Source organism: Cedecea colo (genome assembly GCF_011808225.1).
Lineage (GTDB): Bacteria > Pseudomonadota > Gammaproteobacteria > Enterobacterales > Enterobacteriaceae > Dryocola > Dryocola colo.
Genome location: NZ_SOYS01000008.1, coordinates 171,394 through 212,633, shown reverse-complemented (window position 1 = coordinate 212,633; position 41,240 = coordinate 171,394). Strand labels below are relative to the sequence as shown.

Annotated in this window: 37 protein-coding genes and 1 pseudogene (1 of these 38 running past the window's edge); 9 read left to right on the top strand and 29 right to left on the bottom strand. The window is 53.6% G+C overall.

The genetic code is table 11. The annotated features are described in order from the left end of the window. The 13 genes and pseudogenes from E2L00_RS21725 to tssB all read right to left on the bottom strand — a co-directional run. Positions 1-236, bottom strand: a pseudogene (locus tag E2L00_RS21725) (hypothetical protein); the annotation flags it as partial. A gap of 3 nt (positions 237-239) precedes the next feature. After that, positions 240-506, bottom strand: a complete 267-nt coding sequence (locus E2L00_RS16745; protein ID WP_167613638.1) for a PAAR domain-containing protein — start codon at positions 504-506, stop codon at positions 240-242. A 272-nt stretch (positions 507-778) separates the two neighbouring features. After that, positions 779-1,549: a hypothetical protein gene (locus tag E2L00_RS21720; RefSeq protein ID WP_236127768.1), complete on the bottom strand. Its 771-nt coding sequence runs from the start codon at positions 1,547-1,549 to the stop codon at positions 779-781. Then, positions 1,533-1,820 (bottom strand): hypothetical protein, encoded by a 288-nt coding sequence (locus E2L00_RS16735; protein WP_167613636.1) that lies wholly within the window; start codon positions 1,818-1,820, stop codon positions 1,533-1,535. Before E2L00_RS16735 ends, E2L00_RS21720 begins: the two co-directional genes overlap by 17 nt. A gap of 271 nt (positions 1,821-2,091) precedes the next feature. Further along, positions 2,092-2,535, bottom strand: a complete 444-nt coding sequence (locus tag E2L00_RS16730) for a putative T6SS immunity periplasmic lipoprotein (RefSeq protein WP_201279473.1) — start codon at positions 2,533-2,535, stop codon at positions 2,092-2,094. A 17-nt stretch (positions 2,536-2,552) separates the two neighbouring features. Further along, the gene (locus E2L00_RS16725; RefSeq protein WP_167613634.1) at positions 2,553-3,107 is read right to left on the bottom strand and encodes a type IV secretion protein Rhs; all 555 of its coding nucleotides are present in this window, start codon (positions 3,105-3,107) and stop codon (positions 2,553-2,555) included. Next, positions 3,100-5,739: a type VI secretion system ATPase TssH gene (tssH, locus tag E2L00_RS16720; protein WP_167613632.1), complete on the bottom strand. Its 2,640-nt coding sequence runs from the start codon at positions 5,737-5,739 to the stop codon at positions 3,100-3,102. Before tssH ends, E2L00_RS16725 begins: the two co-directional genes overlap by 8 nt. A 177-nt stretch (positions 5,740-5,916) precedes the next feature. Then, positions 5,917-6,408 (bottom strand): type VI secretion system effector Hcp, encoded by a 492-nt coding sequence (gene hcp, locus E2L00_RS16715; protein WP_033758542.1) that lies wholly within the window; start codon positions 6,406-6,408, stop codon positions 5,917-5,919. A 4-nt stretch (positions 6,409-6,412) separates the two neighbouring features. Beyond that, a complete protein-coding gene (locus E2L00_RS16710) occupies positions 6,413-8,134 on the bottom strand; it encodes an OmpA family protein (protein WP_201279461.1) in 1,722 nt (573 codons plus the stop codon). Between the two features lie 3 nt (positions 8,135-8,137). Continuing rightward, on the bottom strand, positions 8,138-8,791 hold the full coding sequence (gene tssL / locus E2L00_RS16705) for a type VI secretion system protein TssL, short form (protein ID WP_167613630.1): 654 nt from the start codon (positions 8,789-8,791) through the stop codon (positions 8,138-8,140). Next, positions 8,788-10,125, bottom strand: coding sequence for a type VI secretion system baseplate subunit TssK (gene tssK, locus E2L00_RS16700; protein WP_167613628.1), 1,338 nt, complete (start codon positions 10,123-10,125; stop codon positions 8,788-8,790). The genes tssL and tssK overlap by 4 nt, the downstream gene beginning before the upstream one ends. Before the next feature lie 18 nt (positions 10,126-10,143). Further along, the gene (gene tssC, locus E2L00_RS16695) at positions 10,144-11,691 is read right to left on the bottom strand and encodes a type VI secretion system contractile sheath large subunit (RefSeq protein WP_167613626.1); all 1,548 of its coding nucleotides are present in this window, start codon (positions 11,689-11,691) and stop codon (positions 10,144-10,146) included. Positions 11,692-11,723: 32 nt separating this feature from the next. Continuing rightward, a complete protein-coding gene (tssB, locus tag E2L00_RS16690) occupies positions 11,724-12,221 on the bottom strand; it encodes a type VI secretion system contractile sheath small subunit (RefSeq protein ID WP_167613624.1) in 498 nt (165 codons plus the stop codon). Between the two features lie 592 nt (positions 12,222-12,813). On the opposite strand from tssB, the gene E2L00_RS16685 reads away from it, so the two are divergent. Then, a complete protein-coding gene (locus tag E2L00_RS16685) occupies positions 12,814-13,353 on the top strand; it encodes a DUF2058 domain-containing protein (RefSeq protein ID WP_167613621.1) in 540 nt (179 codons plus the stop codon). Between the two features lie 420 nt (positions 13,354-13,773). On the opposite strand, the gene E2L00_RS16680 is transcribed toward E2L00_RS16685, so the two are convergent. The 11 genes from E2L00_RS16680 to E2L00_RS16630 form a co-directional block, all read right to left on the bottom strand. Continuing rightward, entirely contained in the window at positions 13,774-15,057 is a 1,284-nt protein-coding gene (locus E2L00_RS16680; RefSeq protein ID WP_167613619.1) for an MFS transporter, read from the bottom strand. A 95-nt stretch (positions 15,058-15,152) separates the two neighbouring features. Beyond that, positions 15,153-15,614 carry a RidA family protein gene (locus E2L00_RS16675; protein ID WP_167613617.1) on the bottom strand — a complete coding sequence of 154 codons (462 nt, stop codon included), beginning with the start codon at positions 15,612-15,614 and terminating at the stop codon, positions 15,153-15,155. A gap of 18 nt (positions 15,615-15,632) precedes the next feature. Then, positions 15,633-16,793, bottom strand: coding sequence for a M20 family metallopeptidase (locus E2L00_RS16670; RefSeq protein WP_167613615.1), 1,161 nt, complete (start codon positions 16,791-16,793; stop codon positions 15,633-15,635). An 18-nt stretch (positions 16,794-16,811) separates the two neighbouring features. Continuing rightward, a complete protein-coding gene (locus E2L00_RS16665) occupies positions 16,812-17,891 on the bottom strand; it encodes an alanine racemase (protein ID WP_167613613.1) in 1,080 nt (359 codons plus the stop codon). Between the two features lie 15 nt (positions 17,892-17,906). After that, positions 17,907-18,578, bottom strand: coding sequence for a helix-turn-helix transcriptional regulator (locus E2L00_RS16660; protein WP_167613611.1), 672 nt, complete (start codon positions 18,576-18,578; stop codon positions 17,907-17,909). 997 nt (positions 18,579-19,575) lie between these two features. Further along, on the bottom strand, positions 19,576-19,827 hold the full coding sequence (locus E2L00_RS21715) for a hypothetical protein (RefSeq protein ID WP_236127766.1): 252 nt from the start codon (positions 19,825-19,827) through the stop codon (positions 19,576-19,578). Between the two features lie 377 nt (positions 19,828-20,204). Beyond that, the gene (locus E2L00_RS16650; protein WP_167613609.1) at positions 20,205-21,935 is read right to left on the bottom strand and encodes an ATP-binding protein; all 1,731 of its coding nucleotides are present in this window, start codon (positions 21,933-21,935) and stop codon (positions 20,205-20,207) included. Continuing rightward, complete coding sequence (locus E2L00_RS16645; RefSeq protein WP_167613607.1) at positions 21,916-23,520, bottom strand: 5-oxoprolinase/urea amidolyase family protein; 1,605 nt, start codon at positions 23,518-23,520, stop codon at positions 21,916-21,918. The genes E2L00_RS16650 and E2L00_RS16645 overlap by 20 nt, the downstream gene beginning before the upstream one ends. Position 23,521: 1 nt before the next feature. Then, complete coding sequence (locus E2L00_RS16640) at positions 23,522-24,331, bottom strand: putative hydro-lyase (RefSeq protein ID WP_167613605.1); 810 nt, start codon at positions 24,329-24,331, stop codon at positions 23,522-23,524. Positions 24,332-24,340: 9 nt separating this feature from the next. Then, positions 24,341-25,111, bottom strand: a complete 771-nt coding sequence (locus E2L00_RS16635; RefSeq protein ID WP_167613603.1) for a LamB/YcsF family protein — start codon at positions 25,109-25,111, stop codon at positions 24,341-24,343. 10 nt (positions 25,112-25,121) lie between these two features. Then, positions 25,122-26,363: an NRAMP family divalent metal transporter gene (locus tag E2L00_RS16630; protein ID WP_167613601.1), complete on the bottom strand. Its 1,242-nt coding sequence runs from the start codon at positions 26,361-26,363 to the stop codon at positions 25,122-25,124. Positions 26,364-26,722: 359 nt separating this feature from the next. Here E2L00_RS16630 and E2L00_RS16625 point away from each other — a divergent pair, with 359 nt between their 5' ends. Further along, the gene (locus E2L00_RS16625) at positions 26,723-27,385 is read left to right on the top strand and encodes a GntR family transcriptional regulator (protein ID WP_167613599.1); all 663 of its coding nucleotides are present in this window, start codon (positions 26,723-26,725) and stop codon (positions 27,383-27,385) included. Between the two features lie 4 nt (positions 27,386-27,389). Here E2L00_RS16625 and E2L00_RS16620 read toward each other — a convergent pair whose 3' ends face one another. Beyond that, positions 27,390-28,889: an MDR family MFS transporter gene (locus E2L00_RS16620; protein WP_167613597.1), complete on the bottom strand. Its 1,500-nt coding sequence runs from the start codon at positions 28,887-28,889 to the stop codon at positions 27,390-27,392. Positions 28,890-28,970: 81 nt separating this feature from the next. Here E2L00_RS16620 and E2L00_RS16615 point away from each other — a divergent pair, with 81 nt between their 5' ends. Next, complete coding sequence (locus tag E2L00_RS16615; RefSeq protein WP_167613595.1) at positions 28,971-29,666, top strand: TetR/AcrR family transcriptional regulator; 696 nt, start codon at positions 28,971-28,973, stop codon at positions 29,664-29,666. 76 nt (positions 29,667-29,742) lie between these two features. On the opposite strand, the gene E2L00_RS16610 is transcribed toward E2L00_RS16615, so the two are convergent. After that, positions 29,743-30,087, bottom strand: a complete 345-nt coding sequence (locus E2L00_RS16610; protein WP_167613593.1) for a cupin domain-containing protein — start codon at positions 30,085-30,087, stop codon at positions 29,743-29,745. 151 nt (positions 30,088-30,238) lie between these two features. On the opposite strand from E2L00_RS16610, the gene ypdK reads away from it, so the two are divergent. After that, a complete protein-coding gene (gene ypdK / locus E2L00_RS21425; RefSeq protein WP_201279459.1) occupies positions 30,239-30,526 on the top strand; it encodes a membrane protein YpdK in 288 nt (95 codons plus the stop codon). 284 nt (positions 30,527-30,810) lie between these two features. Here ypdK and alaC read toward each other — a convergent pair whose 3' ends face one another. Beyond that, positions 30,811-32,049, bottom strand: a complete 1,239-nt coding sequence (alaC, locus tag E2L00_RS16600; protein ID WP_167613591.1) for an alanine transaminase — start codon at positions 32,047-32,049, stop codon at positions 30,811-30,813. 245 nt (positions 32,050-32,294) lie between these two features. Here alaC and E2L00_RS16595 point away from each other — a divergent pair, with 245 nt between their 5' ends. The 3 genes from E2L00_RS16595 to E2L00_RS16585 all read left to right on the top strand — a co-directional run bounded on the left by E2L00_RS16595 (position 32,295) and on the right by E2L00_RS16585 (position 36,097). Further along, the gene (locus E2L00_RS16595; protein WP_167613589.1) at positions 32,295-33,536 is read left to right on the top strand and encodes a DUF1479 domain-containing protein; all 1,242 of its coding nucleotides are present in this window, start codon (positions 32,295-32,297) and stop codon (positions 33,534-33,536) included. Positions 33,537-33,659: 123 nt separating this feature from the next. Then, entirely contained in the window at positions 33,660-35,369 is a 1,710-nt protein-coding gene (locus E2L00_RS16590) for a LytS/YhcK type 5TM receptor domain-containing protein (RefSeq protein ID WP_167613587.1), read from the top strand. Further along, positions 35,366-36,097 carry a LytR/AlgR family response regulator transcription factor gene (locus E2L00_RS16585; RefSeq protein ID WP_167613585.1) on the top strand — a complete coding sequence of 244 codons (732 nt, stop codon included), beginning with the start codon at positions 35,366-35,368 and terminating at the stop codon, positions 36,095-36,097. Before E2L00_RS16590 ends, E2L00_RS16585 begins: the two co-directional genes overlap by 4 nt. Before the next feature lie 39 nt (positions 36,098-36,136). Here the strand turns inward: E2L00_RS16585 and glk are convergent, their stop codons facing one another. Next, positions 36,137-37,102, bottom strand: coding sequence for a glucokinase (glk, locus tag E2L00_RS16580; RefSeq protein ID WP_167613583.1), 966 nt, complete (start codon positions 37,100-37,102; stop codon positions 36,137-36,139). A gap of 223 nt (positions 37,103-37,325) precedes the next feature. Here glk and E2L00_RS16575 point away from each other — a divergent pair, with 223 nt between their 5' ends. Continuing rightward, the gene (locus E2L00_RS16575; RefSeq protein WP_167613581.1) at positions 37,326-38,561 is read left to right on the top strand and encodes an ion channel protein; all 1,236 of its coding nucleotides are present in this window, start codon (positions 37,326-37,328) and stop codon (positions 38,559-38,561) included. Here the strand turns inward: E2L00_RS16575 and E2L00_RS16570 are convergent. Next, positions 38,558-40,216 carry an alpha-keto acid decarboxylase family protein gene (locus tag E2L00_RS16570; RefSeq protein ID WP_167613579.1) on the bottom strand — a complete coding sequence of 553 codons (1,659 nt, stop codon included), beginning with the start codon at positions 40,214-40,216 and terminating at the stop codon, positions 38,558-38,560. The genes E2L00_RS16575 and E2L00_RS16570 overlap by 4 nt on opposite strands. A gap of 176 nt (positions 40,217-40,392) precedes the next feature. Here E2L00_RS16570 and mgrA point away from each other — a divergent pair, with 176 nt between their 5' ends. Next, a protein-coding gene (gene mgrA, locus E2L00_RS16565; protein ID WP_167613577.1) for an L-glyceraldehyde 3-phosphate reductase crosses the window boundary here: on the top strand, positions 40,393-41,240 show its 5' portion. The gene runs 142 nt beyond the window's last position; 848 of the gene's 990 nt are visible here — the first part of the coding sequence; its start codon is at positions 40,393-40,395; its stop codon lies beyond the right edge, outside the window.

Here is a 41,240-nt window from a genome sequence, read left to right as displayed (position 1 = left end):
ACGGTTCTGCCCCACAGCCACCCCCGCAAACAAAACAGGAAAAACCAGCCAAGAATCGGGCTGGATGCCAGCCACCAGATATTGAATGCAGCCAGTGCCTTAACCATGCCTGACGCATACAGAATAAACAGCAAAATACCCACAACCGCGGCAACAGCACCAGCCAACAGCCATCCCGTAAAAGATGGTTCAGGAGGCAACTCCATCGTTGTTGCTTTCGTCCTTTCCCAGCCCATTGATTATCCTACGGTGCTGTTCTGAGCACTTGAAATTACAGTACAACCGCACTGACATTTGCAGCCATCGACGACAACAGCCCGACCGTTAAATGTCCGGTGCGGTGATCCTTCCACGATAGGATTAGTTCCATGCCCATCTACCGGACAACTGACCATATCGCCAACAAGAGCAACCTTGATACCGTTAACTGTAAAATTTGCAGAAGCAGAAATTACTTTTCCACCGTGAGAGGTTTTGTCACCAAGTAAAACAACATCTTTAGTCATGATGGTCCCTTGACAGACATTAATGCCCGTAAGAATTTATATTAATAAGAGCAGGGAGTGACCAATATAACAAAAATAAGATAAATGACGCTAAACACGTGATGACCGAGAAAATCCAAAACGCCCAATCTTTATTTTCGTCATTCCTGTGCTTTTCTTTCCCCTTTGAATAAATAGAAAGAAGCAGCCAAATTAACAATCCTGCCAACGCCATAATACTAAAAGAAACAATCAAGCACATTCCAATGATATATTTCATAGTTCGCATAAACTCATTTTATTGAAAGTAATTTATCATAATCAGGCTCCGTTTCGTTTAATGGGCCAACACTTCCGTCAGGATAAGTTATTTCCATGCCAGTGGACTTCCCCTTCGCACTATTGAGAGCCAGTGATTTATCCAAGTGCACAATAGGCTCTAATTTAATTTCATTTATGTCACGAACTTTATACCTTCGCCCCCACTCTTTAGACTTCACATTTCCGCCATACAATTTAACATACTGTGTATTGAATAGATCATTAATAACCACCATTGGATAAAAATTCGTTGCTATATCTAAATTACCGCTGAATTCTCTGGCAGGCCCTGTCCCATACCCATCGCTAAAGCCATAATTATCAAAATCAAAAATATAATTCGCACTCAGATTTTTTTTACTTTTAACCAATGGATTGGAGTCATTTATGCTAAAGCTCACTTTAATTGAATTAAGGCTCCACTGGCAGGAACCACCGCCGTCAACAGCAATTTTAGTTTGCCAAAAATCACTTCGACCCTGTTGAGTGAAATTCTGCTTAAACCCATTAATCCCTTTAATATCATAGGGCTCACCGCTTGAATTATTGCTAGTATCGTTACAAGAATCTGAACGATACATAACCTGCATTGGCTGAAGCGTTACCCCTTCAGGCACTTTAATTTTTACAGTTATCCAATGAGCATCTTTTGGCGGAGATAATGTTTGATCAGTATGATCACCACAACCAGATAAAAAAATAATCGCAATAATGGTTGAGAAAAATTTATTTAGAAATTTCAACCTCTTCCTCCGTTACGTTCGCATAGCGTGCAAGGGCATTTTTCCCAGGAACTTCGCTCAATGTTAGATTTAGAGTAACTGGAATCATATTTTGCAGCTCTACAAATATTCTATTACGCTGTAATTCATTTTGGTCACAACTTCCAGACTTCGCAGCCAAATCCATACTACTTTCAAATTCTTCGCGATTTTCTTTACGAGTTAAAACGCGCGAAGGATCAGCTAACTCAAGGACTTGGTTTTGAATATATGGTAAATATCTATGTGCCATCGAATGACTCCATGGATTACTCAGCAACCCATCTAAATGACTCTGACCCCGAATATGCTCCAGTCATAATCAGGAATAACCGGCTTCTGATGGGAATAAAACGCTTAACAAACGCGTAAATAAAAGCATCAGGAAGAAATAGAACACCAACGATAATGAACAGAAAGAAGATGAAAATTTTCACTCGGTTAGCCACCCCGATGTCAGGAAATAGAAGAGTAAATTATATATTTACAAGAAAAACTTTAAATACGGACACTTATTACACTTGCTATTCTGGCACCTGAATTGAACCATACGGCCTTGCAATTTCACGGTCAGTCAACGGGAAATTGTAAACCTGCCCATTATTTATTCCCACACCAACAACGAACTTACGTGGTTCATCATCATGTTTCTTTGAAACCAATATATATTCAACAATAAACCTCCCACTATCAGGGAAGTGATAAAAAGAAGGAGGAATACATAACTTTCCATCAACGATCGTAAGGTCAGGGGAAAAATTAAAGTCCTTCTCCTTCGAAGGCGTTCCGCGCGGATTTATCCCTATGTCAGCAGGTTGGTAATCCTGAGCATCTATAACGTTAAAACATAAGTTTTTTCCCTGTTTACTAACAGAAGTGGTTTCGTGGGGGATAAACCTATCTCCCGGACCTGGGCATCCGGTTAAAATCACCAGGCACAGACCAGAAAAAACAACAGGCCAAAACATATGAAAACCAAACACTTTCACCATGGGAACCCCCGTAATGCAATTTTGTATTGTTCACGTATTACTGATTCAGTAGTATCACCATCCAGAGTAATAGTTGGATATTTACCTCCCCATAATCGATGCCATATCTCATATCCCTGCGTTTGCAACGTAAAATTATCTGCAATAATCTGTGCCTGTTGCTCCATCGAATATTCACTTAAGAGACGACCATCAAGTATATAGTGATAGCTCACCATCCAGCTCACCAGTCCTCTGAAGATGACATTCATCCCTTTCATTCGTTGCCAGACATGCCCCATTTCATGGATGAACATATGTTGAAGATCGTCAGTTGTTTGGGAGAAATCGTCGCAGTATTGGTCACGAAAATAGATTTCCCCGTTTGGAGTCATAGCCGTATTCTTATCTTGTAGATTAAAAGGGAGATAACTCTCTCTGTGGATCCAGACTGTTGGGTAATCGATAGTGGATAAGAAAACAGATTGTGCAAGCTGTATCTCACCGGAGGTAAGTGGTCTGACACCACCTTCTTTAATTCTGAACTGATCCTGAGTTTCTTCAGCCATGTTTAAACTCCAGCTCAATCCCTTCTTCCTCACTCCAGCCGAGCGTCAGCGACTGCGGTTTCTGTTTCGCGGCCATGTGGGTCAGCAGTTGCTGACTCAGCACCGGCAGAATTTGTTGATTGAGCAGGCTGTCGACGTTGCGTGCGCCGGTATCCGGCAGCAGGCAGGCGGCGGTCAGCGCGTCATACAGACTCTCATCAATATGCGTGCTCAGACCGTAGTGACGATGTAAGCGCTTGCTGACCTGTGCGAGCTTCATTTCCACGATGGTGCGCATGGCGGGCTCACTCAGCGGACGATAAATCACCGTCTGGAAGCGGGCGAGCAGCGCGGGCTGGAAGTGGTCGCGCAGTATCGGGCGCAGCAGTTCCTGCAAATCACCTTCTGTCGCTTCCGGCTGCTCATCGAGCAGCTGCATCTGGTGGTCACTGCCGAGGTTGGAGGTCATCAGTATGACGGTGTTGCGGAAGTCAATTTCACGCCCTTCGCCGTCACGCATAAAGCCACGGTCAAAGACCTGGTAGAACAGGTTCATGACGTCGCGGTGCGCCTTCTCCACTTCATCCAGCAGAACAACGCTGTACGGGCGCTTGCGCACGGCTTCAGTCAGAATGCCACCCTGGCCGTAACCGACGTAACCCGGCGGCGAGCCTTTCAGCTGGGAAACCGTGTGCGGCTCCTGATACTCGGACAGGTTGATAGTGATGAGTGACTTCTCACCGCTGTACAGCGCATCGGCCAGCGCCAGCGCGGTTTCGGTTTTCCCCGTGCCGCTCGGGCCGACCAGCAGGAACACGCCCTGCGGGCCGTTCTCGGACGTCAGCCCGGTTTTTGCCGCACGCAGGCGCCGGGCGATAGCCTCAAGCGCCACATCCTGCCCGACGACGCGTCTGCCGATTTCATTTTCCAGCGTCAGCAGTTCCGTCTGCTCGTCTTTCATCAGGGAGGAGAGCGGCACGCCGGTCCAGTCGGCAATCACGTTGGCAACCGTGCGGATGTCCACATCCACCTGAACCAGCACGTCGCCCTGCTGCGCCTGCTCCAGCTGCTGTTGCAGGTCGGAAATATCAGCCTGCTGACTGATATCCTGGCGGCTGGCCATCAGTTGCTGTGCCAGCGCCTTTTCATTGCTGAAACGCGCTTCCTGTTCCTGAATTCGCGCTTCCAGTTCAGTCCGCTGCTGCTCAATGGCACCCAGGCGGTCACCATGACGATTGCTGCCGGCAGCGATATCTTCCAGCAGCGCCTGCTCTTCCAGCGCCAGTGCGGTCAGCTGCGCTTTCAGGCGCACAATTTGTTCAGGCACCGTGTCGAGGCTCATACGCACGCGCGCGGCGGCGGTATCCAGCAGGTCAACCGCTTTGTCCGGCAGTTGACGACCTGTCAGGTAGCGACGGGAGAGCGCGACGGCGGCACGTACCGCATCGTCAGTGATATGCACGTTATGGTGTTCGGCGTAGCGGGATTTCAGGCCACGGAGCATCAGGCAGGCCGTGTCATCATCCGGCTCGTCAACTTTCACCATCTGGAAGCGGCGCTCCAGCGCCGCATCGCGCTCAAAATACTGTTTGTATTCAGACCAGGTCGTCGCGGCGATGGTGCGCAGTTCGCCACGTGCCAGAGCGGGTTTCAGCAGGTTAGCCGCATCCGCGCCACCCGCCTGGTTGCCCGCACCGATGATGGTGTGGGCTTCGTCGATAAACAGCAGAACCGGCACTGGTGACTGCTGCACCGCATCGATGACGTTTTTCAGGCGCTGTTCAAATTCACCTTTCACGCCTGCGCCCGCCTGCAACAGGCCGAGGTCAAGGGTGCGCAGGATTACCGGCTTGAGGGATTCAGGTACGTTGCCCTCGGCAATACGCAGCGCCAGGCCTTCGACCAGTGCCGTTTTACCGACACCCGGCTCACCGACCAGAATTGGGTTGTTCTTGCGACGACGGGAGAGAATGTCCACCATCTGGCGAATTTCGGTATCACGACCGAACACCGGGTCAATCTTGCCTTCTTTGGCCCTGGCAGTGACATCCAGTGTGAATTTATCCAGCGCGTTCTGTAGCGCCGGGGTCAGTTCGCCCTCTTTCAGCTCTGCACCAACCGGACGGCCAACAAATTCCATCTCCCCACCGTGGCTCTGCGCCAGTTCGGCTTCCTGCTGCACGTCCGGACGTTCATCCGATTGTGCATCGAGCAGCGGACGCAGACGTTCCAGCTGACTCTGCCCCAGGGTCAGCAGTGACCACAGACCGTCGCAACGCACCAGGTTCTGTTTATCAACCAGCGTCATCAGCAAATGGACACTGCGAATTTGCGCTTCACCATTAAGCGAGGCAATCAGCCAGGCTTCCTGCATCAGCGTCTGAATGGTGTCCGACAGCTGCGGACGATGGCGTACCGAACGCGGCTGCTTGTCCAGCCAGCCCAGCAAATCCTGCCACAGCGAATCCATATCCCACTCGTAACGGCGTGCCAGCACCGTCAGGTCTCCTTCCCCCTGTTCGAGCAGCTTCAGCAGCCAGTGCTCCGGCAAAATTTCCGCATGGACACGGGTCTGGCAGAGCAAAGCCGCCCCTTCCATCGCACGGGCACAGTAAGGGTTCAGACGTCGCAACAGGATGGCTGGATTTTCCATGAATCTCTCTCTTTGTCGGTTCCTGGACACGCTACCGCCCATCGCTGTTTCCCGTGAAGGGGACCAAAGCGCATACGGTCGGGCTGGCAGATTGTGAATTTCTTTGCTCAACGCCCGCGCGGGCAGACATTCAGCAAAAACGAAAAAGCGGACAGAGAAGACTGTCCGCCAGGGGGCTTACGCGGTGGCGCGTTCGTTCCAGGAATCGGAATGAATGATGTTGCCGTCTTTGTAGGTCCAGGTGATTTTTTCGTAACGCAGTTCAATGCGCTCAAGATGGTTGTGCTTCTCTTTAGAAGGATCCTTGATGTCATACATTTCAGGATTCACTTTCACCACTTTCACGTTTTCCAGTTTGGTGTTGAAGTACTCCACTTCCTGGCCCGCGTCGTTGATTTTGTACCACCTGAATTCCGCAGACTTGAGGGTCTGACCGGTGGTCACAGCCTTGTACAGGTACGGGCTGGACGAGTCGATTTCCTTGGTGAACAGGAACGGAGTGTGGATACGGGTACCGGTCAGCTTGCCGGTGTTGTTGTCAGTCGGGATGTACAGGTTATGCTCCTGAGCGACCACTTCGATGCTGCCTTCACGATCCTGCACGTCCACAGAACCTTTAATGTCCGCGCCGCCGTCGTCTTTCAGCCAAAGATAAACAGGAATTGCCATGGAATTACTCTCCATTGTGTTGTGATGCGCCATCATCCTGCGATGACGCCTGGGTGTGGCCCGGTATCTGACAGGCATTGGCCTGCGGTACCAGACTGATTTCGACACGGCGGTTGAGCGCACGCCCATCCGGGGTGTCATTGGTTGCGATCGGACGGCTCTCGCCATAGCCCTGCACCGCAAAACAGCTTTCCGGTACATCACCGGTATCACGCATCCAGTCACGTACCGCTTCGGCACGCCTGAGTGATAGCGTCTGATTCAGTTTCGGGTTACCGGTGTTATCGGTATGCCCACTCACCACAATCAGCCAGCCTGGCTTCGCCTTGATACCAACCAGTGAGTTCACCAGCATTTTGGTGGAGCCAGCCTTCAGCACGGATTTGCCGGAATCGAACAGCGACATGCTGTCGAGGCGAATGGTTTTCGGTCCCTGGATAATCTTTTTGATAACCGGCGGCGGTGGCGGAGGAGCCCAGTCACTGACGGCAGCCTCAACGGGCGGCACCAGGCGCAGTCCCTGATACAGACCCAGGCGATAACGCAGTGGCTCCCCGCGACGCGCCCAGTCGTCCAGCAATGCGCCATCGGCTCTGAGGCGCTGCTGTGCGCGCAGTTTCGGTGCCACAGGCTTCCCCGTCAGTTGGTGATATAACGCAAGGTGATCGCCCACATTACGGATGAGACGCTGGTTGTTCATCCAGGACGCCAGCATGGCTAGGGCCAGAAAAATCCCGCCCAGCAACCCGGCGTAACGCCAGAACACCATCCTGCGGCTGACGCCCCGTTGGCGCGGCAGCGCCGTCAGCAGCAGTTCAGGCAGCGGCAGTGGCTCGGTGGTCAAGGCCGCATCCGGTGGCAATGCCGTCACGGCGGTGATGTGCTGTTGCCAGAGATTGCCCGCGATACCGCTCACTGGGACCATGCACATCCCCTGCATGCAGGGTTTCATCACAGGCAATTCTCCCTGGCGTACCGACAGCAGGTCAGTCACCGCGCTGTTCTGCCAGGCAAGCAGACTGTCCAGCCACAGGCCCTGACTCAGACACGAAAGACGTCCGTCTGGTCCGGACTCCCGGGTCCACTCCATCAGTGACACATTGCCCTGACCGGACTGATACACCTGAATACCGCTCCGCTGGCTTACCGTGGTAAACCAGACGGGCTCTGCCTTCGCGCAGGCCGCAGGCGGCGATACCCAGGTCACGGTCCACAGCGGGGGGAGAGTGCCGAATGCCGTACGGCACTGGACGACAGCACGCTGCCAGCCCCGCAGGGACTGGGTAAAATCATCACCGGATGTATGCTGTTCAGGCACTGCCGCCAGCATGACGGAGATTTGCGACACCAGGGCCGGGCGCACCAGGCTCAGATGCTGTACCAGGAGTGGCAGCTGTTCCGCATCCTTCACCCACAGATACCAGCCCTGCCGGGTTTCCCGGTGACGGGTTCCGGACACAAACAGTGGTGCGTTGTCACCGCAGACGAGGGTAACCGCCCCCTGAAAATCTTCCGGCGGCAGGTTTTCATCCACAATATCCCGGACAGCGGTCACCCGCGCCTGAAAAGCCCGACGCTGACGCCAGAACATCACCCCGGACACCAGAACAACCAGCAGGCTGAGTGCCACACGGCTGCCCGTGGACAGTGGCCAGAATCCGAGGATGAGCCACAGCGCCAGTACGGCACCCAGGGCAGTTAACAGACTTCGGTAAGCATCCCGCATCGCTTACCCCGGCCTGACGGTCTGGCTTACCAGCCCGGTAAGCGAAGACGAAAGGAAGAACCAGAGCGCCGCCAGGGCAACGGCGGCCACAACCCAGGTCAGCCAGTACCAGCGACGACCGCTGCGCAGGCGTGATACCCGGGCAACGATGGGGGCGTCCTGAGCAAGCGTAAAGGCCGGTACCCGTTCCGAGAGTGCGCGAACAATGTCTTCACGACGCTCATCATCTTGCGCCCGGTACTGGCCGACAAATCCCAGCTGCAGGGTACGGTACATGCAGGTCAGCACCGCAATGTCCGGTGCTGTCTCTTTCAGCAGGTTGCGGATACGTTCCCACAGCTCCTCACCGGCATTGAGGGTGCCAAAGAAATGTGCCTGCAGCGGGTCACGGCGCCAGGTCAGGTAGCCATCATCGGTGGTTCCCCGGTTCATCACGCTTTCATCAAGCAGTGCACACAGGGCATACACCATATGGTCACGGCTGATGTCGCTGTAACCTGCCTCCGTGAGCGCAGCTTTCGCCTCCTGCACCAGGCGGCAGGCCCGGCGGTAGAGCCCTTCCCCGTCACGGACTTCCTGACCACCCCGCAGCTGGCTGGCCATCAGCCAGCCCGGGTAGAAGATACGTTCTGTCTGGCTGAGTTCGGATTTATTCATGTACGCAGCACCGCAAAGAGTTCAAGTTTCACATCCCCCAGTGAGCGCGGGGTATAGAAGGTGCAACTGCCCATCTCCAGCATCGCGCGTGCCGCCTCAGTACTCAGATCCAGCGAGAAATACTGGTTCTCAAGACGCAACGGGATAGCGGCCGGAACATGCGTCAGAGGCTTGATAAGCATCCCGCTCAGGGCCACATTCACCACATCCGAAACATCATCAAAGCTGCCCGCTTTACACAGCTGCGGGAATTTCGTCTGAAGCTCATGGTTCGGCATGGAGGAGCGTACGGAGAGGTAGAAGTCCGCCCCTTCGCGCAGACGCGCATCGTGCAGGGCCCCTTTCCAGATCTGATCCTGATGCTCCAGATGGATACTCACCACCCGTGACGGCAGGCTCGCTTCCAGCAGCTTATCGAGCAGTGCCAGCAACGGCGGGAATACCCGCTCCGGTGCATCGTGCTGATAAGCAGGAATATCGCCTGCGTCGTGCTCCAGTGAGAAGGTCAGCAGACTACCAGCCAGACGGGTCAGCTCGCGGTACAGCAGTTCCGGGTGACGATGAGGCGTCTGCAGCAGCTCTGCCAGCACCGGCTCCGCACTGTTCAGGGCATTGAGCAGCCAGAACAGGGACACATCCGCGACGGCAAAGTCGGCCATCCTCTCATTGCTTTCACGGCGCATGGCCATCAGGCGACGGCGACGGGCCTGCAGACGGACCAGCAGGTCACCCAGTTCAGTGGTCAGCCGCGGGCTCGCAGCAACAGACAGCATCGGCGGGATAAAGACCGGGTCACGGCTCCACTGCCCCTGTGCACTAAGCACCAGGCGGGCCACCGGGCAGGTCAGGTACGCGGTATTTTCCTGCGTGGACAGGCGCAGCGTCACGGCGTGACGCAAAATGGCAAGTTCACCGCTTTCATGCCCGGCCAGCTCCTGCACCGCCACACGCTCAGCTTTCCAGCGACGCGGGCGCTCGCTGTCCTGTCCGTTATCGAGATTGCCGCCACTCACGCTCAGCAGCGGCAGTGCGACAACCACATCAACAGCTTCACTGCCGGCAGCCACAGACAAATCACAGACAGGAGGAAGTGTGTCTGCCAGGTCTGTATCAACAAGGGTACCATCCTGAAAGCGCACCACCAGACGGATGGCATTCAGGCGCGTGAGCGCCAGTGCGGCATCATCAAATTCTGCCGCAACCACGCCCCAGGGATGAGAAATACCCATCCGGGCGACCATGTCGGCAACGTGCTCACTCCAGCGGGCCTGCTGCTGGAACTGTTGCGGGGCCAGAGCGGCCCCGTCCTCCCAAAGCGGGCGGTAAATTTTCATCCCTGATTTCCTCTCACCTTACGATTTGGCCTTCGGCATCCGGGAAACCAGCGACAGGTTGACATCCATGCCTTCCACCTGGAAGTGCGGCACGGCGTAGAGCTTCACGCGGAAGAAGCCCGGGTTATCCTCGATGTCCTCCACCACCACTTTGGCATCACGTAGCGGATGCGAGGCCTGCAGCTCATCGCCCGGATCGGTCATTTCCGTGACCAGGCTGCGCACCCAGGTGTTCAGCTCAAGCTCCAGCAGACGACGATCTTTGGTAGTCCCGATATTTTCGCGCTGTATAAGCTTCAGGTAGTGGGCAATACGCGACAGCAGGAAAATGTACGGCAGACGGGCATTGATGCGGCTGTTGGCCGTCGCATCCGCAGTGTCATACAGGGCCGGTTTCTGCGTGGAGTTTGCCGAGAAGAAGCAGCTGTAGTCGCGATTTTTGTAGTAGGACAAGGGGATAAAACCCAGGTTCGCAAACTCAAATTCGCGGGTTTCCGGGATCATCACTTCTGACGGGATCTTGACCTGATTGCCGGTGCCCAGATCGTACAGATGAATAGGCAGGTCCTGCACGGCACCACCGGCCTGCGGGCCACGGATTTGTACACACCAGCCGTTGTTGATGAAGCTGCGCACCATGTTGGACGCAAAAGCAAACGAGGCGTTGGTCCACAGGTATTTGTCGTGATCCGGGCCTTTCACCTCTTCCACGTAGTTGAAGCTACGAACAGGTACGGTGTCCGGACCATACGGCAGGCGGCCCAGTACACGCGGCATCACCAGGCCGATATAGCGGGCATCATCCGTCTCGCGGAACGATTTCCACTTGATGTACTCTGCACGGTCGAAGTAGTTACCGATATCCTTGATGGCCGCGACATCCTCCATTGAGTCCTTGAGGAAAAATTTCGGGCCCGCTGAACCGATAAACGGCATGTGCGCTGCGGCGGATACTTTCGAAATATTGCGCAGCAGCGCCACATCCTGCGCAGATGCATCAAACTCCCAGGCAGAAATCAGCGCCGCAATCGGCTCGCCACCCGGTGTGTCATACTCATCAATATATGTGTGTTTATACAGACCACTCTGGATGATTTCCGGGCTGTCTTCAAAGTCCTGACGCAGGTCTTCTTTAGATATATCCAGCAGTTCAACTTTCACGTTCTGGCGAAAATCGGTTTTATCAACCAGCGATTTCACGCCGCGCCACAGACTTTCTACCGCCTGAAAGGCCTCATGATGCATGACTGCATCAAGCTGACGGCTGATCTGGTGATCCAGCTCAGCGATATGGTGATCAATCAGATTTTTGTCGAGCTTTTCGACTTTAGAGCCAGATTTTGTCAGGCATTCGAGAAACACCTGCATTCCGGCCGTTAAACGTTCATCCGCGGTCGCATCCGACATCGCCTGCGCATCCTGCCAGATATCCAGCGCACTCAGCTCAGAAACCGGGTTCAGATTGATTTTTTCAAACAGAGACGCATAAACCCCGCCCGCTGAAGGACGTTCCAGAACAACGTTTTCGCCACCCGCAGTATTTTTATTTTGTACAGACATGAGCATTCCTTAATTAATCCGTTATGACTTCGAGAGGGTTAAGGCTGTTTAGGTGCCAGGGCTGAGAGTTCGGCTCTGAGTTCTGCGCTTAATGCCGGGTCCAGCAGAATTTTTTCCAGCTCTTTTCGGAAAGCCTGGTTATCCAGCAGGTTTGCCTTTAAATCACGAAGCAAATTACGCATGGAAAGCATGGCCTTCAGCTGGGGTATTTGCCGGGAGACCTGCTCAGGGGTGAAGTCCTTCATGCTCCGGAATGCCAGACTGATATTGTCTTCGCTACCGTCACCAGCAAGGGTATTTTTAACGGTAAGATTTACTTTTGGGGAATATTCAGAAAGCACTGAGTCAAAATTATTTTTGTTCAGATTAACTTTTTTACGCTCTGATAATGGTGCGGACTCCTGGCCATTACTGAGATCGCCCGCAATAAGTAATTTCAGGGGGAGTTCGGTTTTCTTGCTTGCTCCACCCGTATGCAGGTCAAGTTTTAGATTAATACGTGCCTTCGGCACTTCATTCTGGAAACTGTCAGCCATCTCATCATCCCTCGGTTTATCGCTGTGCACACTTTTCACACTACAGTTATTTACACGCGATAATAGAATAATGATCGGCAATAGATCAAACTTACCAATCTTTAAGCTTAAACTTAATAAGTAATAAGAATTTTCCACTAAATGTTAATAGCGAATAGCACTGCAACCCCAGGAAAATGAACCAGAACCAACACAAAAACGGACGTTTATATCGAAGAGGTTAAAATTTGCGGAGCCTTGTTAAAAAAATGATCAAAAGTTGATTTAAGGCAATGTTTGAACTTCAAAAATGCCCATTCATCATCAAGGACATGGCTGCAGAGTGACAGGAGGAGAAAGAGGAATATCAATATCGGCAGCAACCGAAAGGGGAAATCGACGCTGCTTCTGTACTGAGCCAGCTCGGCAAGCAAGTATGGGTTGCCAGAGAGGAGAGCGTCTTACCATCTTGCTGTACGATACGCAATGCGACAAGGGCACGCCAGGTTCCGTTTCAGTGTCGTAAATCCTGCAAGCCCGGCCCGCACAATCTGGCACAGCCTCGGATGTTACAGGTATAATCCTGTGAACTATTTAATCGGCCTTAAAAAACATGACAAAACTAACGTTACAAGAGCAGATGCTCAAAGCTGGATTAGTCAGCAGTAAAAAGATGGCTAAGGTGCAAAAAACAGCTAAAAAGTCACGCGTTCAGGCTCGTGAGGCGAGAGAAGCGGTGGAAGCCAATAAAAAAGCGCAAATCGAACGCGATAAACAGTTAAGTGAACAACAAAAGCAGGCTGCCTTAGCCAGGGAATATAAAGCTCAGGTAAAACAGCTGATTGAAATGAACAGGATCGTTATTTCTCATGGCGATATTGGCTATAACTTCACCGATAATAATCTCATTAAAAAAATATATGTGGATAAGCCGACGCAATCGCAGTTGATTAACGGTCGTCTGGCGATTGCCCGTCTGGTTACGGATAACAACGCTGAAGGTGAATACGCAATTATCCCCGCCAGCGTAGCCGATAAAATCGCACAGCGTGATGCGAGCAGCATTGTCTTAAACTGCGAGCTTAGCCAGGAAGCGAAGGACGAAGACGATCCGTACGCCGATTTTGTCGTGCCTGATGATTTGATGTGGTAAGCAAACTTTTGTTCAACCCCAGAAACATTTAGCAAAGCAAGGGATAAAATTTTTAAGCTAAGCCGCTGGGGCGTTCACTGAAATGCCCCAGGCGAGAATATTTTAATTTAATTATTTGTACTGGCTCATAGCCGATCTGATAGGCGGCTTTGTGCCTGGGCTGTGTGAAAACTCGTTTTTTATAATATCTGAGTACAATCTCCGGCCAGGAACGCAAGTATATCTCTGCTATTGACTGTATTCAGTGATTTGTCTGTAGAGGCATCTTGAGGTTTTTGTGGCCTGGTAGGGTTCCCGCAAATGGTTATCCGGGTAAAAACGAAGCCCAACAGGAAATAAGTCTTTATATATCGCGCTACTACAGTGTTAGAACATTGCTTAAAGATCGTGATATCAGGGGGCGATGCCCCCTTTTTATCATCACTCTGCTGCTGAAGGGTCGACAATTGGTTTGTTAACCATAAAGAAATAAACCAGTGAAGCCATAAAGGCGATGACTGAAGAGGCCACCAGCGCGAGGGTAAAGGAACCCGTGTTATCGAGGATCATGCCGGTAACGATCGGCGCGAATGAGCCGCCTATAAAGCCGCCGAAATTCTGGATACCGCTCACGGAAGTGATGAGTCTGGAAGGAACTGATACCAGAATTAGGCCCCAGGCCGAGGTGCCTGCAAAATGGATGGAGAAAAGCGCCATACTGATGCAGGCAACGGCCATAAAGGTGCTTTCTGTATAGGCTGCCGGTAGCGTAAAACCTGCGGCGCACAGCAGTCCCAGACAGATCATCCATTTCCGGCTCTTCATTTTATCCGCGCCGCGCTTCATTACCCAATCGGCCACGATGCCATTTACCAGCATACCCGCTGCGCCGAAGAGGAAGGGAATCGCTGCTACCCAACCCGTTTTTTGCAGGCTTAAACCGCGGGACATTTCGAGGTATGAAGGTAGCCAGGTCAGGAACAGCCAGACCATGTAACCTACACCGTTAAAACCAACGATCATTCCCCACATCGATTTTTGTTTAAATAAACCCGCCCAGTCTTTCAACGACACTTTGGCATTGCTGGAAGGGGGCGTCTCCTCTTCAAGATATTGGATATCTTCCGCCGACAGCCCGGCGTTTTCGCGATTACGGTAGAAAACAAACCACAGAATGGAAAGCACAATCCCGCTTACGCCAATGATGATGAACATCATCCTCCAGCCAAAAGCCAGCATCATGGCAATCAGCAACGGCGGTGCCAGGGCCTGAGCCAGCGTGGATGACATGTTAACAATGCCCATTGGTACGCCGCGTTTGCGAATGTTATACCAGTCATTGACGACCTTAACGCCGGTAGGCAGATGAGGCGCTTCCCCGATCCCTAAAACGACACGTGCGACAATCATCTGGCTAAATGAGCCGACAAACCCTAGCGCTGTCTGGGCTATGGACCAGAGGAAAATGCCGAATCCGTAAACTTTCTTTACGCCGAATCGCTCCATCACCATCCCAATAGGAAGCTGGCAAAGCGCATAGCCGAAGGAAAATACCGACAACAAAAGCCCCATTTCCGTCGCCGATAATCCCATCTCCTCACGAATAGTGGTATTAGCAATGGAAAGAGATGTTCTGTCGAGAAAATTAATAATACCCGCCACGAGCAAAAACAATAATGCCATAATTTGCAAACGCTTCAGGCGAGAGCTTGCTTGACTGGACATATATTATCCTTTTGAAAGGTTATATACGCCACTATTTCACTGAAATAATGGCGTGACAGAAGCCCGGATGGTTAATTCCGGAGGTAGCAATAAAATTAAGCGTTTACTTCGATAATTAATTCAATTTCTACAGGTGTATCAAAGGGTAAGGCATTCGTCCCAATGGCGGAGCGCGCGTGTTTGCCGATCTCGCCAAATATATCTATAAGCAAGTCGGAAGCGCTGTTAATAACCAGCGGCTGCTCTTTAAATTCATTCACGCTCTGGACGAATCCCAGCATTTTGACGCAACCGACAATGCGGTCCAAATCGCCAAGATGCTCTTTCAGGGACGAAAGAATATTAATGATGCACTGCCGCGCGGCCTCTTTTCCTTGTTCGAGCGATAACTCCGCGCCCAGGCTTCCCTGATAGATCAATTCACCATTAAGCCTGCAGTCGTTGCCAGAGGTATATAATATATTACCGATCTGTTTTATCGGTATATATGAAAATTTTGGTGTGCCAGGCTCGCTGAGCATAATACCCAGCTCTGCTAATCGAGCTTCGATTTTCATTACATTTTTCCTGATAGTTTATTTCAGCAAGGTTAATGCCAGTGAAGCATAAATTTGCGCGGCATGATGTAACTCTTCAATTCGGACAAATTCATCTTTGACGTGGGCCTGCGCTAAATCCCCTGGCCCCATAATAATGGTCGGGATATTACAGCGCACCGAGAAGAACGGCGCCTCACAGGTGGCGTCAAAAATCGTCTTACGCGCCGCGCCGGTCATCGCTTCCACCGACTGGCAGGCCGCCTCCACGAGCGGATGCGACTCGTCAATAGAGGAGGCGGGAATAAACAGGTAATTCTCCAAAGAATAATCCTGCTGCGCGTTCAGCCCGGCCTCCGCCAGCGCCGTTTGTAGACTATCGTTGATGTCGCAGCGTTCTTCACCCGGCAGCACCCGGCGGTCAATTTCAATAGTGCACGACTGCGGCACAACGTTCGGCGCGCTGCCGCCGTTGATGGTTGTCACCAGCATTGATGCGTTACCCAACAGCGGATGGTGCTGCTGTTTTACCCGCCGGCACTCCTGCAGTAGCTCTGGCAGCAGCTGGGCCATTTTATCAATCGCGCTATCGGGATGACGGGTTTTAGCCGCATGGCCCGCCGTGCCGTGGGTGGTAAGCCGGGTGCGGCTGACCCCTTTATGCGCTACGCACACCTCCAGCGACGTCGGCTCGCCGATGATGGCATAATCCGCCTCAACGCCCTGGGCAACGTAATGTTCCATGCCGAGATTGACACGTTCCTCATCAACATTAAAAAGCAGAGTGATTTCACCGTTAAACGCATACTGGCGACGCTTAATCAGCAGTGCGGCATAGATCATCGCCGCAACGCCGGACTTCATATCGGCCGCGCCGCGACCAATGATGCGATCGCCATCGATCGTCGCAGCGAATGGCTCAACCGACCATCCCGCGCCACAGGGGACCACATCAGTGTGTCCATTCAAAATAAGCCGTTTGCCCGGCTGGCGTCCCTGTAGACGCGCGATGACATTTGGTCTGCCCGGCGCCACTTCCTGCATCTCGGTCTCAATGCCTTCGCGACGTAATAAGTCCGCGATATATAGCGCGACCCTATTTTCATTTCCCGGCGGATTTTCCGACGGATACTGTATCAGGCTACAAAGAAGCGTGACCAGCTCCTGCCGTTCATCGGCAGTTAATGGAATATCATTCATAGTAGTAATTCCGGCTAATTAAAAACTCTTGCCACGTGCGTCGATAGTAATGGTTTCGCTATATTCTCCATTGCGGAAAGCATATATTTCATCAACCAGGTTAGCGACAACACAGCAATGATTGGGAATAATGTGGATCTGTTCGCCAATGGTCAGCGAAAACTTTTGTGGGTCATAACGTAAATAACCATGTTCTTCGTTTAGCTTTACCAGCTCTATTTCCGGGTACTCCTGAATCATTCCATAAGAATGTGGCGTTGCAGAAAGGTCAGAGGTTAACGATTTTGTGCCTGCATCGACGGTGGCGTAGCCGGGAAGAGGAATGCTGACGACCGTCGCACAAATAGTCAGCGCACAGTTTTCCGCTGTATAAATACCGCCGTTGATAGCGTTCATATCGCCAAAAATAAAGTTGCCGGCTCGGGATTCCGTGATGCCCTGTAATTCTTCAGCATACCAGGACGAAAGCGTCGAGCCGCCGGATAAGTTAGTAATTTCAAAGCCATTAGCATTAAGTCGGTCCCGGCTATTTATTAACAGTTCCGCTTCCTGACGTGCCGCCCGACGGATATCCTGCTCGGTATGGTACTGGTAAATGGTGCCAGCGTACGTAAAGACGCCGTTAACGCGCAGCCCGGGAAGCGCCGCCACCTTATGAGCGAAATCCAACAGTTCATCAGGCTGAATGCCTTCTCGGTGAGCGCCGTAGTCAATAGCGATATCAATATCGAATATCAGGCCGTTTTTCACCGCCTCTCGTGAAAGCCCCTCAGCACCAGGGAGGCTATCAACGATGGTGCGAACCGTTATTTTGCGGGCCAGCTCCGCGTAGCGTCGGCATTTGTCTTCGCCAATGAGCGGATAGGCCAGCAGGATAGCGTCGATTCCGCCAGCGGCCATTACTTCAGCCTCTGCAAGCTTGGCGCAGGTGATGCCGCTCGCGCCCAGCTGTTGTTCCAGCTTTGCCAGACGCACGGATTTATGCGTCTTGATATGCGGCCAGTGTTGAATTCCGTTGCGAGCCAGGCCGGACGTCATGGTGTTAATATTTTTCTCCATGATATCCATATCCAGCGCGACATAAGGTGTGGTCAGCATGTTTCCTCCTGACGGTTAGCCGTCGATAGACGGGTTCTCCCCTCTTAATTCGCCCAGATAGGCATAGAGGGTATATTTTGAGATGTTAAGAAATTCGCAAATCCTTTCCCCGGATTTTTTGATAAGAAATACTCCCTTGTCATCGAAAAATTTAATTGCGTTAAGTTTGTCCTGCCGGGTCATATTACTGACCGGTACATCAATTAATGTCATGCATTCAGCAATCAAATAGTCGAGCAGCTCATTTACGTCTTTAACAAAAACTTCGTTCACTTCCTTTGCGAGCGTAGGCGCGTTATTCAGGCGACCAGACATTTTGTTCAGCATTTTTTCAGCCTGCAAAATCTCACTGATATCAAGGTTAATGCACAGCGCGCCAATCACCTGTTTACTGCTGTTGCGCAGATAGACCGAGGTAGAACGCAGCGTTTTACCTTCCCGTGTTTTGGTAAAGTAGTTGTGCCGATCGCCGTTTACATCGCTGCCGCGTAAAACTTCCAGCCCCAGGTTACTGCTTGGATCGCCCACCTTGCGTCCGGTCACGTGGCCATTAATGATGGCGATAATGCTGCTTTCCAGCCCCTGAGAATGATCGTGCAGTACGACCTCGCAGTTTTCACCAAACTGCCCGGCAATCCCTTCCATCATCGGAATGATAAAGTCTAAATTCGCTTGAATGCTTTCCATATCGACCTAAAATTTAGTTAGATAAACAAACTTTTTGTATTGTATAGCGGCAATGCGTACGGGAGAGCAATCAAAAAATGAGCAGAAAGGGAGCGCGGTCACACAATAACTCAAACCTTTTGTTTGAAATAACGCCATAAGAAAACTTTTTGTTTGGTTACGGTGGCGGAGAGGCCATATTTTTTTGTAGCAATTTCAAGGAAATAATAACGGCCCGCCAAAGGTTGCGTTTCTGAACCGCTCGCGTTAATCCGGGCCGGGTCAGAACACGCTACGAGGCAAGATTATCCGTTTGAGCAGGCGAAATGCCTGGTTCTCGTTATCTTTACGGAAAATTATCTATATCTGGCTAGTTAAGGATTGCTTCTTTTATACGGGCATATACGTCGCGTTATCAAACTTAAAGCGGATACGCATTGCGCAACAATTGCCAGCCCGAAGCCCATATTCATAAGGGAAAGGAAGTTGACAGTACTGGAGCCATATTGCGCGTAACCGAGTTTAACCTGCCCCACCCCAAAAGCATGGAGCAGTAGATCATAAAATAGCTTCCACGCAGCTGAGTATACGATCTCCAGCTCTATTTGAAGGCCGATCGGGGGCGGATGATCCGGGTCTAAGATATAAGCATGGTTGTTATAGCGTTATAACAAATGCTAAAAGACGGGGATGTATTAAGATCTTTATGTGTCGTAGTCGCAATTTGACCGCTGCTTTTCTACAGTAGAGCGCAATTAAAGGTGACAGGCGGCTGTGAGCGAAGAGCGTGCTGTATTTCGCTGTGTTTACAGGGGCTTAGCCGTTATTATTCGGTCAGTCATTTGCACACAAGAGGCCTGTCTATACTAACTGCGCTGTAACAGAACTCGCTGAAGTGCAGCGGCTACCTCTTCTGGTGCTTCTTCGGCCATATGGTGACCGCTATTGATTGGTTTGCCTCAAACGTCAGGCGCCCAGCTTTTTCAGATGTATGTCGCCGTATATATCTTCAGGGTCGTCATATTTTGACCATCAGCAACGGCGTTGGGCATTCAATTATTCGTCCGAACTGACGATCGTGAAACTCGTGCGTTTTATCGATAGACAAACCAGCGCGGTAATCTTCAATCATCTCGTGTACCGTTGCCGGATCGTATATGGCTCGCAGACATTCCTGATATTCCTCGTCGCCCATTGTTTCCGGCTGGCCTCCGTACCATTTTGTCCGAATCGGCCAGAATAGCCCGCTCTGGCTTTTCTGGCTGAGCAAAGAAGAACCAGTGGGGCAAACTTCTCATTACAACGGTTGAGCGCTTCAGGTACTGGAATAGAATCCAGCAAGGCAAGGCGTGTACTTTGTCCGGATAATCCAGGGCGCCCTGTCGGCGGTATAACTTCCTCTGTCGTGTCCTACAAGCGCAAGCTGTTCAAAACCGGGATGACTCGTCAACTCAATACAATCTTTTGCCTTAGCTCTTTTAGAGGAACATGCGCGATCGGACTGATCGGCAGGTTTGAATGACCAGGCAGTAGCAAGACCGGTGGGCCGTTATCACCATAACGTACGTTGAGAACTGCGCCAGAAAGAGTGACTTCCGTGTGCATAAGTCCCTCAAACAAAGGCGGACATAAGCCCGCCTGTTAACGCTAACCTATCTCTCCAAGCAGGTTTCCAGCCTCAAATGCGCTGCCTGTTTCCGCCTGGCGTTTAAGCTTTCCGCTGCGATGCGCCACTATCTGAACTTCCATTTTCATCGCTTCCATTACCGCAATAACTTCTCCCTGCTGGACGGCTTTACCCTCTTGCGCCAGCCAGCTATGCAACACGCCGGAGATCGGCGCTTCTATTGCTGCTTCATTAGCGGGTTCGCGGGTTACCGGTGTAATTTTATCCGGCCCTGTCAGCGCAACCCCGTTAAACAGACGGGCTGGCAGGCCAAGCTGAACCCGGCGTCCATCCAGTTCAATCCAGCTGCGGGTTAAAACTTCATCCGGCTTCGGCACCTGGCGAGGCGCGAGTTCAATGCGTCCGGCGAAGTCGGTTTCTATCCAGCGAGTATGAACGGCGAACTCCGCTGTGAAATCGGCATCTTCCATGACTGCCCGATGGAACGGAAGCACAGATGCAACGCCGTTAATCTCGAATTCGCGCAGGGCGCGGCGAGCGCGGGCGATAGCCTGTTCACGCGTATTGCCGGTGACGATGAGTTTTGCCATCAGCGAATCATAGCTGCCGGGAACGGTTGAGCCTGCCTCAACGCCGCTGTCCAGGCGAACGCCGGGCCCGCTCGGGGCACGAAAGTCCGTGATGCTGCCTGGCGTAGGTAAATAACCTTTACCGGCATCTTCGGCGTTAATACGGAATTCAAATGAGTGGCCGCGCGGGACCGGCGTTTCCTTAATGCTGAGCGGCAAACCTTCAGCGATACGTAATTGTTCCACCACGATATCAAGGCCCGTCGTCTCTTCGGTTACCGGATGTTCCACCTGCAAGCGAGTATTCACTTCAAGGAACGACAGCATGCCGTCGCGACTCAGTAAAAATTCAACTGTACCCGCGCCAACGTAGCCCGCATGAGCGCAGATCTCACGCGCCGACGTATGGATTTGTTCACGCTGGGAGTCGGTAATAAACGGAGCTGGAGCTTCTTCTACCAGCTTCTGGTTACGGCGCTGAAGGGAACAATCACGCGTGCCGAGCACCACCACATTGCCATGTTTGTCAGCAATCACCTGCGCTTCTATATGGCGTGGGCGGTCGAGATATTGCTCCACGTAACATTCAGCGCGGCCAAATGCGCTCAGCGCCTCGCGCGTAGCGGAGCGATAAAGCTCCTCCACTTCCTCCATTTTCCAGGCCACCTTCAGGCCGCGTCCACCGCCACCAAAGGCGGCTTTAATCGCTACCGGCAAACCATGCATGGCGGCAAAATCCAGCACATCTTCCGCGCAGTTAACCGGGTCGGCCGTGCCTTTCACCAGCGGCGCGCCAACTTTCATGGCGATTTTACGCGCCTGCACTTTGTCGCCGAGCTTTTCGATAGTTTCCGGCTGCGGCCCAATCCAGATAAGCCCTGCTGCCTGTACCGCACGAGCAAATTCTGCGCGCTCAGACAGGAAACCATAGCCAGGATGCACCATTGTCGCGCCGCTACGGCGGGCAATCTCCACCAGCGCATCGATATTTAAATAGGTTTCCGTAGAGCTTGTGCCGGGCAGCGCCCAGGCTTCGTCGGCCATGCGCACGTGCAGCGCGTCGGCATCCGGGTCAGCGTACACCGCCACGGCCTGCGCACCGTAATCCCTACAGGCGCGAATAATACGAACGGCAATCTCGCCACGGTTGGCAATCAGGACTTTATGCTGCGCGGTAGCCACTGGCTGTACTCCCTGTTAATTCCACAAAAGGTTGGATGACGTTAAAGCGGATGAAGGCACCCGGCGGGATTTGCCCGGCCAAAGCAAGGTGGTATTCAGCAACTGCGGCAATCACCGGATAACCGCCGGTTAAGGGATGGTCGTGCAGAAACAGCACCGGCTGACCGCTTGCGGGAACCTGAATCGATCCGCTGCAGGTGCCTTCGCTCGGCAGTTCCTGGTGCTGGCTGCGTTCCAGCGGCCGTTCCCCGGCAAGGCGCAGGCCAATGCGGTTGGACTGCGGCGTTACCAGCCAGGGCTGGGCGATCAGTTGCCCGATAGCTTCTTCGGTAAACCAGTCCGTGCGCGGGCCAAGGATAATGTCCAGCGTTACGGTTTCGCCCGCTGCGGGGAGTCCGATAGCGGGTAATTCATTGATAAGCACGGCATTGCAGCGCTGATGCGCGCCGGTCAGCAAAATGTCTCCGACACTAAGGGGCTCCGGGCCGACCTGCGCCAGGCTGTCGCGAGCTGCGCTGCCAAGACTTTGCTGGACCACAAACCCGCCTCGCACCGCCACATAGCTTCGTAAACCGCGCGTCGGCGTGCCGAGGTGAATTTCATCTCCGGCGGCTAAATTCAGCGGGCGATAGTTTTCCACTGCGTAGCGCTCGCCCGCAGACGTTTGCAGGATTATCGGGCACGGCGCGCCGGTAACGCTAATCACCACGTCATCGTTAGCCCGGGCGCGCAAGCCTCCCAGGGTTTCCAGACACGGCGAGTTAACAGGATTGCCGACGATACGGTTCGCGGCGTGCAATGCGATTTTGTCCATCGCACCCGATTCCGACAGGCCCATCGCCGCTTTTCCGGCGCGCCCGTCATCCTGCCACAGCGTTTGCAGGCCGGTGGCAAGCACGCTCAGCGTCGTACCCTCTGTAGCCGGCTGTGCTTGTGGGCTGGTACGGGCAGGCAGCGAGGTAGTTTTTGTCCCTGCCGCCGCATTAACAAACTGCACCTGAGCGCCCGGCAGCAATAGCGCGGGCTGCTCGCGGGCCAGGTCCCACATTTGCAGGTCGGTCTGGCCGATAAGCTGCCAGCCGCCGGGGCTGGCCTGCGGATAAATACCGCTGAACTCTCCGGCCAGCGCGACAGAACCTGCCGGGATGCGGGTACGCGGCGTGCTGCGGCGAGGGATCTGCCAGCCTCCATCATCAGCAACCATATAGGCAAAACCCGGCGCAAAACCGGTGAACGCCACTTTCCACGTTGATTCCTGATGGCGGCGGATAGCCTCCCGAATGTCGATCCCCATTAATTCAGCGACGGCAGGAAGATCTTCGCCGTTGTAATGCACCGGGATCGTCACCTGCTGGCCGCCGCGTTGGCCTCGCTGCGTCAAAGGGCGACGGGCTATCTGTTCGGCGAGCCGCGCCATGCTGGTTTGCGTAGGCTGAAAGCGGATCAGCAGCGTGCGCGCTGCCGGAATTATCTCTTCTATCCCCTGTTCCGCAGAGGCGCTAAGCGAATCAAAGAGCGCCAGCGTGTCGTCCAGCGAGGCCAGTTCCACCAGAAAGCTGCCTAGATTTACGGCTAAAAATCTCACCTCACGCTCCCTGCCAGGCAGCGTCCGGCACATCGGTAATAAACATATGGCCCGGCGCATGGCTGATGGCAAAAGGCACGCCGGATTTCATTACTGCCGCCTGCGGCGTAACGCCACATGCCCAGAATACCGGGATCTCACCTGGCTCAATGCGCACCGGATCGCCAAAATCAGGACATGAAATATCGCTGATGCCCAGCAGATGCGGTTCGCCAACGTGAATCGGCGCGCCATGCACCGCCGGAAAACGTCCGCTAATCATCACCGCATCCGCTACTCTGTCTGCCGGAATCGGGCGCATAGAAACGACCAGCTCACCCTCCAGGCGACCGGCAGGGCGACAGAGACGATTAGTTTTATACATCGGCACGTTGCTGCCATCGGTAATGTGGCGCACGTCGATGCCCGCTTCACGCAGCGGCGTTTCAAAGGTAAAGCTACAGCCGATTAAGAAAGTGACCAGATCGGGATGCTGCTGCCAGAGCGCACGGGCATCGGTGATTTCATCTGTCAGCTTGCCATGCTGCCAGATACGATAGCGGGGAATATCGGTACGCAAATCTGCGCCTTCCGCCAGCACGGTTTGGTGGCCGCCAGCTTCAATCACATCCAGTACCGGACAGCTTTGTGGATTGCGCTGCGCATAGAGAAGAAAATCAAAAGCCCATTCGCGCGGCAGACAAATCATGTTCGCCTGGGTCATGCCCGGCGCCATTCCCGCAGTGGGTTTATCAAAACCATTACGGATAGCAAGACGAGCCTCGCGTGCGGCAATAATCGCCTGCTGGCTGGCCTTCATTAATATAGTCATCGCTGCTCCTTACGCCTGTAAAATAAAAGAACGGACGGTAATACCCTGAGCTTCGAGCAGCGTGCGAATCTGGCTCGCCATGGCAATCGCGCCGGGGCTATCGCCGTGTACGCAAATAGATTCCACCTGAATCGGAGTGAATTCCCCCTCGATGGATTTCAAACCGCCGCTGGTAATCAGTTGCAGCATGCGTTCCGCCACCTGTTGCGCGTCATGCAGTACGGCACCAGCTTCCCGGCGGGAAACCAAAGTGCCGTCAGCGTGATAGGCACGGTCGGCAAAAGCTTCAGCAATGGTTTTCAACCCTTTTTGCTGCGCAAGCGCCAGTATCGGCGATCCCGCCAGCCCCACCAGCGGCAGCTGAGGATCAACCGCCAGAATCCCGTCGATTACCGCTAATGCCTGGCGTTCGTTATAAGCAATGGTGTTATAAAGCGCGCCATGAGGTTTCACATAGCGCACCTGAGTACCCGCCGCACGGGCCAGACCTTGCAGCGCGCCAAGCTGGTAAATCACATCGGCGGTCAGCTCATCGCTGGCGATGTCCATATTGCGGCGGCCAAATCCCACCAGATCCGGGTAAGCGACATGCGCGCCCACCGTCACGCCCTGAGCTTTTGCCGCTTTCAGGGTTTCAAGGATGCCTGCCGGGGAACCGGCGTGAAATCCGCAGGCCACGTTGGCGCTGCTGACCATTTTAAGGATTGCGGCGTCGTCGCCCATCGTCCATTGCCCGAAGCTTTCGCCCAAATCGCTATTAAGATCAATCGTTTTTGCCATATGCTTTTCCTCAGACCACTTTCAGGAAATTGAAAATCGCGCCAACGGAGAGCGCCCCCATGTACCAGGTCAGCACGCAGGTGATAAGCCCCGTCCACAGCAGCCAGCGCGGGTAGGCATAGCCGGCCATCAGGTCAGCACGTTTCCAGCCCACGTAGACGAAAATCGTCAGGCCGATAGGCAGAATCAAGCCGTTGAAACCACCCGCGAACACCAGCAGCGCCGCAGGCGCGGTGCCAAGCAGCAGATAAATAACCAATGAGACGGCAATAAACAGCACGGTCGCGATGTTACGCTGGCGTTCGGTCATTTTTTGCTTAAATACCGTCATGAAGCTGACCGAGGTGTAGGCCGCGCCAATCACGCTGGTGAGTGCAGCAGCCCAGAAGATAAAGCCGAAGATCCTGACGCCAAAGCTGCCCACCGCATGCTGAAACGCCTGCGAGGCCGGGTTCGCCACCTGGCTGGAAATATCCAGCGTCACCCCGCTTGCCACCACGCCCAGCACCGCCAGAAACAGCACATAGCGCATCAACCCCACCACCAGGATGCCTTTGGTGGCCGCGGATGAAACGGCGGCAATATTCCCAACGCCGGTCATGCCCTTATCCAGCAGGCGATGCGCTCCGGCATAGGAGATGTAGCCGCCCACGGTGCCGCCGACAATGGTGGTAATCATGGCAAAGTTCATGCTGTCCGGGAAAACGCTCTGGCGCAGCGCCTCACCTACCGGTGGCTGAGAGACAAAGGCTACATACAGCGTCAGGCCAATCATCACCAGCCCAAGGATGATAATAAGGCGGTCGATGGCGGTGCTTGCCCGGCGCGAAGAAAAGATATAAATCGCCAGCATTGCGCTGATTAACCCGCCCCACTTCGGCGAAAGGCCAAGCATGGCATTTAAGCCCAGGCCTGCCCCGGCAATATTGCCGACGTTAAATACCAGGCCACCAAAAATCACCAGCACCGCCAGCAGATAACCGCTGCCGGGTAGCGCTGCGTTCGCCACATCAGACGCGCGCATTCGCGTAACCGTTACCACGCGCCAGATATTCTGCTGCACCACAAAGTCGATAATTATCGAAGCCAGAATACCAAAGGCGAACGCTGCGCCCATGGTGGCGGTAAAGGTTGCCGTTTGGGTAATAAAGCCCGGCCCGATGGCCGAGGTCGCCATCAGGAATATTGCCGCAATCAGCGATGAGCGTCGCTTCCGGACAAAGGATTTGTTTTCGGTTTCTTGTGCAGCCATCTGACTCACTCCGTTTTTAGAATTAAGACCTTGTCTGTTAAGCAATAAGCGGACCATCATTGGGGCAAAGCATTAACATTGTTAATCAAATATGAATTTATTGTTGAACAATAAGCTAGTGTCTGTTGATTAAACACACAAACATAATCGTCTATCGAAGAGTGAAAAACCGACGGCGATCACTTTTTGGTATTTTTCTCGCTCGGACAAACGATAAAAAGCACCAATAAAGTGCATAAAAAAGCGATAAGGCACCAATTCGGTGCATAAAGTTGAAATAACCCTGCTACGTCAACGCCTTGCCGCTGCCGGGCTAATATGTGAAGATTGCCGCTCACCGGGCCACTGCGCAGAAGAACATGAAGAAAGAGGTGCCCGCTCAAATGCTGAGCGAGAAAATCGCCGAAACTATTCGGCAGAAAATTATCATCGGCGAGCTGGCGACCGGCACCCGTTTATCGGAAGCCTCGCTCAGCGAACAGCTGGATATTTCGCGCAATACGCTGCGTGAAGTGTTTCGTATGCTTACTCAGGAAGGCCTGTTGCGCTACGAACCAAACCGTGGGGTTTACGTGGCGGTGCCGGATATGGCGGCGATTCTGGATATCTACCGCATTCGTCGTCTGATTGAGTGTGATGCCCTGACTCATGCCTACCCGCTGCATCCGGCAGTGATGAAAATGGAGGCGGCGGTGGAAGAAGCGCGGGAATATCGTCAGTCCAGCGACTGGCGACGCGTAGGAACGGCGAACATGAAATTTCATACCGCAATCGTTGAGCTCGCCGACAGCGAACGCCTGAGCCGTTTGTATCGCAATATCTCCGCCGAGCTGCGGCTGGCGTTCGGCCATCTTAACGATCCAGAAATGCTTTATGCGCCTTATATAGAGAAGAATGCGCATATCCTGGCGCTGCTGAACGACGGCCAGAATGCACTGGCCGCCCGGACCCTGGCGGAATATCTTGAACTATCCGAACGCACGGTGCTGGCGGCCTGGGCCCGGCAGAAACAAACAACCTGAGCGGCTACTTACGCAGCGGCACGTCCCTCAGAAGCAGCGACAGGAAGAAGGCAAACACCACCACTCCCGCAGAGATAATGTACACCGAATGCAGCGCCGAGCCGAAAGCCTGCAGATAATCATCGCGCAGCGCTACCGGCAGCTCGTGAACCGCATTTGCGCTCAGGTGTTGCGGCAACGGTACTTCCGATGGGATCAGCGCGATAAGTCTATTTTGCAGGACGTTGGTGAATATCGCCCCAAATGCCGCCACGCCGATAGAGCCGCCAATCTGGCGGAACAGCGTCGCGCTGGAGGTCGCCACCCCAATCAGCTTTTGTTCCACGCTGTTTTGCACCGCCAGGACCAGCACCTGCATCACCATGCCGAGGCCACAGCCCAGCAGCGTGATATAGAGGTAAAGTATGTGTATCGGGGTGTTGATTTTTAACGTGCCCAGCAGCCCCATTGCGATAAACGTCAGCAGCGTCCCCATAATCGGGAAGAGGCGGTAACGGCCAATTTTACTGATGATGCGCCCGCTGATAATAGAGGTGATCATCAGCCCGCCCATCAACGGCAGAAGCTGCATCCCGGCTTCTGACGGCGTGGAGAATTTTACGACCTGCAAATACAGCGGCAGGAAAGTCATCGAGCCAAACAGCGACATTCCGATAATAAAACCAATCAGGCAGCTTAATAAAAAGGTTCGGTCGCGGAACAGCCCCAGCGGAATAATGGGCTCAATGGCCAGACGTTCCTCATAAATAAAGCCGCCGAGCGTAACGGCGAAGAAGGCGAAAATGCACCACAGCTGCGGGTCGGACCAGGCCATCACCGTGCCGCCCTGGCTGGTGAAAAGGATCAGGCAGGTTAACGAGACGGCGAGATACGCCGCCCCCAAAAAGTCGATTTGATGGCGAATACGCGCCGTTTGCGGTCTGAGCACCGCACCAATCACCAGCAGAGCGAAAATCCCCAGCGGCAGGTTGATATAAAATATCCAGCGCCAGGAAAAGTGCTCCACCAGGAAACCGCCAATAAGCGGGCCAATCACCGTCGCCAGGCCGAATACGCCGCCAAACAATCCCTGATATTTTCCGCGTTCGGCCGGGGGAATGACGTCGCCTACCGCCGCCATCGTGACCACCATCAGGCCGCCGCCGCCCAGCCCCTGCAAAGCGCGCATCAGGATAAGCTGAGTCATGTTCTGCGCCAGGCCGCAAAGCACCGAGCCGAGTAAAAACAGAACTATCGCCGTTTGCAGCACGATCTTACGGCCGAGGAGATCGCCAAATTTACCGTACAGCGGCACGACGATGGTCGAAGACAGCAGGTAGGCGGTGACTACCCAGGAGAGTTTTTCCAGGCCGCCCAGTTCGCCCACAATCGTTGGCAGCGCGGTGGAGACGATGGTCTGATCGAGGGCGGCCAGCAGCATCACCAGCATAAGCGCGGAGAACAGCAGGCGGATGGAAGTTGTGTGCTGCGGATTGTCTTTCTGCGGAGAGGCTGTCACCGTCATATGAATTGTCAGCTTGTAATTAATTAACTGGATAATTAATATTGATAGAATACTTTCATCTGGTCAATGGATCCCGTACAAATGGCTGGCAATAACGGCGGTGAAAAATCCGAAAATAACGCAAAAGGCGTGCGAAATCGTCGTCGCCCGGGACGGCCTGCCGGGGGAAATAAAAGCGCCGATAAACGCGACTTGCTACTTGATAGCGCGCTGAAACTCTTCTCAACTCAGGGTATTGCTCAAACCTCTTTAAGCGCCATTACCGCGGATGCAGGCGTTACATCCGCCATGTTGCATTACTACTTCAAAAACCGTGAGCAATTATTAGATGTGCTGATCGATGAAAGATACCTGCCGGTACGCTCTTCCATGGGCGGTGTTTTTGAACAATATCCTGACGATCCCGTTAAGGCCCTGACGGCCCTGACGCAGAAATTTATTACTGTTTCACTGGAACATCCCTGGTTCGCGCCGCTGTGGATAAGAGAGGTGCTTAGCGAAAGCGGGTTGCTCAGGGAAAGGATCGATGCGCGGGCTGGCATCAAAGAAAAAAAATCGGCGCTAATGTGGATCCAGAAATGGCAGGATGAAGGACGATTAAACCCCGGACTCCAGCCGGAATTTTTATTTATTTCTTTGTTTGGCTTAACGCTGCTTCCCGTCGCTCGTCTTCAGCATGAGTGGCGCAAGGGAGAGCGGTCACTCACCGCGCAGATGCTTTCCCGGCATATAGAAGCGCTGCTGACATCGGGAGTCGGGGGCAAAACCGCCAGTTAGCCTGGCCGCGCTTACCTGAAAAAGAGCCATAGCAAGAAGCGCATCTCAGTTACATCCTGCTGCGGCGAGCCTGGAATTATGCTTCCTGATTGATTCTGTCACCGCGCGTTGTTGGCTCAGAGATCACCAGAAATTCGGTATTGTCCAAAGATTCATTTCTCGCCTGATGCCTTGCCTGCGGCGGCACGGAAATCCCTTCGCCGGCGTTAACCACATAGAATTCTCCTTCCAGCTCCATAGTTAACTCACCCGCAAGGACAAAAAAGAACTGCTGAGCCACACAATGATAATGCCGCAGCTCCGTTCTCCCGGCGGGCATTTTTTCGTGAATGATACTCAGGGACGATCCTTTTACCAGATGCCAGCCGTCGCAGTCCCCACCCCAGCTGTAATGTTCTGCATTTTGCTTTGAAACAATCATTTTTTACCCTGATATATTAATTATTTTGGCACCCGCTAGCGTAACGTTTTTTAACATAAAAACTCTGACGCATGAGCGGAAAAAATTAATTAACCGATTAATTTACATAGAAATTATCTTGCGATATCGCTTTCAGGCATTTCATGAAAAAATGACAACCGTCACATTTTGGCGACACTTGTTTTCCCTCAGGATTAGGGAGTACATTAGCGCCGGCTGGTCGATTGTCGGCCAGAGAACGCAACGTGAAGCGGCCCATGACGAGGATGAAGCTATTCCCAAAATGTCCACTCAGCGGTTTCACTTTTCTATACTGACTTTTTCTGGCGATCAAAGTGCGTTAATACGCGCGGAGCAATGTGCAGTGAAATATTTTCTGATGGGTATCTCGGTTATTCTGGTGTTGTGGGTCGGTACTTTTGTGATGATGGTTGAATAACATCCCACGCAGCAAATGATACAAAACAGGGACCAGATGGCCCCTGTCAGGGACTGATGACAAACCTCATAGCTTACGAAGTTCTAAAAAATATCACCCTAAAATTAACAGCAAAATCAATTCATTGATTTTCGGCAAATGACCACAAAGAAGGAAAAACTACGCTTTTTCCTTCTTTGTCAGCAACCTGACAGGAGCCAAAGGCTCCTGTTTTCGTTTATCGCGCATCCGTCCTGGGGTTCATGTAGGGTGGACAGGCGTAAGCGCCATCCGCCAAAACGGATCTACTCTGTAGCCTCAGAAGACGTTTTACTACCGGCAGGCAGCAGGCCGTCGGCACGGAACATCGCTTTAATGCCGCGCACCGCCTGGCGAATGCGATCGCGGTTTTCAATCAGTGCGAAACGCACATGGGTGTCGCCATAGTCGCCAAAGCCCACGCCCGGCGAGACGCACACTTTTGCATCCTGCAGCAGCTTTTTGGCAAATTCCAGCGAGCCCATCGCCGCATACTGTTCCGGGATTTTCGCCCAGACGTACATTGACGCTTTCGGGCATTCCACCATCCAGCCCGCTTCATGCAGGCCTTTTACCAGCACGTCGCGGCGGCGTTTATACTGTTCGGCAATCTCACGCACACACTGCTGATCCCCTTCCAGCGCGGCGATGGCCGCCACCTGCAACGGAGTGAAGGTGCCGTAATCGTGATAACTCTTGATACGTGCCAGCGCGCTCACCAGCTCCTGGTTTCCTACCATAAAGCCAATGCGCCAGCCCGCCATATTGTAGCTTTTCGACAGGGTGAAAAACTCCACCGCCACATCGCGTGCGCCCGGCACCTGCATAATCGACGGGGCTTTCCAGCCGTCGTATACGATATCGGCGTAGGCAAGATCGTGAATAACCAGCACATCATATCGTTTTGCCAGCGCGACTACTTTTTCGAAGAACTCCAGCTCTACGCACTGCGCGGTTGGGTTAGACGGGAAGCCGAGGATCATCATTTTCGGTTTTGGATAGCTTTCGCGAATAGCACGTTCCAGCTCGTTGAAGAAATCAACGCCCTCTACCAGCGGGACGGATCGCACCTGCGCACCGGCAATCACCGCCCCGTAGATGTGTATCGGATAGCTGGGATTCGGCACCAGCACGGTATCGCCGTGATCGAGCGTGGCGAGCATCAGGTGCGCCAGCCCCTCTTTGGAGCCAATCGTCACAATCGCTTCGCTTTCCGGATCGATATCCACTTCGTAACGATCTTTGTACCAGCGCGAAATAGCGCGGCGTAAACGCGGAATACCGCGTGAGGTGGAATAGCCATGCGTGTCGTCACGCTGCGCCACCGTGCAGAGTTTTTCCACGATGTGCGGTGGGGTTGGGCCATCCGGGTTACCCATACTGAAATCGATAATGTCCTCGCCGCGGCGACGCGCCGCCATTTTCAGCTCGGCGGTGATGTTAAACACATACGGCGGGAGACGATCGATACGCGAAAAACGACGAGCAGGACTGGTGTCAGCCATAGATACCTCAGATTACGTAAGCGCCCGGACCGTCCGAGCGACGCTGCCACGTGGTTGTGGCCTGCCTTGAAAATAGCCTGAATAAAAATCGTCTGTCGAGAGGCTAAGCAAAATATTTTTTCCCCTCCCTAAAAGCGGAACTTTCATTTGAAGCCAATCACTGTTTCATTTAAGAGAAGAGGTTTATATTAACTCGGTTGCAACAAAACAATAACTCTTACCTTACGATGAAGTGGAGCCCTCGCATGAACCTGCACATAGATGATTTACCCCAAGCTATTCGCGAGATAAAACAACGCCTACGCCAGGCGCTGCCCAATTACGCAGAAGTGTTCGCAGCGCTTGAAGAAGATATGAAGCGCCAGATCGAAGAGATTCACGCTGAACAAGCGCGCGGCGAAAACCCCGTCCCGCAGATTCACGCCGACGACATTATTCACCGCCGCGTCAGCGAGCAGCAAAAAGCGCTAATCCGCCAGCGCGGATGCTGCACCGTGAAAGGCGTTTTTCCGCAATCGCAGGCCCGTGCCTGGAACGAGGAGATCGGCGATTATCTCGAGCGGAATGACTTCGTTGAGAAGCTAAAGAACGCCGCAGAAGATAATTATTTCGGCACGCTTGCTGCCAGTAAGCCGCAGATTTACGGGATTTACTGGTCTAAGCCGCAGGTTGAAGCGCGCCAGCATGAACGCATGAAAGCGGTGCAGGTTTTCCTCAATAATCTGTGGGAAACACAAAGCAACGGCAAACAGCATTTTGATGCCGATCGCGTAGTAAGCTACGCCGACCGTACACGTCGTCGCCCGCCTCGTTCAACGTCTTTGGGGCTTTCTCCCCACGTGGATGGCGGCTCGGTAGAGCGCTGGCTGGATGAGAATTTCCGCCACGTTTATCGCCACGTTTTTTCCGGCGACTGGCAAAGCTATAATCCGTTTGCTGCCGAAGGCCGCACGGAAGTGCGCGAATTTCCTTCTCCGGCGGTTTGCTCCATGTTCCGTACTTTCCAGGGCTGGACGGCACTCAGCCCGCAGCGTAAGCACGGCGGCACGCTGAACCTGCTGCCAATCGCTAACGCCATGGCCTATATTCTGCTGCGCGCGCTGCAGGATGATGTGCCGGAAGCGTCGCTCTGCGAGGCAAGTCCTGGACGCGCGCTTTCCATTAACGAACAATGGCATCCCCTTTTATTAACCGGGATTTCCTCAATTCCCGATATGGAAGCGGGCGACACGGTTTTCTGGCACTGCGATGTGATTCACTCGGTGGAGAACGAGCATCGTGGTGAATTCGATAGCAACGTGATGTATATCGCCGCCGCGCCATGGTGTGAGAAAAATGCCGCTTACCTTGAACGTCAGTGGCCGGCGTTTGTAGAAGGTAAATCTCCGCCGGACTTCGCGGCCGATGATTTTGAAGTTGATTTCACCGGGCGCGCCACGCCTGCGGATCTGACTGCCGCGGGGCTGGAGCAACTGGGCGGGAAATAGGTTCTTTTCCCCGCCTCTTACCCCTTTCCCGCAAGGGAGAGGGGATTGGTCCTGTCCGCTTGTAGCATCGCCGTCAGAATTTCCTTATCATTATCCCTCTCCCTTCAGGCATGCGAGTAACCCGTGCACGAAATCTTTACTATGCTGCTGGCGGTTTTTGACCGGGCGGCGTTGATGCTTATTTGTCTTTTCTTCCTGATCCGCATCCGTCTGTTCCGCGAGCTGCTGCACAAAAACGCCCATACGCCCAAAGAGCTGCTGGCCGTTACCGCCATTTTTTCTATGTTTGCCCTTTTCAGCACCTGGTCTGGCGTGCACGTTGAAGGCTCGCTGGTGAACGTGCGCATTATCGCGGTGATGTCCGGCGGTATTTTATTTGGGCCATGGGTAGGCATTATTACCGGCCTGATTGCCGGGACGCACCGTTACCTGATTGATACAGGCGGCATCACCGCTATCCCGTGTTTTATTACCAGCATTGCCGCCGGTTTTATCTCCGGCTGGATCAACCGCAAAACCCCTAAAAAGCAGCACTGGCGCGTGGGCATTATGGGCGGCATGCTGTGCGAAACCATGACCATGATTCTGGTGGTGCTGTGGGCGCCGTCCGTTGCCCTGGGTTGGGATATCGTGTCGAAAATCGGTATTCCGATGATCCTCGGTACGGTCTCTATTGGTTTTATCGTGCTGCTGGTACAGAGCGTTGAGGGCGAGAAAGAGGCAAGCGCTGCGCGCCAGGCAAAACTTGCGCTGGATATCGCCAACAAAACCCTGCCCCTGTTTCGTAAGATAAACAGCGAGTCTTTGCGTCAGGTTTGCGACATTATTCGCCAGGATATCAACGCCGATGCGGTCGCCATTACCAATATCGACAAAGTGCTGGCCTACGTTGGCGTCGGTGAAAAAAACTATAAACAAAACGACGTCGGTATTAGCCCACGCACCCAGCAGGCGCTGCGCGACGGCAAAATTATTATTCGCAACGATGATGAGGCGTACCGCACGCCGGAAATTCACTCGCTAATCATCATTCCGCTGTGGGAAAAAGGCGTGGTGACCGGCACGCTGAAAATCTACTATCGTCACGCGCACCAGATTACGTCCACGCTTCAGGAGATGGCGGTCGGGCTGTCGCAGATTATCTCAACGCAGCTTGAAGTTTCACGCGCCGAGCAGCTCCGCGAAATGGCGAACAAGGCCGAGCTGCGGGCGCTGCAAAGCAAAATTAACCCTCACTTTTTGTTTAACGCGCTGAACGCCATTTCATCGTCGATTCGCCTGAATCCGGACACCGCCCGACAGCTAATCTTCAACTTATCGCGCTACCTGCGCTACAACATTGAGCTAAATGACGACGAGCAGATCGACATTAAAAAAGAGCTTTATCAAATTAAGGATTATATCGCCATCGAGCAGGCGCGCTTTGGCGATAAGCTGACGGTGATTTATCACATTGATGAAGATGTGAACTGCCTGATCCCAAGCCTGCTTATCCAGCCGCTGGTAGAAAACGCGATTGTGCACGGCATCCAGCCCTGCAAGGGCAAAGGCGTGGTTACCATCAGCGTGGAAGAGAGCGGTAACCGAATACGCATCGCGGTAAGAGACACGGGAAATGGCATCGATCCGCAGGTAGTTGAGCGCGTGAACGCCAACGAGATGCCGGGCAATAAAATTGGTCTGCTAAACGTGCATCACCGGGTGAAATTGCTCTACGGAGAAGGTTTACATATTCGCCGCCTGGAGCCGGGCACCGAGATTGCGTTTTACGTGCCTCACGCGGTGAACGCTGTGCCCTCAGGCCTGCTGCCGCTGGAAGGAGAAAAAGCATGAAAGTCATCGTTGTAGAAGACGAAGTGCTGGCCCAGCAGGAGCTTAACTGGCTAATTAAAGCGCATTCGCAGATGGAGATCGTCGCCACGTTTGACGACGGCCTGGACGTGCTGAAATACCTTCAGCATCACGAAGTGGACGCCATTTTTTTAGATATCAATATCCCTTCCCTTGATGGCGTGCTGCTGGCGCAGAACATCAGCAAATTTGCCCATAAGCCGTTTATCGTGTTTATCACCGCCTGGAAAGAGCACGCGGTTGAGGCCTTTGAGCTGGAAGCCTTCGACTATATTCTGAAACCTTACCAGGAATCGCGCATTATCGGCATGCTGCAAAAGCTGGAAACCGCCTGGCAGCAGCAAACCGCGCCCCACGCAACGGGCCAGAACAGCCGCGAAAACGTCACCATTAATCTGGTGAAGGATGAGCGCATCATCGTGACGGATATCAACGATATCTATTACGCCGAAGCGCACGAAAAAATGACCTTCGTGTATACGCGGCGCGAAGCTTATGTGATGCCGATGAATATTACGGAGTTTTGCAGCCGCCTGCCGGAAAGCCATTTTTTCCGTTGCCACCGTTCTTACTGCGTGAACCTGAGTAAGATCCGCGAGATCGAGCCGTGGTTTAACAACACCTACATTCTGCGCCTGCGGGATCTGGATTTTCAGGTACCGGTAAGCCGCAGCAAAGTAAAAGAATTTCGCCAGTTGATGCGGCTGTAGAAAAGCAAGAACGGGCGCATAAATACGCGCCCGAAAAGATTATAAAATTTGTCCCAGCATCTGACGCAGATGCGCGCCCGCGCCCAGCAGGCCCGGCTGCTCGTGAACGATCAGGTAAACCGGAATGTCTTTAACGTAATCTTTAAAACGCCCTTTGTCTTCAAAGCCGCCACGAAAACCGGAAGACTTAAAGAATTCCAGGAAGCGCGGCACGATACCGCCTGCGATATAGATGCCGCCAAAGCAGCCAAGCGTTAACGCCAGGTTGCCGCCGAAGCGCCCCATTATCACGCAAAACAGCGAAAGCGCGCGCTTACAGTCGATGCAGCTGTCTGCCAGCGCATGTTCGGTAATGTCTTTTGGTTCGTAGCGTTCCGGCTCACGGCCGTCTGATTTCACAATCGCGCGGTACAGGTTGACCAGTCCCGGGCCTGACAGCACGCGCTCTGCCGAAACGTGACCAATTTCACCGCGCAGCTCTTCGAGGATAATGCCCTCTTCTTCGCTGTTGGGTGCAAAATCAACGTGACCGCCCTCGCCCGGCAGGCTTACCCAACGTCTGTCTACGTGAACAAGGTGCGCAACGCCAAGGCCCGTACCCGCGCCATAAACGGCTACCGGTTTACCTGCCACCGGTTCGCCGCCGCCGAATTTGATCAGATGTTCGCTTTTGATCATCGGAATGGCCATGGAAACCGCGGTAAAGTCGTTAATAATTTCCAGGTGTTCGAAGCCGAGATTCTTTTTCATTTCGGCGATGGAGAATTGCCAGGTATGGTTGGTCATCGCCACCCAGTCGCCGGTTATCGGGCAGGCGATAGCGATACAGCCATCCGTCACCGCTGCGTTGTGCTCTTTGAGGTAATGCGTCACCACCGCTTCCAGGCTCGGAAAATCGAGGCCGGAATAGGTTTTTGCCCGGCTGATATCGCCATTTTCAACGTTACACAGTGCCAGACGCGCGTTGGTGCCGCCAACATCTCCCACCAAAGCATATTTTGTCATTCTTCAACTGCTCCGCTAAAGTCAGAATAAGTTCTGGCGACACTGTAAAAAAAGCCCGCCGAAACAACAACGCCCCTCTGATAAATGCCCCGGAATTATAGACCTGCGTCACAGAATGGCTTGACCGTTTCAGCGTCTTTTGCCGTGCGGATTCGTCGCTTCTCTGGCAGGCTGTAAAAAGTGGGCTAATCGTGCGGTTAACTATTCAGATTAAGGAACTCTCATGCTCCATCCGCGAGCCAGAACCATGCTGGTTCTCTCTCTTCCAGCATTGGTCATCGGCGTCTTTTCCAGCCTGATATTGATTGTGGTGCTGAAAGCCGCCTCAGTTTTGCAAAACTATCTGTGGGTCAATCTTCCTGCGCGCTTTGGTCTGGATCTGAACGCTCCGCTATGGATACTGCTGATGCTCACGCTTACGGGCGTCGCCGTAGGGCTGGTGATTCGCTATATGCCCGGCCACGCGGGGCCCGATCCGGCAACGGAACCGTTAATTGGCGCGCCGGTTTCTGTAATGGCGCTGCCAGGCCTGATCCTGGCGCTGGTTATTGGCTTAGCGGGCGGTGTCAGTCTGGGGCCTGAGCACCCGATTATGACGGTGAATATCGCGCTGGCCGTCGCCATTGGCGCGCGTCTTTTTCCTCGCGTCGGCCCGCTGGACTGGACGATACTTGCCGCTGCCGGAACCATCGGCGCGCTGTTCGGCACCCCCGTCGCGGCCGCACTCATTTTTTCGCAAACCCTGAACGGCAATAACGACGTGCCGATGTGGGACAGATTATTCGCGCCGCTGATGGCCGCAGCCGCTGGCGCACTGACCACCAACCTGTTCTTCCATCCCAATTTCTCGCTGCCGGTAGCGCAGTATTCTGAATTACGCCTGGTGGATATTTTCAGCGGAGCGGTTGTGACGGCGATCGCCATCGCGCTTGGCATGGTCGCCGTGTGGTGTTTACCGCGCGCGCACCGTCTGATGCACAAGCTCAGGCATCCGGTGCTGATCCTTGGCGCAGGCGGATTTGTGCTTGGCCTGCTGGGCATTGTTGGCGGGGAAATCACGCTGTTTAAAGGGCTGGATGAGATGCGCCAGCTTGCGCTTTCCCGGGACAATACGGTCGCCGCTTTGCTGATGTTCGCGGTAGTGAAACTCGCGGCGCTGGTGATTGCCTCCGCCAGCGGGTTCCGCGGCGGACGCATTTTCCCGGTGCTCTTCGCAGGCGTTGCGCTGGGGATGATGCTGCATCAGCACGTAGAGGCCGTTCCGGCGGCAATCACGCTATCGTGCGCCATTCTTGGCATGGTGCTGGTGGTAACGCGTGACGGCTGGCTGAGCCTGTTCATGGCGATGGCTGTGGTGCCGGATATTAAGCTGCTCCCGCTGCTGTGCATTGTCATGCTACCGGCCTGGCTGCTGCTGGCAGGCAAGCCGGTGATGATGGTGGATAAAACTCAGCGTTAGCTTTCGCCCGAATTGCGTCTGGCGAGCGAAGACGTCACCGCCTGAAGCAGTTCGGGAATATCCTGCACGGGCAGAACGACTTCGATAAGCGTAAGCCGTTGGGCTTTCGCCGCTTTGTGCATCACTTCTTTAAGCTGCACCGTTTCCGTCACCCGCCAGCATTGCGCCTGGCAATGCAGCTGCATCGCCTGCGGCAGCTGCGTCCAGTTCCACGGGGCAATATCATTATAGCGCTGCTCCGCGCCGTGAATCGCCCTTTCCACCGTGTAGCCATCGTTATTGAGCAGGAGAATCACCGGCTTTTGTTCATCCCGCAGCATCGATCCCAGTTCCTGAATAGTGAGCTGAGCGGACCCGTCGCCGATAAGCAGCACCACGCGGCGACGGGGGCAGGCCGTTTGCGCGCCAAAAGCGGCGGGCAGCGTGTAGCCTATCGATCCCCACAGCGGCTGGGCGATAAAAGTGGTGCCAGCGGGCAGCGTAAGCGTTGCCGCGCCGAATGCCGCAGTGCCCTGATCCGCCAGCACAATATCGCCCGGCTGCAGGAAATCCTGAACGGTCTGCCAGAGCGCGTGCTGATCCAATATTCCACTTTCGCAAACCGGCAGCGTCGGTGGTTTTTGCCAGGGAACGGGCCAGTGGGAAACCTGGCGTTTACAAAGCTGGTGCAATATCTCCACGGCCTGGGACATCGGCAGACCGCTGAACCATCGGTCGCCAATTCGCGTCGCATCGGGCTGTATATCTATCGTTTGCCGTGCCGTGAGCTGCTGGGTGAATCCTGCGGTGATGGTATCGGTAAATTTCACGCCGACGCAGATAACCAGTTCCGCACTTTCAATAGCCGTTTTAACCCCTTCTTCACTCGCCGCGCCGCTGTAGGTGCCGATAAATCCCTGCTGTCCTTCGTCAAACAGCCCTTTCCCCATCAGCAAGGTTGCATGCACCAGCGGCGTGTCGTCCATCCACTGCTGGAGCGCCTTTTGCTGCGCGTAACGCAGCGCCAGGAAATCAGCCAGCAACGCTACGCTGCGGCTTTCGGCAAGTTTTGCCTGGGCCGCTTTACGGAAATCATCCAGCACGGCGCCGTCGGTAGCGCAGGGAGTGATTGCCAAGGGATGGGCAGGCTTTGTGGCGGGGGTCTGAGCAACGTCGCCCGGCAGGAGCAAATAACCAGGACGGCTTTTGCTGAGTGATTCACGCAGCACGCGATCTATTTCATAGCAGGCATTTTCTGGCGTAAGCGCGGCCTGTGCCACGGTTATCTCTTTTGCCATACGCGCAAAATGCTGGAAATCCCCGTCGCCCAGCGTGTGGTGCATAAGCTCGCCACGCTGCTGAGCCGCCAGACAAGGCGCGCCAACGATATGGATAACCGGCAGATATTCGGCGTAGCTTCCCGCAATGCCGTTAATTGCGCTAAGTTCACCCACGCCAAAAGTCGTCAACAAAGCGGCTGCGCCGTTACAGCGGGCGTATCCGTCTGCGGCGTAAGCAGCGTTAAGTTCGTTGGCACACCCAACCCAGGCGAGCGTCGGATGTTCAATAACGTTATCCAAAAACCGTAAGTTGTAATCACCAGGTACGCCAAACAGGTGAGTAATTCCGCATTCATTCAGGCGGTCAAGGAGATAGTCCGCAACAAGATAGCGCATGGCATGTTCCTTCTCGGAGGGTCTGCTGTGAGTATTGGGTATCTGCGATCGGTGTCGAGGATATGCCGCTATTAAGCCCTGGAAAGAAGGATTTACAGCCAAACGAGGCGTAATCTAACGATCGCGCGGTGTAAACGTATACACTGAAGCGAGAATTCACCGACAAGGATAACAAAATGGTCTACCAGGCACATTCTTCCCGTTATGAATCAATGGAATATCGTCGTTGCGGTCGCAGCGGGCTGAAGCTTCCCGCTATTTCGCTTGGGCTATGGCATAACTTTGGCGATACCACGCTTATCGACAACAGCCGCCAGCTGTTGCGTCGCGCGTTTGACGTGGGTATTACCCACCTGGATTTGGCGAACAACTACGGCCCGCCTCCGGGTTCAGCGGAAGAAAACTTTGGACGAATTCTGCGTGAAGATTTTTTGCCATACCGCGATGAATTGATTATCTCGACTAAAGCGGGCTATACGATGTGGGACGGTCCCTACGGCGACTGGGGCTCACGCAAATACCTGATAGCCAGCCTCGATCAGAGCCTGAAACGCATGGGTCTGGAATACGTTGATATCTTCTATCATCACCGCCCGGACCCTGAAACGCCGCTGGAAGAGACAATGCGGACGCTGGATAATCTGGTCCGTCAGGGCAAGGCGCTGTATGTGGGGTTGTCCAACTACCCTGCGGATCTTGCACGCCAGGCGATTGATATGCTCAACGATCTCGGCACCCCTTGCCTGATTCATCAGCCGAAATATTCCCTGTTTGAACGCGGGCCTGAAAACGGTCTGCTGGACGTCTTGCAGGAGAAAGGCGTGGGCAGCATCGCCTTCTCTCCGCTGGCGGGCGGGCAGCTTACCGACCGTTATCTCAACGGTATTCCTGCGGATTCCCGCGCGGCAAGCGGTAGCCGTTTCCTCAATCCCGATCAGTTGACCGAAGAGAAGCTGATGAAGGTGCGCAAGCTTAACGCAATTGCCGAACGCCGTGGGCAGAAGCTGTCGCAGATGGCGCTGGC

Excerpts from the sequence above, each read along its gene's own strand:
- E2L00_RS16745 (WP_167613638.1), bottom strand. The coding sequence starts at position 506 with ATGACTAAAGATGTTGTTTTACTTGGTGACAAAACCTCTCACGGTGGA.
- E2L00_RS16735 (WP_167613636.1), bottom strand. The coding sequence starts at position 1,820 with ATGGCACATAGATATTTACCATATATTCAAAACCAAGTCCTTGAGTTA.
- E2L00_RS16730 (WP_201279473.1), bottom strand. The coding sequence starts at position 2,535 with ATGTTTTGGCCTGTTGTTTTTTCTGGTCTGTGCCTGGTGATTTTAACC.
- E2L00_RS16725 (WP_167613634.1), bottom strand. The coding sequence starts at position 3,107 with ATGGCTGAAGAAACTCAGGATCAGTTCAGAATTAAAGAAGGTGGTGTC.
- tssH (WP_167613632.1), bottom strand. The coding sequence starts at position 5,739 with ATGGAAAATCCAGCCATCCTGTTGCGACGTCTGAACCCTTACTGTGCC.
- hcp (WP_033758542.1), bottom strand. The coding sequence starts at position 6,408 with ATGGCAATTCCTGTTTATCTTTGGCTGAAAGACGACGGCGGCGCGGAC.
- E2L00_RS16710 (WP_201279461.1), bottom strand. The coding sequence starts at position 8,134 with ATGCGGGATGCTTACCGAAGTCTGTTAACTGCCCTGGGTGCCGTACTG.
- tssL (WP_167613630.1), bottom strand. The coding sequence starts at position 8,791 with ATGAATAAATCCGAACTCAGCCAGACAGAACGTATCTTCTACCCGGGC.
- tssK (WP_167613628.1), bottom strand. The coding sequence starts at position 10,125 with ATGAAAATTTACCGCCCGCTTTGGGAGGACGGGGCCGCTCTGGCCCCG.
- tssC (WP_167613626.1), bottom strand. The coding sequence starts at position 11,691 with ATGCTCATGTCTGTACAAAATAAAAATACTGCGGGTGGCGAAAACGTT.
- tssB (WP_167613624.1), bottom strand. The coding sequence starts at position 12,221 with ATGGCTGACAGTTTCCAGAATGAAGTGCCGAAGGCACGTATTAATCTA.
- E2L00_RS16685 (WP_167613621.1), top strand. The coding sequence starts at position 12,814 with ATGACAAAACTAACGTTACAAGAGCAGATGCTCAAAGCTGGATTAGTC.
- E2L00_RS16680 (WP_167613619.1), bottom strand. The coding sequence starts at position 15,057 with ATGTCCAGTCAAGCAAGCTCTCGCCTGAAGCGTTTGCAAATTATGGCA.
- E2L00_RS16675 (WP_167613617.1), bottom strand. The coding sequence starts at position 15,614 with ATGAAAATCGAAGCTCGATTAGCAGAGCTGGGTATTATGCTCAGCGAG.
- E2L00_RS16670 (WP_167613615.1), bottom strand. The coding sequence starts at position 16,793 with ATGAATGATATTCCATTAACTGCCGATGAACGGCAGGAGCTGGTCACG.
- E2L00_RS16665 (WP_167613613.1), bottom strand. The coding sequence starts at position 17,891 with ATGCTGACCACACCTTATGTCGCGCTGGATATGGATATCATGGAGAAA.
- E2L00_RS16660 (WP_167613611.1), bottom strand. The coding sequence starts at position 18,578 with ATGGAAAGCATTCAAGCGAATTTAGACTTTATCATTCCGATGATGGAA.
- E2L00_RS16640 (WP_167613605.1), bottom strand. The coding sequence starts at position 24,331 with ATGACTATATTAATGAAGGCCAGCCAGCAGGCGATTATTGCCGCACGC.
- E2L00_RS16635 (WP_167613603.1), bottom strand. The coding sequence starts at position 25,111 with ATGGCAAAAACGATTGATCTTAATAGCGATTTGGGCGAAAGCTTCGGG.
- E2L00_RS16630 (WP_167613601.1), bottom strand. The coding sequence starts at position 26,363 with ATGGCTGCACAAGAAACCGAAAACAAATCCTTTGTCCGGAAGCGACGC.
- E2L00_RS16625 (WP_167613599.1), top strand. The coding sequence starts at position 26,723 with ATGAAGAAAGAGGTGCCCGCTCAAATGCTGAGCGAGAAAATCGCCGAA.
- E2L00_RS16620 (WP_167613597.1), bottom strand. The coding sequence starts at position 28,889 with ATGACGGTGACAGCCTCTCCGCAGAAAGACAATCCGCAGCACACAACT.
- E2L00_RS16615 (WP_167613595.1), top strand. The coding sequence starts at position 28,971 with ATGGCTGGCAATAACGGCGGTGAAAAATCCGAAAATAACGCAAAAGGC.
- E2L00_RS16610 (WP_167613593.1), bottom strand. The coding sequence starts at position 30,087 with ATGATTGTTTCAAAGCAAAATGCAGAACATTACAGCTGGGGTGGGGAC.
- ypdK (WP_201279459.1), top strand. The coding sequence starts at position 30,239 with ATGACAACCGTCACATTTTGGCGACACTTGTTTTCCCTCAGGATTAGG.
- alaC (WP_167613591.1), bottom strand. The coding sequence starts at position 32,049 with ATGGCTGACACCAGTCCTGCTCGTCGTTTTTCGCGTATCGATCGTCTC.
- E2L00_RS16595 (WP_167613589.1), top strand. The coding sequence starts at position 32,295 with ATGAACCTGCACATAGATGATTTACCCCAAGCTATTCGCGAGATAAAA.
- E2L00_RS16585 (WP_167613585.1), top strand. The coding sequence starts at position 35,366 with ATGAAAGTCATCGTTGTAGAAGACGAAGTGCTGGCCCAGCAGGAGCTT.
- glk (WP_167613583.1), bottom strand. The coding sequence starts at position 37,102 with ATGACAAAATATGCTTTGGTGGGAGATGTTGGCGGCACCAACGCGCGT.
- E2L00_RS16575 (WP_167613581.1), top strand. The coding sequence starts at position 37,326 with ATGCTCCATCCGCGAGCCAGAACCATGCTGGTTCTCTCTCTTCCAGCA.
- E2L00_RS16570 (WP_167613579.1), bottom strand. The coding sequence starts at position 40,216 with ATGCGCTATCTTGTTGCGGACTATCTCCTTGACCGCCTGAATGAATGC.